Origin of the sequence: Planctopirus limnophila DSM 3776 (genome assembly GCF_000092105.1) — a bacterium.
GTDB lineage: Bacteria > Planctomycetota > Planctomycetia > Planctomycetales > Planctomycetaceae > Planctopirus > Planctopirus limnophila.
The window spans coordinates 1680586-1738256 of the sequence record NC_014148.1 but is presented as its reverse complement, the minus strand read 5'-3'; the positions used below and the strand labels follow the sequence as shown (position 1 = coordinate 1738256).

The 57671-nt window shown below is 53.1% G+C and carries 50 protein-coding genes and 1 tRNA gene (1 of these 51 running past the window's edge); 24 read left to right on the top strand and 27 right to left on the bottom strand.

Annotated features, from left to right (window positions below):
* A protein-coding gene (locus PLIM_RS07045) for a ParA family protein (protein ID WP_013109630.1) crosses the window boundary here: on the top strand, positions 1–62 show its 3' end. Its footprint begins 757 nt before the window's first position; the window shows 62 of its 819 coding nt (coding positions 758–819); its start codon lies off the left edge, out of view; the stop codon is at positions 60–62.
* Positions 63–130: 68 nt separating this feature from the next.
* Complete coding sequence (locus PLIM_RS07040) at positions 131–697, top strand: signal peptidase II (protein ID WP_013109629.1); 567 nt, start codon at positions 131–133, stop codon at positions 695–697.
* A gap of 126 nt (positions 698–823) precedes the next feature.
* On the opposite strand, the gene PLIM_RS07035 is transcribed toward PLIM_RS07040, so the two are convergent.
* Positions 824–1462: a hypothetical protein gene (locus PLIM_RS07035; RefSeq protein WP_013109628.1), complete on the bottom strand. Its 639-nt coding sequence runs from the start codon at positions 1460–1462 to the stop codon at positions 824–826.
* A 658-nt stretch (positions 1463–2120) separates the two neighbouring features.
* Here PLIM_RS07035 and PLIM_RS07030 point away from each other — a divergent pair.
* The 3 genes from PLIM_RS07030 (at position 2121) to PLIM_RS07020 (ending at position 4916) form a co-directional block, all read left to right on the top strand.
* Positions 2121–3179 (top strand): hypothetical protein, encoded by a 1059-nt coding sequence (locus PLIM_RS07030; protein WP_148227012.1) that lies wholly within the window; start codon positions 2121–2123, stop codon positions 3177–3179.
* A gap of 174 nt (positions 3180–3353) precedes the next feature.
* Positions 3354–4328 (top strand): DUF1559 domain-containing protein, encoded by a 975-nt coding sequence (locus tag PLIM_RS07025; protein WP_013109626.1) that lies wholly within the window; start codon positions 3354–3356, stop codon positions 4326–4328.
* 177 nt (positions 4329–4505) lie between these two features.
* On the top strand, positions 4506–4916 hold the full coding sequence (locus PLIM_RS07020; protein ID WP_013109625.1) for a hypothetical protein: 411 nt from the start codon (positions 4506–4508) through the stop codon (positions 4914–4916).
* A 53-nt stretch (positions 4917–4969) separates the two neighbouring features.
* On the opposite strand, the gene PLIM_RS07015 is transcribed toward PLIM_RS07020, so the two are convergent.
* Positions 4970–5042 (bottom strand) — tRNA-Ile (locus PLIM_RS07015).
* A 137-nt stretch (positions 5043–5179) separates the two neighbouring features.
* Here PLIM_RS07015 and PLIM_RS07010 point away from each other — a divergent pair.
* On the top strand, positions 5180–6460 hold the full coding sequence (locus PLIM_RS07010; RefSeq protein WP_013109624.1) for an acyl-CoA dehydrogenase family protein: 1281 nt from the start codon (positions 5180–5182) through the stop codon (positions 6458–6460).
* 51 nt (positions 6461–6511) lie between these two features.
* Here PLIM_RS07010 and PLIM_RS07005 read toward each other — a convergent pair whose 3' ends face one another.
* Positions 6512–7072, bottom strand: coding sequence for a hypothetical protein (locus tag PLIM_RS07005; RefSeq protein ID WP_013109623.1), 561 nt, complete (start codon positions 7070–7072; stop codon positions 6512–6514).
* A gap of 164 nt (positions 7073–7236) precedes the next feature.
* Here PLIM_RS07005 and mazG point away from each other — a divergent pair, with 164 nt between their 5' ends.
* From mazG to PLIM_RS06990, 3 genes are all read left to right on the top strand, one after another.
* Complete coding sequence (mazG, locus tag PLIM_RS07000; protein ID WP_013109622.1) at positions 7237–8199, top strand: nucleoside triphosphate pyrophosphohydrolase; 963 nt, start codon at positions 7237–7239, stop codon at positions 8197–8199.
* A gap of 198 nt (positions 8200–8397) precedes the next feature.
* The gene (locus PLIM_RS06995; protein ID WP_013109621.1) at positions 8398–9459 is read left to right on the top strand and encodes an Ldh family oxidoreductase; all 1062 of its coding nucleotides are present in this window, start codon (positions 8398–8400) and stop codon (positions 9457–9459) included.
* 103 nt (positions 9460–9562) lie between these two features.
* A complete protein-coding gene (locus PLIM_RS06990; RefSeq protein ID WP_013109620.1) occupies positions 9563–10828 on the top strand; it encodes a tagaturonate epimerase family protein in 1266 nt (421 codons plus the stop codon).
* Positions 10829–10855: 27 nt separating this feature from the next.
* Here the strand turns inward: PLIM_RS06990 and PLIM_RS06985 are convergent, their stop codons facing one another.
* The gene (locus PLIM_RS06985) at positions 10856–11140 is read right to left on the bottom strand and encodes a hypothetical protein (protein WP_013109619.1); all 285 of its coding nucleotides are present in this window, start codon (positions 11138–11140) and stop codon (positions 10856–10858) included.
* Positions 11141–11658: 518 nt separating this feature from the next.
* Between PLIM_RS06985 and PLIM_RS06980 the strand changes: the two genes are divergently transcribed.
* Positions 11659–12696, top strand: a complete 1038-nt coding sequence (locus tag PLIM_RS06980) for an NAD(P)H-dependent glycerol-3-phosphate dehydrogenase (protein WP_013109618.1) — start codon at positions 11659–11661, stop codon at positions 12694–12696.
* 60 nt (positions 12697–12756) lie between these two features.
* Here the strand turns inward: PLIM_RS06980 and PLIM_RS06975 are convergent, their stop codons facing one another.
* From PLIM_RS06975 to tgt, 6 genes are all read right to left on the bottom strand, one after another.
* Entirely contained in the window at positions 12757–13572 is an 816-nt protein-coding gene (locus PLIM_RS06975) for an SDR family NAD(P)-dependent oxidoreductase (protein WP_013109617.1), read from the bottom strand.
* A gap of 192 nt (positions 13573–13764) precedes the next feature.
* Positions 13765–14862: a DNA polymerase III subunit gene (locus tag PLIM_RS22600; RefSeq protein ID WP_013109616.1), complete on the bottom strand. Its 1098-nt coding sequence runs from the start codon at positions 14860–14862 to the stop codon at positions 13765–13767.
* A 14-nt stretch (positions 14863–14876) separates the two neighbouring features.
* Positions 14877–15164: a biotin/lipoyl-containing protein gene (locus PLIM_RS06965; RefSeq protein WP_013109615.1), complete on the bottom strand. Its 288-nt coding sequence runs from the start codon at positions 15162–15164 to the stop codon at positions 14877–14879.
* Between the two features lie 181 nt (positions 15165–15345).
* Positions 15346–18339, bottom strand: coding sequence for a protein translocase subunit SecDF (locus PLIM_RS06960; RefSeq protein WP_013109614.1), 2994 nt, complete (start codon positions 18337–18339; stop codon positions 15346–15348).
* A gap of 237 nt (positions 18340–18576) precedes the next feature.
* Complete coding sequence (gene yajC / locus PLIM_RS06955) at positions 18577–18948, bottom strand: preprotein translocase subunit YajC (protein ID WP_013109613.1); 372 nt, start codon at positions 18946–18948, stop codon at positions 18577–18579.
* 176 nt (positions 18949–19124) lie between these two features.
* Positions 19125–20243 (bottom strand): tRNA guanosine(34) transglycosylase Tgt, encoded by a 1119-nt coding sequence (tgt, locus tag PLIM_RS06950; protein WP_013109612.1) that lies wholly within the window; start codon positions 20241–20243, stop codon positions 19125–19127.
* Positions 20244–20552: 309 nt separating this feature from the next.
* On the opposite strand from tgt, the gene PLIM_RS22595 reads away from it, so the two are divergent.
* The gene (locus tag PLIM_RS22595; protein WP_013109611.1) at positions 20553–22964 is read left to right on the top strand and encodes a PAS domain-containing hybrid sensor histidine kinase/response regulator; all 2412 of its coding nucleotides are present in this window, start codon (positions 20553–20555) and stop codon (positions 22962–22964) included.
* A 37-nt stretch (positions 22965–23001) separates the two neighbouring features.
* On the opposite strand, the gene PLIM_RS06940 is transcribed toward PLIM_RS22595, so the two are convergent.
* Both PLIM_RS06940 and PLIM_RS24365 read right to left on the bottom strand, forming a co-directional pair.
* A complete protein-coding gene (locus PLIM_RS06940; protein ID WP_013109610.1) occupies positions 23002–23340 on the bottom strand; it encodes a hypothetical protein in 339 nt (112 codons plus the stop codon).
* An 87-nt stretch (positions 23341–23427) separates the two neighbouring features.
* Complete coding sequence (locus PLIM_RS24365) at positions 23428–23589, bottom strand: hypothetical protein (RefSeq protein WP_155523243.1); 162 nt, start codon at positions 23587–23589, stop codon at positions 23428–23430.
* Positions 23590–24067: 478 nt separating this feature from the next.
* On the opposite strand from PLIM_RS24365, the gene PLIM_RS06930 reads away from it, so the two are divergent.
* Together PLIM_RS06930 and glmS are read left to right on the top strand one after the other, a co-directional pair.
* Positions 24068–25036, top strand: coding sequence for an NAD-dependent epimerase/dehydratase family protein (locus PLIM_RS06930; RefSeq protein WP_013109608.1), 969 nt, complete (start codon positions 24068–24070; stop codon positions 25034–25036).
* Positions 25037–25206: 170 nt separating this feature from the next.
* Positions 25207–27069: a glutamine--fructose-6-phosphate transaminase (isomerizing) gene (glmS, locus tag PLIM_RS06925; protein ID WP_013109607.1), complete on the top strand. Its 1863-nt coding sequence runs from the start codon at positions 25207–25209 to the stop codon at positions 27067–27069.
* Positions 27070–27165: 96 nt separating this feature from the next.
* On the opposite strand, the gene PLIM_RS06920 is transcribed toward glmS, so the two are convergent.
* Positions 27166–28563, bottom strand: coding sequence for an MBL fold metallo-hydrolase (locus PLIM_RS06920; protein ID WP_013109606.1), 1398 nt, complete (start codon positions 28561–28563; stop codon positions 27166–27168).
* A gap of 507 nt (positions 28564–29070) precedes the next feature.
* On the opposite strand from PLIM_RS06920, the gene rsfS reads away from it, so the two are divergent.
* Both rsfS and argS read left to right on the top strand, forming a co-directional pair.
* The gene (gene rsfS, locus PLIM_RS06910; RefSeq protein ID WP_013109604.1) at positions 29071–29505 is read left to right on the top strand and encodes a ribosome silencing factor; all 435 of its coding nucleotides are present in this window, start codon (positions 29071–29073) and stop codon (positions 29503–29505) included.
* 87 nt (positions 29506–29592) lie between these two features.
* On the top strand, positions 29593–31575 hold the full coding sequence (gene argS, locus PLIM_RS06905) for an arginine--tRNA ligase (protein ID WP_013109603.1): 1983 nt from the start codon (positions 29593–29595) through the stop codon (positions 31573–31575).
* Between the two features lie 18 nt (positions 31576–31593).
* Here the strand turns inward: argS and PLIM_RS06900 are convergent, their stop codons facing one another.
* Together PLIM_RS06900 and PLIM_RS06895 are read right to left on the bottom strand one after the other, a co-directional pair.
* Complete coding sequence (locus tag PLIM_RS06900) at positions 31594–32109, bottom strand: hypothetical protein (protein ID WP_013109602.1); 516 nt, start codon at positions 32107–32109, stop codon at positions 31594–31596.
* Between the two features lie 42 nt (positions 32110–32151).
* The gene (locus PLIM_RS06895) at positions 32152–34509 is read right to left on the bottom strand and encodes a DUF2079 domain-containing protein (protein WP_013109601.1); all 2358 of its coding nucleotides are present in this window, start codon (positions 34507–34509) and stop codon (positions 32152–32154) included.
* A 166-nt stretch (positions 34510–34675) separates the two neighbouring features.
* Between PLIM_RS06895 and PLIM_RS22590 the strand changes: the two genes are divergently transcribed.
* On the top strand, positions 34676–35494 hold the full coding sequence (locus tag PLIM_RS22590; RefSeq protein WP_230849421.1) for a nucleoside 2-deoxyribosyltransferase: 819 nt from the start codon (positions 34676–34678) through the stop codon (positions 35492–35494).
* Here the strand turns inward: PLIM_RS22590 and pdxA are convergent.
* The gene (gene pdxA / locus PLIM_RS06885; RefSeq protein ID WP_013109599.1) at positions 35484–36509 is read right to left on the bottom strand and encodes a 4-hydroxythreonine-4-phosphate dehydrogenase PdxA; all 1026 of its coding nucleotides are present in this window, start codon (positions 36507–36509) and stop codon (positions 35484–35486) included. The two genes, PLIM_RS22590 and pdxA, sit on opposite strands and share 11 nt — an antisense overlap.
* 259 nt (positions 36510–36768) lie before the next feature.
* Between pdxA and PLIM_RS06880 the strand changes: the two genes are divergently transcribed.
* From PLIM_RS06880 to PLIM_RS06860, 5 genes are all read left to right on the top strand, one after another.
* Entirely contained in the window at positions 36769–37299 is a 531-nt protein-coding gene (locus tag PLIM_RS06880; protein WP_013109598.1) for a 4Fe-4S binding protein, read from the top strand.
* 316 nt (positions 37300–37615) lie between these two features.
* Positions 37616–38260, top strand: a complete 645-nt coding sequence (locus tag PLIM_RS25130; RefSeq protein WP_013109597.1) for a DUF2203 domain-containing protein — start codon at positions 37616–37618, stop codon at positions 38258–38260.
* A gap of 85 nt (positions 38261–38345) precedes the next feature.
* The gene (locus PLIM_RS22585; protein WP_013109596.1) at positions 38346–38891 is read left to right on the top strand and encodes an NADH-quinone oxidoreductase subunit A; all 546 of its coding nucleotides are present in this window, start codon (positions 38346–38348) and stop codon (positions 38889–38891) included.
* A gap of 30 nt (positions 38892–38921) precedes the next feature.
* Positions 38922–39461, top strand: coding sequence for an NADH-quinone oxidoreductase subunit C (locus PLIM_RS06865; protein WP_013109595.1), 540 nt, complete (start codon positions 38922–38924; stop codon positions 39459–39461).
* 63 nt (positions 39462–39524) lie between these two features.
* Entirely contained in the window at positions 39525–40775 is a 1251-nt protein-coding gene (locus tag PLIM_RS06860; protein WP_013109594.1) for an NADH-quinone oxidoreductase subunit D, read from the top strand.
* Between the two features lie 256 nt (positions 40776–41031).
* Here PLIM_RS06860 and PLIM_RS06855 read toward each other — a convergent pair whose 3' ends face one another.
* Positions 41032–41706, bottom strand: coding sequence for an SOS response-associated peptidase (locus PLIM_RS06855; RefSeq protein WP_013109593.1), 675 nt, complete (start codon positions 41704–41706; stop codon positions 41032–41034).
* Positions 41707–41823: 117 nt separating this feature from the next.
* Here PLIM_RS06855 and PLIM_RS22580 point away from each other — a divergent pair, with 117 nt between their 5' ends.
* The 3 genes from PLIM_RS22580 to PLIM_RS06840 are packed head-to-tail and all read left to right on the top strand — an operon-like array spanning position 41824 to position 47115.
* Complete coding sequence (locus PLIM_RS22580) at positions 41824–42582, top strand: ImuA family protein (protein WP_013109592.1); 759 nt, start codon at positions 41824–41826, stop codon at positions 42580–42582.
* The gene (locus PLIM_RS06845; RefSeq protein WP_041401317.1) at positions 42497–44032 is read left to right on the top strand and encodes a Y-family DNA polymerase; all 1536 of its coding nucleotides are present in this window, start codon (positions 42497–42499) and stop codon (positions 44030–44032) included. Before PLIM_RS22580 ends, PLIM_RS06845 begins: the two co-directional genes overlap by 86 nt.
* A 2-nt stretch (positions 44033–44034) precedes the next feature.
* On the top strand, positions 44035–47115 hold the full coding sequence (locus tag PLIM_RS06840; RefSeq protein ID WP_013109590.1) for an error-prone DNA polymerase: 3081 nt from the start codon (positions 44035–44037) through the stop codon (positions 47113–47115).
* 36 nt (positions 47116–47151) lie between these two features.
* Here the strand turns inward: PLIM_RS06840 and PLIM_RS06835 are convergent, their stop codons facing one another.
* The 10 genes from PLIM_RS06835 to PLIM_RS06790 form a co-directional block, all read right to left on the bottom strand.
* Positions 47152–48315: a 5-(carboxyamino)imidazole ribonucleotide synthase gene (locus PLIM_RS06835; RefSeq protein ID WP_013109589.1), complete on the bottom strand. Its 1164-nt coding sequence runs from the start codon at positions 48313–48315 to the stop codon at positions 47152–47154.
* Positions 48312–48809, bottom strand: a complete 498-nt coding sequence (gene purE, locus PLIM_RS06830; RefSeq protein WP_013109588.1) for a 5-(carboxyamino)imidazole ribonucleotide mutase — start codon at positions 48807–48809, stop codon at positions 48312–48314. Before purE ends, PLIM_RS06835 begins: the two co-directional genes overlap by 4 nt.
* Positions 48810–49055: 246 nt before the next feature.
* Positions 49056–50375 carry an aminotransferase class V-fold PLP-dependent enzyme gene (locus PLIM_RS06825; RefSeq protein ID WP_013109587.1) on the bottom strand — a complete coding sequence of 440 codons (1320 nt, stop codon included), beginning with the start codon at positions 50373–50375 and terminating at the stop codon, positions 49056–49058.
* Positions 50376–50468: 93 nt separating this feature from the next.
* The gene (locus PLIM_RS06820; RefSeq protein WP_013109586.1) at positions 50469–50897 is read right to left on the bottom strand and encodes an iron-sulfur cluster assembly scaffold protein; all 429 of its coding nucleotides are present in this window, start codon (positions 50895–50897) and stop codon (positions 50469–50471) included.
* A 198-nt stretch (positions 50898–51095) separates the two neighbouring features.
* Complete coding sequence (locus PLIM_RS06815; protein ID WP_013109585.1) at positions 51096–51842, bottom strand: 2-phosphosulfolactate phosphatase; 747 nt, start codon at positions 51840–51842, stop codon at positions 51096–51098.
* A 71-nt stretch (positions 51843–51913) separates the two neighbouring features.
* Complete coding sequence (gene glsA, locus PLIM_RS06810; RefSeq protein WP_013109584.1) at positions 51914–52909, bottom strand: glutaminase A; 996 nt, start codon at positions 52907–52909, stop codon at positions 51914–51916.
* Positions 52910–53094: 185 nt separating this feature from the next.
* A complete protein-coding gene (locus PLIM_RS06805) occupies positions 53095–53874 on the bottom strand; it encodes a MinD/ParA family ATP-binding protein (RefSeq protein WP_013109583.1) in 780 nt (259 codons plus the stop codon).
* 81 nt (positions 53875–53955) lie between these two features.
* Complete coding sequence (locus PLIM_RS22575) at positions 53956–54462, bottom strand: FHA domain-containing protein (RefSeq protein WP_013109582.1); 507 nt, start codon at positions 54460–54462, stop codon at positions 53956–53958.
* A 244-nt stretch (positions 54463–54706) separates the two neighbouring features.
* Positions 54707–56059: a phosphoglucosamine mutase gene (glmM, locus tag PLIM_RS06795; protein WP_013109581.1), complete on the bottom strand. Its 1353-nt coding sequence runs from the start codon at positions 56057–56059 to the stop codon at positions 54707–54709.
* A 39-nt stretch (positions 56060–56098) separates the two neighbouring features.
* Positions 56099–57568, bottom strand: a complete 1470-nt coding sequence (locus tag PLIM_RS06790) for a hypothetical protein (protein ID WP_013109580.1) — start codon at positions 57566–57568, stop codon at positions 56099–56101.
* Positions 57569–57671 lie beyond the last annotated feature (103 nt).

Here is a 57671-nt window from a genome sequence, read left to right as displayed (position 1 = left end):
TGGGATTGGCCAACGAAGTGTTAGCCACTGCCAATCAGGCAACTCGCCCGCATGCTGCCTGACAAGATCAATTGCCACGACGAACCTTCAAGAGTCCATTGCCGCTCCAGCTTCCTACGGAATGAACGTCATGCCGAAAATTCTGACTTCACGCTGGGCAGCGGCTTTTATACTCTGTGTTGCAATTCTCGTTGCCGATCAATGGACAAAACTCTGGGCAGTCGAAGTCCTCAAAGGTGAAGAGGCCTGGGTCTTTCTCGGTGGCATTTTCCGCATGCAATTCGCCTACAACCCGGGTGGATTTCTTGGCCTGGGCGGAAATCTCTCCAGTGAAATGAGGACGGCTCTATTCATCGGCCTGAATGGCGTGGGTCTGTTGGCACTGGCGATCCTGCCCTGCGTTAAGCGATTGTCGCTTTTGAACTTCTTTGCCTGCTGGTTGATTTTTGCCGGTGGTATTGGAAATCAGATCGACCGGATTCGCCTGGAGAATGGCCACGTAATCGATTTTTTGAATATCGGCTGGGGTTCCCTGCGGAGCGGAATCTTTAACATTGCCGATATGGCCATCACCGCCGGTGCGCTCATCCTGCTGGTGGCAGCCATTATGGCACCAGCACCTCGCAAATCACCGGCAACGAGCGAAGAGCCTCAGGCGATCATCCCCGATCACACTGAGCCAACCCCCGCAAACTAAGCCGGGTTTCCCACTGAGTGGGAATTGCAGGATTGTGGGAACTCGCAGCATTCCAGAGAGATATGAATTACGCAGCTCGTTTCAATGAACAGAAATCTGCCGTGATTGATATCTCAACACAAGGCGTCATTGCGGCAGCGATAGCTCGACAGACAGAAACTCATGTGGATGAGTTTTGTACCGATTCGCCAGTTGCCTGAGAGTCGCTAATCGAGTGCCGCCGCGAGAATTCTCGGGAGTAATCGTCTCCGTTCCATTGAGAGCTCCCAACACTTGCTCGCGAATGATCATGACCCGGATCTTGCGAGTTCGCAGTTCACCGGCACATTCACATGTCAGGCACACCACATATGGAATCGTCCGCGTGGGTAATCCCATTTCCCGGCGAAGATTCCCCTCAGCAAACCGCTCCGAAAGTTCATTCAGAACTGCATTGAGGTAGTTCCAGTAATGCTCTTTGGGAAGTGGCAAGACCGAATTTTCTGGAGTGGTCGCCTTGGCTGCTGCCCGAATCTCCTCAGCAGCTGTCGCATTCAGAAAGACCTCTTCGCAACGCTTCTCAGCCAGCGTTCGATAAACCAGCTTGCCGTCTTCGATCCAGTTGAGTGAAAAATTCAAACGGTCGAAAAATTCCTGACGCTTCCAGTCATGCCGTGCTCGACGCTGGCCGAACCACCAGCCGACACCGACAAAAATCAACCCGATGAGAATCTTGACGAGATTGTCCTGAACGTGAACCCAGATCTGTTGCAACACTTCCTGCACGGCCATGCTCCATAGGATTTCGACATCGATTCGAACGTCAGAAACTTAATCAAGACTTGAATACGACTGCTCTAGTCTTTCAAAAAACATTACGGGATTCATTTCTGGAAATCCCTTTCGTCCGTATTCGATTTTTACCTCGCGTTCAGCATCTGTCGTCGAGAGATATCACTCATCACAATCGATCTCTAGCCTGACGTCCTTCAGGCAAGACACACATCTCTTTACTGATGATCCCGACGGCTGACCGAAGATCGCAAACCACAGTCCTTGATCATTCTGATTACGCAATCTTGCCCGCAAAACATCCGCATCGGGAAATCTCAACGCCACAGGCAAACACACCCCATCTTACGCACTCAACCAAATGTGAAGTACGCCTCCTTTTCTGTGAATGACGCTCAGCGACTTTGCCGATTTCTCCTGCTGTAGCGAATGTGACGGGAATCGGAGCCTGTCCATGAGCTATGGGGGGAAGTGATTCAGGCATCAGAGCTCGCTTCACTGGCAGTTATGGCCAGTGAGTGCTCTGGCGCACCTGTAGATCGATGGGCCATGGCCCACTTCAGGTGCGATCGGCGCGATCACTTTTCCCCCACCAGAAATTCTGAAGGGGGGCCGCCGGATGAGAGATCTCGGCGTGGGATGCTGCTTGGCCATGCTGAGCACTATGCTGCTGTTGCATGATGCAAAACCTTTGACTGCCGATGAGATTCCTGCGGATGATGCAGGCGTTGTGCAGACTCAATTTCAGAAGAACAGCGAGCTGGAATATTTTGAAGAGATCGGAATCCATCAGCTCAAGCCAGGTTCCTCTACTTCTCAATTGCGCAAAGAGGCTATGGCCGATTTGCCGATGCATCGACTGACTGCCGAACAGCAGAAGAAGCTGAATAGCCTGATGCAATCCGTGACGTTGTATCGCCGTCTTCCGACTCTCCAGTTTGAAGTGGATGCCGACGCTTATCGCTTCTTTATGCAGCATCCGGATATTGCTGTCAGTACCTGGAGAGCCATGGATATCTCCAAATTCCAACTCAAAGAAACATCCACAGGCATCTATCATGCCGACGCAGGTGACGGTTCGATAGGAAACGTCGAAGTCCTTTATCGCGATCCCGAAGACACACTGATTATCTGCGATGGTCAGTTCAAAAGCCCAGCTGTTGTCAGACCCATCACTGCCCGCTCAGTCATGAGATTTCAGGCCTCATTCGCCACTCAACCAGATGGCCGGGTGATCTGCACACATCGTGGAGATGTCTTCGTCGAGTTTCCACAGCATATGGTAGATGCCGTCGCCAGAGTCATTTCCCCAGTGAGTCATTCGATCGCGGATCGAAATTTTCGGCAGATCACGCTGTTCGTCCACATGATGTCTCAAATGATGGAAAGGCAGCCTTCGTGGGTCGAATCCTTGAGCAAGAAGATGGATGGGATCAGCGAGGGCCATCGCCAGGAGTTTGTTCGTCTCACCAAAACCGCTTATCAGAATGCTCAGGCCCGCTGGCGCATTGCCAACTTGCCCACCAGCCCCATTTCGATCGACAAAATCATTGAACCTCTGAAAATCCAGGATTCAAACTCCATTCCTGCACAACCCAGAGTTTTGCCCGTCGATGGTAATTCTTCCACGACAGTCAGTGGGCGAATGGTCAGTGAATCATCCAGTTCCATACGGACGACTCAGATCACACCCGCCCCACTCCACAAGTAACGCTTGATATCGCTTCAAAACTCAGGACGCACTGGCAGTGCGAGTTCTCTTTGCGACGGAGAACTCCTGCCGGTGCGTCCTCATTTCTTGACAAACTTCGATTCACATGCAATTCTATCCCAAGTTTTGATTAATCAAAACAGTGGATACTAACTTGCAAAACCGGAGTTTTCAATGTCCGTAACCCCTCGCAGAATTGGCTTTACGCTCATTGAGCTGCTGGTCGTCATTGCGATTATCGCCGTGCTCATTGCGTTACTGCTTCCCGCAGTACAACAGGCACGCGAGGCGGCTCGGCGTACCCAAAGCCGCAATAATCTCAAACAGATCGGGATTGCACTTCATAACTACCACGACGCCCACAAGGTGTTTCCCGCGGCTTATCTCGGCAATACGAGGCATCCATCGCGGGATCCCAATACATTCGATGGCCCCAACGGGTTTGCCTGGGGCACCATGCTGCTCCCCTATCTCGACCAGGCTCCACTCTACAATTCCATTCGAACGGACCTCCCCTGCTGGGCACCGCAGAATGCCTCAGCCGTTGCCATCAATCTCCCGGTCTTCATGTCTCCCTCTGCCTCCAATTCCAACGGACCGATGATTGTTCGCGATGGATCTGGCAATGAACTGGCCAGATTCGGTCGCGCCCATTATGTGGCGAATGCCGGCCAGGATGAGCCCTGGGGGTATCAGATCGAGGATTACTCACAGATCGCCAATGGCCCGATGTACCGCAACTCGAAAATCCGCACTGCTGATGTCACCGATGGTCTGTCCAACACGATCTTCATTGGAGAGCACAGCATTGTCAGTGACAAAACGTGGGTGGGCGTGGTCCCTGGAGCCGAGGTCTGCTCCATCGATCCAGCCAGATTCCCTATGACCACATGCGATGCTGCAGCGACGCTGGTCAATGTTCACTCGGGCCCCGCTCAAGATGAGATCGATCCAGTAACAGGGTTCGCTCCCATACATCCACCCAACAGCCCGCTGTGCCATGTCTGCCAGATGTACTCTCCTCACGCAGGCGGGGCTCATGTGTTGCTGGGCGACGGCAGTGTCCGCTTCGTTTCCCAATTCATTCATCAGCCCACCTGGGCAGCACTCTCAAGCTGCCGAGGGAATGAAGTCGTTGCCGAATACTGATTGGCTTCTACTCTCAGTCGGCCCCGCTCTGTGATCATCACTATTTCTTAGAGAGAGGGCTCGATTTTTCCTGCCCCCCTAATGTCCGAGAACTGGTAACTGCCATTCCATTGCGCGGTTGCGCGTTTGGTGATGCCAGGCGATTCGAATAGTCATCAAGTAAGGGCGATCGAAAAAATGTCCGAACTATCGTTCAGTGAAATGATCCGCGATCTTCGAGTCATTTGGGGGCTGTCGCTTTTATTAACGATTGTTGTATTGATGGTTCTCTGGCGATGGTGGGCTACGCCGGCAGTCATTGAGCAGAACAACCTCAAGTACGTTCAACTTCTTTGGACCGCCACGTCATCTCGCAATCCCTCGCAACTCAATAAAGTCGAAGAGGCCATCCGGCAGCGAGCCACTCAGGGGGAGATGTCCCCAGCCGCCCTGGCAGAGTTCGAGCGGATCATCCGACAAGCGCAATCTGGGGCATGGGAAGAAGCCTCTAAAGCCTGCTACCATCTCGCCGAAGGGCAACAGAATCGCTGGCGTTCTCAATCGCCAGATCATTCGCACCAGCCACACGAAACACGGCATATTCACTGAATCGGCCCAAGTGATCCACAGCTCAAACGCCAGCAGCACTTCGAAGACCTGATTGGCTCCACTGGGATTCGAACCCAGAACCAAAGGATTATGAGTCCTCTGCTCTAACCGTTGAGCTACAGAGCCTGCCGGAAAATAGTTTAATCAACTCCTTTGTGCTTGGGCAGTCAATCAGATCCGATTCACGAGATGTTTCGGAATGATTGGCCGATTCTCCGACCTCTTTTTCAGCCGAAACGACGCCCTGGTGACATAGCAGTTCCATGAAGGTTGCTGCAAATCCGCTACAATCTTTGAAGCAGCAGTTGTTTGCCCATGGCCATGCGGTCTTGACCAGAGCATTGGAGAATATGATCAATCCACGAGAAGCACATGACTGGCGTCCAGTCGCTTATGAACTCGCTGCCTCGTGGCAACTCAGCGACGGCGTGCCGAATGGGTCTGCTGTCGAGTCACAACCACAGGCAGAATCATATATCCCACAGTCTGGCTTATCGGCAAAACCATGGGTTGTCGATCGCTGGCGGCAGCTGGATCGGGCTTGTTTTCTCCAATGGTTCGTCCCTCAAGATATGGGAGGAAGCCTTGAAGTTCACACGGAAGCCGACCGTCTTGAACTCGGCATGATTCTCGCCTCCGGTTGCTTAACCACCGCATTTTTACTCTCGCAGCGCAATGCTTCGGTGTTGCGTCTCGCAGCATCGCCCAACAGTCATACGAAGGCCAAATGGCTCAAACGCAGCACGCAAGGAGCAACCTTCTCCACCGTGGGCATTTCTCACCTGACGACTTCACGTCAGTTTGCCACCCAACCGGTGGTTTCCGCTACGATCTGCGATGATGGGGGATATCTTCTGAACGGGATGATCCCGTGGGTCAGCTCGGCTCAACGTGCCTCATCGATCCTCACAGGGGCCACAATCATGCCTTCCGAGGCTGATGCCGACCAGATGCTGGTGATGATCGATCCTGAGCAATTGGGGGTTGATGTTTTGCGGCCGCTGCCACTTCTGGGGTTAAATGAGACATCGACAGGTTCTGTCGAGCTGAGAAATGTCAAAATCAGTGTGGATGACATTGTGGCAGGGCCACAACCCCAGGTGCTCAAAGGGAGCAGCCTCCCCTCGTCTCAAAACAAAAACACGCCAGCCACAGGCTCACTTTCAACAACTTCACTCGCTTTAGGTGCCACCCTGGGAACCATCGAGCGATTGTCTCACGAAGTCGCCCAGCGGCCCGAACTGCAGCCCATTTACGAGGCACTCCTCGCGGAAGCGACTGACTTCAGATCTCAACTTTTTGCCTGCGCTCAAGGAACTCTGGCCACATCGCCAGAGATCTTGCGACAGCAGGCGAATTCACTGGTTATCCGTGCGGCTCAGGTTTATCTCTCAGCCTGTAAAGGAGCCGGGTTTATGCAAGGCCATCCCGCCTCGCGTGCCATCTGTGAAGCGATGTTTTTCACAGTCTGGTCGTGCCCACAATCGGTGGTCATGGCCAGTTTGAAACAACTCACCTGCACATCCAGCGACACCTGGAGCTGAACCGACATTACTTGTGTCACAACCAGTTACCAGCCGATGTCTGTTCGGGCGTTACTTGACCGGTTCTTTGGTCTCGGGGGCCTTCTCGATTTTTCCCCACATGTGACCACCCACTGCATCATGCTGCCAGGTTCCCGCATAGCGATCTTTGTAAATCATCACCCGAGCAGTGAATGTGCCCATGAGCGGGATCGTCGTATTGGTCAGTTGAATCATGGGAGTATCGCCTGCCCAGCGAACCTCCACAGGCACAGGAATCTTGACATCTTTATCACCATACTTAATGCGGGAAGTGATCAGCCACACAAAGTTGTCTGCCTTCCCTGGTGCGACTTTCCTCACTTCGGAAATCTCATAACGCTCTTCTTTCGGTGCCCCCGTCCGGCCGTCAATGGAAAAAACACCTACTAACACTGACCCTGTCATCTGCTTCCGGAACTCCTCTTCAGCCGGTGTCAGTTCCCCAGCGGTTTTTACTGCTGGCGACTTTTCATCCTCGGCGTGAAGATTCCGCAGAATGCTTGCCGTGGGCATGGAAGTAAAGAACAAGAAATTCCCCAGACCAATCACAAACAACAGAATGATCTTCGTTACATGAAATCGGGCGTTCATCTGGGCTATCCTTCACCAAATTCGATGGACGAGGTCGCAAGCTCAAGCAGACGACCCTCGTTATGATGTGCCGTTAGCGCAAATGATGCAATCCCCGGCCACTCGGCAGGTGGCTGGTATCACCTCGAAAGCCTCGTTGAATCCTCGAAGGAAGCTGATTTTCTATGACTGCTCATTCGCAAGCTTCACCATCATCGAATGGGAAAACGGTCACTGGTCAAGCACTTCCTTTAAGTCAGGTCTCAGGAGAAACTCCTCCCATTGAGATCCTGCTGCCCGAGTTCCAGAAGTTTGTGGAAACGATTGCCCGCCTGCGTGCTCCTGATGGCTGCCCGTGGGATCGTGAACAGACGTTAAAATCGGTCTGCAAACATACGCTGGAAGAAACTTACGAACTCATCGAAGCCATTGAGCATGACGACAACATCGCGATTGTCGAAGAGTTGGGCGATGTCCTGCTTCAAGTGATCCTTGATGCTCAGATCGGCCGCGATGAACAGCGTTTCGATCTCATCGATGTGATTCGCGGCGTGACCGCCAAGATGATTCACCGCCATCCGCACGTCTTCGGTAACGAATCAGCGAGCACGGCAAATGATGTCAAAGTTCATTGGGAGAACGCCAAACAGCAGGAAAAACAGCGGGAATCGATTCTCGATGGCCTTCCAAGAGAAATGCCCGCACTCGCCCGTGCAGCGCGGCTTTCCGAGAAAGCCGCCAGAGCGGGCTACGATTTTCCTCAGCGTGAAATGCTCTTCAGCAAACTCAACGAAGAGATTGAAGAATTGCAGGTAGAACTTTTTCCTGCTGGCATTCCTGAGTTCCCTCCGGCGACCGTCGAAGCGGAAGTCATGCCCGATCGCTCAATCGAGCATGCGGAAGCTCGCGAACGTGTTCAGAGTGAGTTAGGCGATGTGCTCTTTGTTCTCGCTAACATCGCCCGCAGATGGCACATCAATCCCGAAGAAGCTCTGCGTTCCAGCAACCAGAAATTCGAGCGCCGCTTCCGTGCGATTGAAACTGCCGTTCAAGCTCGCGGCAAAAAAATGTCTGAGACTTCGTTGAAAGAAATGGAAGAGATTTATCAGCAAGTCAAACGGCAAGAGAAAACAGAGACACACGGGTAGTTTTTCCTTGAGCCTTCGAAGTTTCTGACCTGTGACCGAACTCACTGATTTCATCATCAAGTTTTTCGATCCATCGTGGGCCTTGGCGATCTCTGAAACTGGCCCTCTCTGGCATCAGTCAACTTAAATATGTAACCTGCAGATCAGTGAAGGTGTTCGTCTCTTCCATGGATTTGTTCTGCTGCCAAAGGTTCCGTCGTGCCAGTGATTGCTATTGAAACCCTCTCCTCTTACGCACAAAAACTCTTTCTGACAGCGGGAGTCTCCGAAGCGGATGCCAGTTGCATGGCCACCAGTCTCGTGGAGGCCAACCTGCGAGGACACGATTCGCACGGTGTGATGCGGGTCGCTTCCTACATCGAACAGATCGAACAGGGCCGCATCCTCCCGAAAAGTCAACTCGACATCGTCAAAGAATCAGCCTCTTCGATTGTGGCCGACGGGAACTGGGGTCTGGGACTCGTTCTCGCCCATCATCTCGTGGACAAAATGATTGCCAAAGCCGCCTCATCGGCTGTCGTCATCGGCACTTTGCGACGTTCTTCACATATTGGTCGTCTGGGTGAATATGCCGAAAAGTTTGCGGCTCACGGCCTTGTTTCGATGGCATTGGCCAACACTCACGGTGCTGCCCAGCGCGTCGCACCGGTGGGAGGCAAGCGCCCTCGATTAGGAACAAATCCTATTTGCATTGGTGTGCCAGGAGGCGCCCAGGGCCCCTTCATTTTCGATATTGGGACCAGTGCGACAGCAGAAGGCAAAGTCCGCGTGAAGAAAATCGCTGGCGAGCCGGTTCCACCCGGCTGGATTCTCGATCCTGAAGGAAATCCCAGCACCAATCCCAACGACCTATACGGCAATCCTCCAGGGACCATCCTGCCCTTAGGCGGAGACCAGGCTTACAAAGGCTTCGGTCTCGCATTCATGATCGAAATGCTATGTGGTGGCATGTCCGGAGGACAATGTGCCTATCCCAATCCACCGGCTCCCATTGGCAACTGTGGCTGGTTCATGGCCATCTCTCCCGAATTCTTTGCCGGGACAGATCATCTGCTTCAGGAAGTACAGCAGTTGGAACAGTATGTTCGCAGCGTTCCGAAGATTGATGAATCCAAGGAAATTTACCTTCCTGGAGATCCTGAACGATCGACCCTCAACAGCCGGCAGGCCAAAGGTATTCCCCTCGATGAAGGGAACTGGAAGGCTCTTGTCGCACTGGGTGATCGACTCGGCGTCGCTGCACCAGCTCTTGCGTCCTGATGACTCGGCTCAATGGAACTTTACTCGGACATTCGACAGAGACCAGCAATGAAACCATCCTTGCGCTGTTGATACCGACTTGATCGTTAAAGGCTACCTGCTGATGAGTGCTCAATGTCTTGGTCTTTCGCCCAGTTTTGGATTTGGTGATCGCACGGGTTTGGCGACGCCTGGGCATATTGCTGCTGTCAACGCGAGTTCATCGGGAATTCTTCCCATCTTCGCCCAGCAGTCGATCCGGGAAATGGCACGCACAGGTCGAACGGCGACACAGGTCATGGAAGATGCCTTCCGGGCGGTTCGAAACGCCCATTACGAAGGCCCTGTCGGGGCTGATGCTGATCATTTGAAAACCGAGGCTGATGTTGAAGTCACTGCGGAAGCCGGGTTCGTCTTTTTTACGATTGATCCATCGGCAGAAGTCGATCAGAAAGCCGATAACTACTCCTTCGACGAACTGAAGTATCGCTTTCACGATGTCCGTGAGCTTTCCCCATGGGTCGAGACCTACCTGGGGAGGACAATCTCGCTATCAACTGGTTCGACAATCGAAATGACTGAGCCTGTGCTTTATCGCGCTGCGGTCAAGTACGGTCGTGCCATTCAACTCGCAATTCGTCTGGGGCAATACATTCAACAGGTTCAAGACCGCGCGGGCCGACCATGTGAGATCGAACTGAGTGTCGATGAAACCGATCAGCCCACCACGACAGCCGAACATTTCATCATTGCCCAGCAACTCCTGAATGCTGGTATCCGGCTGGTGAGCCTGGCACCGCGTTTCATTGGAGAATTCGAAAAAGGGGTGGATTTTAAGGGTGACATTTCCACCTTTGAACGATCATTGGCTGATCATGCAGCGATTGCCAAGGTTGTGGGCCCTTATAAGCTGAGCCTGCATTCCGGCTCTGACAAGTTGACAGTCTACCGACAACTGGCGGCATACACCGGTGGCATGTTCCATGTCAAAACCGCCGGAACAAGCTATCTTGAGGCGCTTAGGGTCGTGGCGACGGTCGCACCGGGAGAGTTCCGCGGCATGATCGATTTTGCACGCGAGCGGTATCTGACGGATAAAGCCACTTATCACGTTTCCGCCACACTCGAAGCCGTTCCACCTCCGCATGAAGTCAGCAGTGATGACCAGCTTCGCCAGCTCTATCTGCAGGATTGGAGCTCTGTCCTCCCTGGACAGGGCTTTACTGCACCGGGACGGCAAATCCTGCATTGCACATTTGGCAGCACCTTGCAGCATCCTCACTGGGGCGCGGTGCTCATGCAGATTTTAAGAGAACATCCAGCCGTCTATGCCGACATCCTGAAGACGCACTTCATGATGCACCTGGCGGCATTAAAAGCTGGCTTGTAATAGACCATCGACTCCCACAGTTTTCGCTTACTTGTGATAGCCCAGCGAGCTCATGACGTTGAAGAGTTCTTCAAACGTAATGAAGCGACGGCGATGTTCCATCTTGTAACGGTCAACAGCGTCGGCCAGTTCAGCAACCTCGGGCCGCATGAGTGATGGGGTCGTTGTGAACTGGCGACGCTCAGGGCCGCCACTTCGACCTTCCGGTCGAGGAGCACGGCGGTCGGAGAAAACGTTTCCAGTCTCGGGATTGATGCCAGCCTGATGGGGGAGAACACCTGCCGAACCGGGAGTGGGATAAGTCGTGCTCATCTTTCGATCTGCCCCTGAGGAAACTCTTACTCGAAACTCAATCGTGACCAGGATTCGAATCCGTTAGACAGCCAATGGACCGATGGCTGGCAGGAAAAGCCCAAATCGACGCCCCGTCCACCGGCACAAACTCGGTGATACATATGGCATCTGACGCAACCCGAGCGTATGGATACGATCACGGGATAAACACCAACACTTTTTGTAAACCTAGGTCATGCAATTGCGAAAGCAAGCTGTCTCTTCCAAAAATCGCTTTTCATGTTCAATTCTGTGATCCTGAAGCAGAGACTCCATCTTCAGGGTGGGCATTGGTCGTGGAAAAAAGAAGACATTTCATCGGCAGTTTCAGGAAGCGAAAATCGCCGTCAAATCCACGGAGAAATCACGGGATTCTCAGCCCGACACTTTCCCCCACGATCGATTTTGTGTATCACGCGGAAGTCTAATCACCGTATAGAAATAAGTTTTCCTGTGACCTGCCTGGCTGGCCCTTGCCGATGGATCGGAACTCTCCTATGACCACTCGATTGACCATTCTCGGCGGCGGTGCCATGGGAACGGCCTGTGCCATGCTCCTGGCAGAACAACCGCATCAGCAGGTCTCGATCTGGGTTCGGGATCAGGATCAGGCGGTGGAAATTCAATCCACGCGAGAAAATCGACGTTTCCTGCCGGGCTGCAAACTGAACGACAACATTTTCATCACGTCTGACATCAATGTCGCCATCCATAACTGCGACTACCTTGTCCTCGCCATTCCCTGCCAGTTTTTAAGACAGTCACTTCAACTGGTACGAAACTCGCTTCCCGAATCTGTGCCTGTGATCAGTGTGATCAAAGGGGTCGAGAATGGCACCTTCCAGCGTCCCAGCCAGATCGTGACGGATATTCTCGGGCCACGATCTGTCGCGATTCTCAGTGGCCCCAGTCATGCCGAAGAGTTGGCCCATCGCTTACCAGCAACTGTCGTCGCTTCCAGTGAGGATCTCGAACTGGCCTGCCGTGTGCAGCAGATGTTCTCGACCGAACGATTTCGCATTTACACCAATGCCGACACACTCGGTGTCGAGTATGCCGGTGCCCTCAAGAACGTCATTGCCATTGCCTGTGGGATCTGCGATGGATTGGGATTTGGAGACAATGCCAAATCCGCCCTGATGACCCGCGGCCTCGTCGAGATGCAGAGGTTTGGTGTCTACTTTGGTGCCAACCCGATGACATTTACCGGTCTGGCCGGCATGGGGGATTTGATCACGACCTGTGTCAGCCCTTATGGACGAAACCGTAAGGTGGGCTTTCGTTTGGGAATGGGCGAATCCATCGACGATATTCTGCATTCCATGGAGGGTGTTGCCGAAGGAGTAGCCACGTCGAAAAGTGTGGCCGAGATTGCACTTCGGCATCAACTCGACCTGCCGATCATGCAACAGGTCTACGAAGTCCTTTTCTGCGGCAAAACACCGCAAAAAGCGACGATGGCACTTCTCGAACGGCCCCCACGTTCGGAATCAGCCGAAATCGCAGCCATTGTCGAAGCCACGCCAGCACTTTGAATCAGCCTCCCCTTGGATCATGGGAGCAAACTCTTTACCGGGCAGATTCCTGTAAAGGTTTCAGCTCTTGGACTTATTCGAACGTCTGGGGCGGAAGAACCGTTTGGATTCATTGACCACACGCCAGCGAGTCGCGATCCGTACCAGGCACGTCAAAAGATAGTTCCGCCAGCCGGTAACCACATACTGACGACCACGATCCAGCGATTTCAGGGCCTGACGGACAACTTCCTCAGGTGTTTGCGACGAATGTTTCTGCAGCCAGCCCGTGGCACCAGCCACATCGAAAAAATCGGTCTGGGTCACTCCCGGACAGACAGCCATCGCGACCACACCGGTATCCGAAAGCTCGGCATGTAAGGCCTCAGTAAAATGTAGCACAAACGCCTTGCTCGCAGCGTAAGCTCCCATGTAAGCCACTGGTTGGAAAGCAGCAATCGAAGCCACGTTGACAACGGCACCACGATTTCGGCGAATCATCCCTGGCAGAAACTGGTACGTCAAAGCTGCTAAGGCCTCGATGTTCAGACGTAACATTTGACGCACACGGTCAAAGTCTGTCTCCAGAATTTCGCCTACCATGCCAAAACCAGCACAGTTCACCAGCAAATCGACCTCGATCCCGGCAGCAGAAACTTTGTCAGCAATCTGTTGAACCGCATCAGCCAACGTCAGATCAATCGAAAGAATTTCGGTTTTGGTTCCATGCAATCGATCGAGTTCCGCAGCCAGCCCCTGCATCATCTCCGTGCGGCGTGCCACCAGAATCAGATGCATCCCCCGGGCAGCCAATTGACGTGCGAACTCAGCACCAATGCCGGACGATGCACCAGTGACCAGGGCCCAGCGATCATTCATGTCTGCCAGTCGCGGCACGTTATCTTTCCAGCCCAGAGACTCATGCAGGAGTTTTCGTCACCGCTTTACTGACTGAAGTCTATAGACATAACATGTTTACCATTCAGACGATAGCTCTACTGAAAAATTATACTATTCTTCCAATGAAACTGCAGATAACCATGCTTCACGAGAGATTCACGCCTCAACCCGGCACACAGTTACGAAGGATCAATTGACGCCTGTGTTCGCCAGATTCGCACGCATCCTTGAAACATCGTCGAAACAGGCTTCGAGACATAGCGAAAGGTTCACATTCTGCAACACCTGGCCACTCGCCTCCATCACCCGGTCGCACATTTTCGCGAAGCACTCGATCGTTTCAGGATCTGGCGAAAGTGACTTTGCCATCTGAACGATCTCGTTATGTGAATCTCGAACGAGCGAGTGATTTTGCTCGCGAGTCTCGGCACCACAAACCACCTGGATGACCCGCCTGAGATCATCGATCACAAATCGGAAGATATGCTGAATCGACTCCCGCTGAGCGGATGTTTCCGATGAGTGGCTTTCAAGATAACTGAAGATCATCTGAGCCGTTTTCTGCCCAGGAATTCGCCGCTCGCAAAGTGTTTTTCGCAGAGTTTTTCGCAGCTCCCAAAGTGCTGGATCCAGCATTTCCTTCGCCATGGAAAGACTGCCATCACACATCTGGCTGACTTCCTTCACCATCCCGGTTTCAATCGATCCCTCGGCACTTAACAGGGCCTCAATATCCTCGTAGCCGAGCTGCTGAAACCTCACCAGATGACAACGCGAGCGAATGGTGGGCAAGACGGTTTCGAGTGTCGATGCCACCAGAATCAAAACAGCGAGTTCGGGTGGTTCTTCCAATGTCTTGAGAATCGCATTCGCACCGGCATCATTGAGCAAATGCGCGTCGTCGATAATCGCGATCTTGCGGCTGCCACTCAGTGGCTTCAGTGAGAGACCATGGCAAAGCCCCTCCTGCCCGCGATTCTCCTTAGACCCCACCAGCAGATCGATGGGAATCTCCCGCTTTCCTTCCGGACATTCCACGACTTGAAAATCGGGATGATTTCCGGCCAGAAACGGCCGGCAGCTTGTACAAGTGCCGCATGCCTCAAGCTCATGAGGCTTACGCTCTTTGCATAAGATGGCCTGGGCGAACTTCTGAGCCACAAGCCGCTTCCCGACTCCCTGGGGTCCCACAAATAAATATCCATGGGCCAATCGGCCCCGCTCGACCGCTTTTCGTAACTGCTCGATAGCCATCGACTGCCCGCGAACTTCACTCCAGACCGACATCAGCAGCGTGCTCCTCAATCTGATACGGGACGGGATGAATCATGCAGGTCTTCATTTAAGGAGAGGCTCAAAAGAACGTCTCCGGCGGAAATACTGCTCCCCGCATTAACCAGCCGCTGTTTGACGACACCACGGGCAGGGCATTCAAAATCACGGCTCACTCCCTGAATGCCAATTTCAGCCACCCGGTCTCCAACAGCGACGACATCTCCCACTTCGACCAGCCATGCAAACAGAATCATCGGCTCACTGGTTGACCAGTCGGGTGCGACAATTGTCTTGACCGCAAGTTCCGAATCCACGCGACCCCTCAACCGATAATGCCGCTACTGATCAATCTTTCCAGAGCACTCAATGGAGGAAATGTTAGTCGAATGCCCCCGATTTTACTGCCCAGAAAACAAAAACCGCCCCCGGCTCGAAAGCAGGAGGCGGCTCAATCATCTTTGACTTTAACTCACATTCATTGACAAAGCCGCTTTATCAGGCTGTGACCTTGGCAGGACCCGACTTGGCCTGCTGTCGACTCACCAGCCAGTACAGCACGGGGTTGGCAATGAAGATCGTACTATAAGTACCCGCGATGGTTCCGATGATAAAGCTGTAGGCGAAGGTGTGAATCCCTTCTCCGCCAAAGAGATACAGAATCACCACGACGATCAAAACAGTCGTAGCAGTTAGAATCGTTCGCGACATGGTCTGATTCACGCTCAGATTAATCATATCGTAGGTGACATTCGGGTTTTTGCCGCGAATTTCACGGATACGATCAAAGATCACGATGGTGTCATTCAGCGAATAACCAATGATGGTCAGAATCGCCGCAATGAAGCCCATGTTGATCTTGAAATCTTCCAGCCCCAGGATCGGCCCGATGGGTGTCTGTGACAACCATGCGCCCAAAGCCACACTCCCCAGCACAACGAGGGCGTCGTGTGTCAGTGCCGCAACGGCAGCAAAACCGTAATAGAGCTTCTCAAAGCGGAACCAGATGTAAACCACAATCGCCACCAGACTCAACAAAATGGCCAACAGTGCGTTCTGCTGAGTTTCTGCTGCAACCGAGGTCGTAAACGAATTGAACTCATCAAAGATCGGCTCGTTAGCCAGTTGTGTTGCCAAGGCCTTCAGTGCCTCGGCCAGATCTTCATTCGAGACATCCGGAGCCACACGAGCAACCAATTCTGTGAATTTTCCGGTCGTGGACTGACCACCGGCACTCACACCATCGACCAGCACCATCCCAATCGCCGAGTCATACCTAGGCTGAGAATCTTTTCCAGGGAACTTCTTGAGTTGTTCCGCCAGATATTCAGCGACAGTCGCTTCAGCCACCGGACCTGTAAACGTCAGTGGAACTCGATGCCCACCGGTAAACTTGTCGATATTCGTCCCTGGCCTGATTCGAATGGTCTTCGAGTCATCGGCCGTCACAGGCGTGATGTCTCCAAAACTCAACTGCACTCTCGTGAGTGCGGTCTCAGGGTCTGCAAACGACTCGTTGATCAATCCGCGAACCTGTTCTCGATCAATCAAACTTGTGCGGATGCGGAAACGAGTCCCTGCAGTTGCAGATTCATCGTTCAGCCGCAGTTCTTCCAGAGAAATTGCTGTCGGGAACTTGGCATCGAGTTTCTCGCGAACAACGGCCGTTTCTTGTGACTTCTGGAATTCCAGAGTCACCATGGTACCGCCAGTAAAGTCGATATCGAGATTGTCTTTGCCGCGTGAAACCAGAGCGAACATCCCGACCGCGATCACCACCACTGAAAACAGGATGGCTGGTACTCGCATCCCCAGAAAATCGACACCGTTCAGCTTGATGGTCGGCATCATCGACAAGGATTTGACCAGCCGCTTGCGTTCAATGATGTCGAAGCAGATGCGACCAAACACCAGAATCGCGAACATCGACGCACTCAAACCAATAAACAGCGAAACGGCAAAGCCCTTCACGGCATCGGTGCCAATCATGAAGAGAATGACCGCCGTAATCAGAGTGGTCACGTTACCGTCGACAATGGCCGAAAGTGCCTTGTCGAAGCCATTCTGGATAGTCAGCCGGAGACTGGCGCCGCGGGCCATTTCTTCGCGGAATCGTTCGTAAATCAGCACGTTGGCATCAACCGCCATACCAATGGTCAACACAAGACCAGCCAAACCAGGCAGTGTGAAGGTGGCATCGATAAACGCCATCGCTCCCACCACCATGATCAGGTTCAGCACCAGACACATGTCGGCCACCAAACCAGAGACCATGTAGTAAACCGCCATGAAGATGAAGACGGCAGCCGCCGAGAGTGCAATCGCCAGCAAACCTTTCTGCTGCACATCAGCCCCAAGGAGTGGACTGATTGTAAATTCACTCACAGGCGTCGGAATCAAAGGGACTTCCAAAGCCCCCGCATTGAGGACTCCAGCGAGTTCATCGACTTCTTTACGATCAAAATCGCCCGTGATCTCACCGCCGCCAGATGACAAGCGGTCTCGGAGGTTAGGTGCCGAGTAGACTTTTCCATCGAGAAGAATTGCCAGACGACGCTCGAACTTATCCACTGGATCGGGAGCATATTTGGCAGTGAGTGCATCCAGACGAATCGAACCTGTCGTCGTCATGCGGAATGAAACCGCAGGACGTCCCTGCTGATCAGGACGATAACCGGCATCCTGCAGTAGCTTACCCGTTACCTGCTTGTCAGGGGTTTCATGAACGACGAGAAACTGCTGGACATCAACCAGTTCACCTTTGTCATTCCGCCGCTTGACGACCCGCAACTGCGTCTGATCATTTGCGTTCTGGCCCACATTCTTGCCATCAGCAACGGTGCGCCAACTGGCAACCAGCAGTTTGTCGTCACGAAGATCATCTGTTCCATCCGGTAACTGATTGGCCCGGCTGATGATCGAAGCATGATCACGGGCATTGGCCAGAATGGCAAATTCCAGACTTCCCAGCCGGGTGATCAATCGCTTCTTCTGTTCGACAATGTCTTTGTCGGCACCGGGAATGATGACTTCAATACGATCTCGCCCCACGCGACGAATCGTGATCTCTTCCGCACCCGAAGGATTAAGTCGCTTGCCAATCGCCTGGACGAGCTGTTCGACGGTATTGATATCAAGGTTTTTTCCATCCTTTTTGGCGGCATCAACATCAATCTGATAAACCAGATTGGTTCCACCAGCGAGGTCAATCCCCAGTGGAATGGCTTTAAGTAGCCCTTCACCACTCACACCACTGTAGATAAATGGCGTTAGTGACAAGGCCGTCACGAAGAACACCAGGCTCAGGCGGAAAGCGATGTCCTTCATCCGCAGAGCACCCGCAACCAGGGTTCCCAGCAGGAAGGGGATCGTCAGCACGCACAAAGCAATAATGCCCAGCAACCAGACGTTGGCCGTCGGGGCACCTGGTGGGGCGTCCGCGACAGCCGGCGATGCCTGAAGCAATGTGAAACCTGAAAACAAACCTTCCATTCCGTGTCTTCCTGTCACTTTCGGGCGAACTCAATGTTGCCAGATCGGTCGATAAGTATTGTTGATCAAGCCTGATCACTGGTTGGGAACAAGTCAGAAACTGCATTCACTTAGTAAATCAAATCGCCTCAGAATTCAGGCAACTCACGTTTGCAGCGCCCGGCATTCAATAATTCTCGGTGAGGGATAAATCGCTGTGAGACCAGAAGAACTATTGAATTTGAGTGAGGCACGACCTCAAACAGGTTTGGCATCTGTCGGAGGAACTTCCTCACCCAACACTTCATGAATCGCACTGCGGCGGAAAGGAATCCGCACGTTGTCACCGAACTTCAGGGTGATCTCTTTTCCATCCGCCGAGATGTTGGCCACGTGCCCGATCATCCCGCCGATGGTGACCACTCGATCGTTCTTTTTCAGCGCCTTGATCAGAGCATCCCGTTTGGCCTGCTCTTTTCGCTGAGGCACAACCATCAAGAAGTAAAACAGGCCCACCACAATAATCATGGGGACAAACATGCCCCAGATCTCAGTGGTCGGATTGCCCCCTTGTGCTGGTGCTGCCTGTGGTGCTGGCTGTGCAATCATCAAGCCCGACTGCCAATTCACTCCGTCTCTCCCTCGAACTTGAGCACCACTCTCAGTGCATCAAATCCGTCCAACATGCCACCTGATTACATTCACAAAAGTCGAAAATCATAAATCCTAAGGCTGACCAAATGCCCCAAACTCTTATCAGATAAGAGCCAACGGAACATGGTCGGCCTCGGATTGAAGCTGGTATCCTAGCCAGACTCACCCCACCGGGCAAGCTGACTGGCTCGGAACTCAATCCCACGTCCTTCAAGAATCGCTTCTCGCAGCCCCTTCATCAGTCTCTGATAAAATGTGAGGTTGTGTAACGTCAGGAGAATCGGGCCCAGCATTTCACCACACATGAACAAATGTCTCAGGTACCCCCGGCTAAATCGCTGACATGCCTGACAGGGACATTCAGCATCCAGTGGGCTCGTATCTCGAAGATGCCTGGCATTTTTCAGCCGCACAGGCCCAGTACTGGTGAATGCCATTCCATTTCGACCGTTTCGAGTGGGCATCACGCAATCGAACAGGTCAATCCCGCGTAAGACCCCTTCAATCAGGTCAATAGGGCGCCCAACCCCCATGAGATAACGCGGCTTCTGCACAGGTAGCACCGGAGTTGTGAATTCCAGTGTCCGGTACATTTCGGGAGGAGGCTCGCCCACACTCAGCCCGCCGACGGCATATCCCGGAAAATCAAACGGCAATAACGCTTCAGCCGAGCGAATTCGCAATGATTCGATGGTCCCCCCCTGGACGATCCCAAACAGCGCCTGATCAGACCGCTGATGTGCTTCCCGGCACCGGGCAGCCCAACGCGTCGTTCGATCAACCGCCCGCAGGATATGCTCCTCCGGCGCATCTGCGGGAGGACATTCATCCAGACACATGATGACATCCGCCCCCAAAAACTCCTGGATCGACATCGCCTTCTCAGGTGTGAGATTCAGTGCAGATCCATCCAGATGAGAACGAAAAGTGACCCCCTCTTCTGTCATCCTGGATAGTTTCGCCAGACTGAAGATTTGAAAGCCGCCAGAGTCTGTCAGAATCGGGCCTGACCAGTCAAAAAACCGATGCAGACCACCTAAGTCGGCCACAACCTCGGGCCCAGGTCGTAGCGCGAGATGATAGGTGTTTGCCAGAATCTTTTTGGCTCCAGTCGCCGCCAGTTGATCAGGAGTCAGTCCCTTGACCGTGCCGGCTGTGCCCACAGGCATAAAGGCTGGAGTTTCGATCGTGCCGTGAGGAGTCTCCCAAAGTCCGGCACGAGCCATACTCTTCGGATCAGTCGCCAACAGCGAAAAAGCAAACTTCGACAAACCCTTATCCTTCACAAGGCGACGATTACGGTCTCTGATTCATTGGAAAGGAGGCTTGGCAACGCTTCGCTCCAATCTCAGCCTAATTTCTTTCCACCATCACCTTCGAAACAATCGCGCTATCAGGAAGATTCGTTATCTTCCACAACTCGTAAAAGTGCCACATATCGATTGCATGGAAAAACCTCAACTCATGCTCTGAACTGGCCTACGTTCACAAAAGGGAACATGGGATTAGGAAAGAACACAGTTCTTCACGGCCCTGCTCGTCCCGAAAAATGAACAAAAACGGATAACGTGAGCCGCAGCATGCGATTCGACATCGATATTGGACAGGCTAATCAACTTTTCCGCCAGCATACCTCGCGGGTTCACTCCACAGTTTCTCCAGCCACCCCCCTGGAGAGTCAGTTTTCATCTGACGCCAAGCAGGTTCTCCGCTGGGTAGCGATTTCAACCATCGCCATGCATGGTCTGGCAGTCCTGAGCCTTCAGGGCACCCCACATTGGACGCAAATTGTTACAATCGCACACTGCCTGCACTTCGTCATCTGCCTCCTGATGATTTCACTCGTTCGATACGAGCCGAAAATCCCCAGACTGACTGGCCCCCTGGCGATTGGCCTGATGTCCCTGCTCCTCACCATTTCTCTTCGTGAATATACTGAACACGAATCACCTGTGGGTGGCCTCGAACTGGCCGTCAACTGCCTGGCTCTGGTAGCAGTTTTCCGAAATTGGAAATCTTTTATCGCTTGTGGATTACTTGGTCTGGGCATGACCGTGGCCTATCGCCAGCTGTGGTGCGGAATCTCTCTTCAGGAAGATGCTGTCAGTTATTTAGCGCCGATTATTCTCTCGACTGGCATCTACGTCATTCGAATTCGTCAACTACACCACCAGCAGCGGGAAGACGATCGTCGATCACGCGAACGATCCCAATTGGAAGACGCTTTGCAACATCTGCGGGTAAGTGAAGTCCGCCTGAGGACTCTGAGTGAGTCAGTACCGATTGGTATCTTTGAAGCCGGCGCTGGAGCAAATTGCCGGTACACGAATAGTGCCTGGCGGGCGATTGCCGGGATGTCACTCGAAGAAAGCCTGACACACGAATGGTTTGAATTTGTGCATGAAGATGATCGCGAAGCCGTTCGTATCGGCTGGCAAAGAGGACTGGATGAACTGGAAGGTTTCTCCGGAATCTTTCGCAACAAAGCTCCTGATGGTTCCACAGGCTGGGTACAGATTCGCTCTAATCCTGTCTTTTCGGATGAAGGGACAACGCATGTCGGCACCATCGAGGATATTACCGAACGCATCCACGCGGAAGAATCTCTCAAACGATACGCCGAAGACTTGAAGCGACTCAAAGAAATCGAAGAGCAGAACAGCGCTCATCTGGCACGGGTGGTTGAGGAACTTGGTAAAGCCAAAACTCAGGCGGAAGATGCAGCACGGACGAAGAGCGAGTTCCTGGCCAACATGAGCCACGAAATCCGTACTCCCATGACTGCGATTCTTGGCTACACCGAACTGCTGCTCGAACAACCTGACATCGCTCCACACGCTGCCGATTCCTTGCAGACCATTCGCCGCAATGCGGATTTTCTCCTGGAGATCATCAACGACATTCTGGATCTGTCGAAAATCGAAGCTGACAAACTGACCATCGAAAGCGTTCGTTGTTCACCGATTCTCATCGCCAATGATGCCTGCGCTCTCATGCGGATTCGAGCTCGCGATAAAGGCCTTAAACTCGTTGTGCAAACCGCTTCTAACGTCCCTGAGTTTGTCGAGACCGACCCGACCCGGCTCCGCCAGATTCTACTGAATCTGCTCGGCAACGCCGTCAAGTTTACCCATGTCGGCAATGTGCAACTGCGAGTCGAATATGTGAACCCGCAAGGAACACAGACGGGAAATCCTGATGCTTTGGGTGGTCTACGATTCAGTGTTTGTGATACCGGGATCGGTATGACCAAAGAGCAGATCGGACGACTCTTCCAACCCTTTACTCAGGCGGATACCTCCACCACTCGAAAATATGGTGGCACTGGTTTAGGGTTAACCATCAGTCGTCGGCTGGCACGCATGATGCATGGCGATATTGAAGTCACCTCACAAGTCGGTGTCGGTTCGGTCTTCTCGCTGCATATCGATGCCATCAAACCTCAATTCAGTACTCCACAATTCCACGATCTCCAGCAGGCAGCAGTGGAGTCTTCATCTGCCGTTTCGACAACATCCGAAAGCCCGGCACCACAATCCATTGCCACTACGGCTCCTCTGCAGAATCTTCGAATTCTGCTGGCGGAAGATGGCCCGGATAACCAGAAACTCATCTCTCTGATTCTGAGAAAAGCCGGTGCAGAAGTCATGGTCGTCGAGAACGGAGAACTGGCATTTCAACAGGCCATGGATGCTCAAAGATCAGCCAGCGGTTTTGATGTGATCCTCATGGATATGCAAATGCCTGTTCTCGATGGTTATCAGGCATCCGCAAAACTACGCGCCGCAGGCTATCGGGCACCCATTGTGGCTCTAACAGCTCACGCCATGAGCAGTGATCGCGAAAAGTGCCTGGCAGCCGGTTGCAGCGACTACACGACGAAACCCATCAACAAAGTGCGCCTCATCCAGTTGATTCTCGAACAGGTGGCGACCCATCAAAACGAATTGTCAGCAAGCAGCAATCTGGAACTGGTTCACTCCGACGGTTGATCGACGAAAATCATCGACCCGATCAAGCATCAACCATTTAGAACTGATCAGAGACATCTTTCTCCAGATCAACTGGAACTGACGACTCTTTGTCAGTTCGAGGAAATGGAACTCGGGGAGCGGACAAACGTTTCTTCGACTCTTTACCAAAGGGATCACTCCAGCTTCGAGTCGCTGACTGGGAGTGAGTAATCGAGCGGATTTCGTTTTGAGTCGAGCGGTCATTCGGTGCCAGCTCAAGACCAAAAAATGGAACTCGCGAGTTGCTATCCAAAGAAAAACTCTTTCGCTGAGTAATGCAGCCCGTGTTGCCACTCCAGAGCACGAGAATCAGCCCCAAGCCGGCCATAAACCTGGTGTGAATCCTCCGCCCCATGGCCAGTTCTCTCTTTAAAATTCAACCTCAACTGCATGCGGTTCAAAATCTGCAATCAAAACTCAAACTCACATCATTTCCCGGCAATTATTCAAACCCGAATCCATCGTCTTGCGAATCCTCTTCCAAGGCTCGGGCGACGCGATCTTTTGCCGGGCTCGACTTCTCAACCACAGGCTGATCAAACGATTTGACGGGAGGCTCAGATTGCGATGGCACTCCAGAAAGAGCCTGACCAACAGAGCCCATCTTGCAACCCGCAGCAGCGATCACACATATCGATAAAACAGCTAAACATTTCAAATGTTTCACGGTCTGCTGCCTGTAGGGAACCCGGTGAGTAGCCAGCATCAGTCTGGCGCCTGTTCAAAATGGGTATGGAGGCCCTGATTCTTCCTCCATACTGCGGGAAGACTCGCATTCGATCGGTGACGGGAAGTTCGGAAATGCAGTTGTTCATCAATTCAAGTTGGTCTCATAGCACTCCCTGCCAATATTCAGCAAGGTCAATTTCCATTCAAAAACCTGAACATCAGATCTTTGAAGGACACTCCCTTCCACATGACCACGTTCTTTCCAATTTCAAGCACTGAGCAAGCAAAAGCTTCATCTCCCTGGCATCTGGTCATAGAGAAACAAACATCCCTTTTCGATTTTTAGATATGCACTTATGTTCTTCGAGCTATGCTTTGAAAAACCATCTCATTCCAGCGGAAGCAATGCGCGCATGAAAGTTATCGTAACAGGCGGGGCCGGCTTCATTGGCAGCCATATTGTGGATGCTTTGATCGCCCGTGGACATCAACCATTTGTGATCGACGATCTTTCGTCAGGCAGTCCGAAAAATCTTCCTCAGGGCGTTCCACTCTTCGTCACTGATCTGCGCCATGGCTCTCGCATTCGAGAGATTTTCGAAGAAGTTCGCCCTGACTGGGTTTCTCATCAGGCGGCACAGATGTCTGTCAGTCGCTCTGTCCGTGAGCCTGTTTTCGATGCCGAAGTCAACGTTCTGGGATTACTGAACGTCTTCGATTCAGCCGCCGCTGTCAGTGCAAAACGAATTGTCTTTGCTTCTTCCGGAGGCGTACTCTACGGGGATGTCTCTGTCCCCACGGCCGAGGATTACCCCGCAGCACCCATCTCGCCTTATGGAATCAGTAAGTGGGTTGGCGAAAAATATCTGGAATTCTTCGCCCGTGAGCGAGGAATGCAGGGCGTCGCCTTACGCTATGCCAACGTTTATGGCCCCCGGCAAAACCCTCACGGTGAAGCGGGTGTCGTCGCCATCTTCTGCCAGAAACTGCTCGCTGGTCAGGCACCCACCATCAATGGCGATGGCAAATACATTCGAGATTATGTCTACGGGCCAGATGTGGCTCTCGCCAATGCCCTGGCAATGGAATCGACATTGCCGACACATTTCGACGCTTTCAACATTGGCACAGCCACTCCGACAGATGTCAATCAACTGGCTTCGTGTGTTCGCGATCAGCTCATTGCACTGCGTGCACAGGAAGGGATCCAGCTCAATCTACCGGAGATGAATTACGGGCCAGCCCGAGCCGGTGATCTGAGATCCAGCCTCGTTTGTCCCGCCAGAGCTGCTGCCCATCTGGGTTGGAAACCAGGTTTTGACCTCGCCCAGGGACTCCAGGAAACTGTCCGCTGGTTTGCGACCCATGCGGCCCAGACATAGCACATTCCACAAGGTCAGTAGACATCTCCAGGCAACGACGTAACCACTTTGCCAAAACTGATGTTGCCACAATTGATCATCTGCATAAAGCTTCAGAAATATCCAGAAATCCGGTTTCATCAACCACGTTCCAAATTTGTTCGTTTCACAGTTCCTTTCGGGAAAATCAGATGTGCGGAATCGTCGGCTACATCGGCGCCAAGCCAGCGTCAAACTACCTGCTGGAAGGTCTGTTTCGTCTTGAGTACCGAGGGTATGACAGCGCAGGAATCGCAGTTCAATCCGGCGATACGATTGCTGTTCGCAAAAAGACGGGGCGAGTCGGTCAACTTGCTGAACTCTTAAAAGCGAGCCCGGTGACTGGCACTCATGGCATTGGCCACACACGCTGGGCGACACATGGTCAGCCTTCAGATAACAACTCTCACCCGCATACCGGCGGAAATGGTGAAGTCGTCCTCGTTCACAACGGTGTGATCGAAAACTACGCGACCCTTCGCAGCCAGCTCCAGGAACTCGGCTACGTCTTCCACTCACAGACCGATACTGAAGTTGTTGCTCATCTGGTGGCGCACCAACTGGAAGAAGAACTCAAGCTCGGTGCAGATCCCGACTCAAACGCAACCTATCTGCGAGCGGTTGAACTGACCCTGAAGCAACTCAAAGGGACTTACGGCCTGGGTGTTCTCTTTCGAGATAAACCCGGTCTGCTCATTGCCGCCCGCCTGGGAAGCCCATTAGTCGTGGGTGTCGGCAAAGACGAACATTACCTGGCCAGCGATGCCAGCCCCCTGGTGGGATACACCGACAAGGTGGTCTACCTCAATGACCACGAAATCGCCATGATCACTGCAAATTCTCTGGAAATTCTGCATCGCGATACCGGCTCTCAAACTCCTCACATTCGTGTGCTCGAACAAACCGCATCGGATACCGAGCTCGGGCAGTTTGAACATTACATGCTCAAGGAAATCTTTGAGCAGCCGACATCCATTGAAAACGCCTTCCGTGGACGACTCGACGATGATGAAGCCACGGCACGATTTGGTGGCCTGAATCTCGACCCGCAGGAACTCCGCCGCATTGACCGAATCGTGCTCACAGCCTGTGGCACGAGCTGGCATGCAGGTCTCGTGGGTGAATACATCATCGAAGAGTTTGCCCGCATACCTGTCGAAGTCGAATATGCCAGCGAACTGCGTTATCGCAATCCCCCCATGTCCGAGCGAACAATGGTCTTCGCCATCACTCAAAGTGGGGAAACTGCCGATACTCTGGCGGCCATGCGTGAATGCAAACGCAAAGGACACCCGACTCTCGCCATCTGCAACGTTGTCGGGTCGTCAATCGCCCGCGAAGCCGACGGTGGAATTTATCTGCATGCCGGCCCGGAAGTGGGTGTTGCATCGACCAAGGCCTTCACATCCCAGGTGACAGTCCTCACTTTGCTCGCACTCTTCATGGGACGCATTCGCCACCTTTCTTATCCGGCGGGCCAGCGCATGATTGCCAACCTGCGAAAAATGCCCGACAAGATTCGCCAGACGCTCGAATGCCATAACCGCGTCAAAGAGATCGCTCGAAAGTACTACACTGCTGAAAACTTCCTTTACCTGGGACGTCTGCACAACTTCCCCGTCGCGCTGGAAGGGGCTCTCAAGCTGAAGGAAATCAGTTACATCCATGCCGAGGGCTATCCTGCCGCCGAGATGAAACATGGGCCTATCGCGCTGGTTGACGAACAGACGCCCAGTGTCTTCGTCGTTCCCCGTTGTCAGATTTACCCCAAAGTCATCAGCAACATGGAAGAAGTCCGTGCCCGTCGTGGCCCGATTATCGCCATCGCCTGTGAAGGTGACGACAAAGTCGCTGAACTGGCAGACGACGTGATCTATGTGCCCGATGTCGATGAATACCTCCAGCCGATGGTGACATCAGTCCCACTGCAGCTTTTGGCCTACGAAATCGCCCTGCTCCGCGGCTGCAACGTTGATCGCCCCCGCAATCTCGCCAAGAGCGTCACGGTGGAATAGATCTGATTGATACGACATCTATAAGTGCCCGGCTTCAAAGTGGAGCCGGGCATTTTCTTTTGCTTTGTCATTTCCAAGAGGAAATTCACAAACGCTCTAAAACTCAATCACTTCACCCGGCTTGGGAACTATTGGCGGCTCATCACAAACATCGGCCAAAAGGGAGGCAGTCGCTGCGGCTGGCCCTTCCTCGCTGTGCACCACGACGGCTTTTCCGCAACCTCCACTCTTACCAAGTTCGCCGAACCACCACTGGAAGTCGGCCGCATCGGCGTGAGCCGAAAGGCCAGTCAGACACTCGATGTCGGCTCGAATTTCCACTTCCCGATTCAGCACTTTCACAGGGGATCGGCGTTCCTGTAGACGCCGCCCGAGTGTTCCTTGAGCCTGAAACCCCATCAAAATCACGGTGTTCTTTTCATCAGCGAGGCCATGCTTGAGATGATGAACCACGCGACCGCTTTCGCACATGCCGCTCGAAGCAATGACCACAAATGATCCTTTGCGATAGTTGAGCGAGGCACTTTCCTGAGGTGTTCGTATGAATTGCAGTCCCGGAAAGCTGAAAGGATGCTCATCAGCCTGCCGGACACGCTGCACCGCCGCATCCATTTCGTTCAAATGCCGCAGATAAATCTGCGTGAGTTCCCTGGAAAGCGGGCTATCGACATACATCGGGATCCGCGGAAGCAGGTTCTGATTATTGAGATCATTGAGGTAGTACAGAATGTTTTGAGTTCGCCCCAGCGCAAACGCGGGGATAATCACACGTCCTTCGCGGGCGGCAGTTCTTTGAATGATGCGCTGGAGTTCAAGTTCCTGAGCACCCGCTTCCGGATGAATCCGGTTCCCGTAGGTTCCTTCGGTAATCAGCAGGTCGCATCGATCGACCAGTTGCGGATCACGCAGAATCGGCAATCCGCGCCTGCCAAGATCACCCGTGAAGACCACGCGCTTCCACTCCCCCTGTTCTTCCAGATCGAGCTCTACAATTGCCGAACCGAGAATATGGCCGGCTTCTCGAAATAGCATGCGAACATCTTTGCCCACATCTTCCCGTTGACCATAAGGAATCGTTTCAAAGAGATCACAGACGGCTCTGGCATGCTCTTCGGTGTATAACGGTTCGATGGCTCGTGCGTCGCGAGGATCCACATGCCGCCGCAGATGTTCCGCATCTTCCGCCTGAATCTTGGCGGCATCCCGCAACATGACCGCCGCAATCTCAGCAGTGGGTGGCGTGCAGAAGATCGGCCCTCGAAAACCCGCTTTATACAAACCGGGAAGATTCCCGCAGTGATCGATATGAGCATGCGAAAGAATGACCGCATCAAGCTCTTTGGGGCGGCAATGAAAATGACTGTTCTTCGCACGGGATTCAGCACGATGGCCCTGGAAAAGACCACAATCGAGCAGAAGCCGCCTCGTTGACGTCTCGATCAAATGCTGGCTGCCAGTCACTTCACCGGCAGCACCAAGAACAGTCAGTTTCATAAGAATGTTTTCAAATGGCGAATAATTTTAACTTTGACAGAAGATCTTTCCCGCACTTGTGAATCATATCAATCGATCGCGTCAGAAGTGATCCTGCCAAAAGTTCGATGAACCCGTTGGATTCGGGCAGTGTCATCAAGATCCTGTCGACCTGAGTTTGGCCCGCCAATCCGATTTGAAGTGTCATGCGGATTCTATGATTCAGCTGCGATTTGCGTGCCATGCTTGCGGCTCGGAGCAAGCATGCTTGATGGACTCTCCACTCGCCATTGATTTCTGGGATAGGTGGAATCAGGTTTTCAGTTGAAGAGCTTTGTTTTTAAGCCCTTTATTGGCTGTTGCTTGCATCAACATGACAGATCAGCGACGATATCAGCATAATCGATTCACATAAGAAACAGTTGATCAACCTGTCAGCTATTGAGAAATACCAGTAGTCACTCGTATCGGCTGGCTGCCAGGATTGATCAACATTTTGCCTTTTCGCCTCTGCAAGAGCTTGAGTTCATGACATCCACGAAAATTTATGACGAGACCACCTATCAGCAGGAACTCGTACTGCAGCAGCAGGATTCACTGAAGAATGCCTGCCATTGTGCCCGTCTGGCGGAAGAATTCCGTTGCAAAGACGTCGTACTCCTCGACCTGACAAAAATCACGCCGATTGCCGATTACTTCGTCATTGCCACTGCCACAAATCTCAGGCAGACAGCGGCACTTATCGAAGAAGTCAGAGGGATTTTCAAAAAACGTTATCAGGCACTTCCAGCTCTCGAAGGGGGCGAAAGTCAGTCGTGGATGCTGCAGGACTTCGGTACAGTCATCCTGCATGTGTTTGTCGCTGAGGCCCGTGAACTGTATGACCTCGAAGGTCTCTGGTCTGATGCGCCGCGACTGGACTGGAAAAAGCTCCTCTCCAGTGGTGCCGTCCAGATCTCTTAAATGCCATTTTGATGACACGAATCGTTGCCTGTCGAAAATTGCTCGATCAACAATGATGTCAGCCTCTCAGTGAAGTGAACCTTCCCCGTGAATCTGCTCCAACTCCTCCGACAGCGACTTCGCGATGCTCTGGTTCCATTAACACCTGAGCCTGAAAATTTTGTCGATATGCTCCGGCCAGCCGGAGACACCCGCTTTGGCGACTTCCAGGCCAACTGCGCGATGCCGATGCAGAAGTCGGTCGGGAAACCCGCGCGCGAAATTGCCGAGCAGATCGTGCAGGGGTTGAAGATCGATGACATCTGCGAACCTGCCACCGTTGCCGGGCCCGGGTTTATCAATCTGAAATTGAAAGAGTCGTGGCTCGAACAGGCAGCCACAGAATGCGCCCATGATGTGCAGTTAGGCCTCGAGCCGGCGTCACCTTCACGACGGTACATTGTCGATTTTTCTTCGCCGAACGTGGCGAAACCCATGCATGTCGGCCACCTGCGTAGCACAGTCATTGGCCACGCTCTTTACAAAGTCCTGAAAAAGCTGGGGCATTCCGTCCAGAGTGATAATCACATTGGAGACTGGGGCACTCAGTTCGGCATGATCATTTTCGGGTACAAGAACTTCCGTCATGAAAAGGCGTTTGAGGCCGCCCCCGTAGCGGAACTCGCAAGGCTGTATCGACTGGTCAATCAACTTTCCGATTATCACGCCCTGAAATCGACTTTCAGCGAGATCGAAGCCCGAGTTCCCACAGCGACAAAAAGTCTGGCAGAAGCCCAGGAACAATTGACGTATGCCGCGAAATCGGGAGTCAAAAAATCTCCGGAACTTCAGCAGCAGGTAAAAAAAGCGGAAGCTGAACTCAAAGAAGCAACAGAGGCACTGGAGAGTGCCACCAAAAAAATCACGGCTGTCGAGAGTGATCCTGAACTCCTGGAGATTGCTGCAAAACATCCCCGCATTGCTGAAGAAGCCCGATTAGAAACGGCGAAGCTGCATGCCGGAGATCCCGAGAATCTGGCTCTCTGGAACCAGTTCCTGCCCGATTGCCTCAAGGCTCTCGAAGGACTCTACGCTCGATTTGATCTGAAGTTTGACATGACACTCGGTGAGAGCTGGTACAACCCGATGCTCCCCGGAGTGCTCGAGCGACTCGAAAAAGCCAGACTGCTGACAACCAGTCAGGGTGCGCAGTGTGTGTTCATTGAAGGATACGAAGCTCCGTTCATTGTTCGCAAAAGCGACGGCGCCTTCACGTATGCCACAACCGATCTCGCCACCATCGAGTATCGTGTGGATTCTTTGCAGGCCGATGCCATTCTCTACGTGGTCGATAGCCGCCAGAGCGAGCATTTCGACATGCTCTTTGCGACAGCACGCAAACTAGGCTACAGCAATGTCGAGCTGACGCATGTCAAGTTTGGCACCATCCTCGGTGAAGACAAGCGGCCATTCAAAACGAGATCTGGCGACACTGTTGGCCTCGAAAGCCTGCTCGATGAAGCGGTTGTGCGGGCTCGACAGATTGTCAATGCCGGTGATGATGGCAAGCCGACAGGTGCTGAACTCGATGATACCACCCGGCAGGCGATTGCCGAAATCGTGGGCATTGGTGGGATCATTTACGCCGATCTGCACCACAGCCGCGAGAGCGATTACACGTTCAGCTTTGAAAAAATGCTCGCCACCAGGGGAGACACTGCCACCTACATGCAGTACGCCTATGCGCGAACTCATGGCATCTTTCGCAAGGGTGGCATCGACATCGAACAGTTGCGAAAAGGGAAACATCCCCTTCGATTGACGCAGCCATACGAACGCATGCTCGCTTTACAGCTGGTTCGATTCGGTGAAGCCCTTCACGACGTGGCTGCCGAATATCGACCCAATGTTCTCACGCAGTATCTGTTCGAAACCGCCAACAGATTCAGCACGTTCTTCGACGAATGCCCGGTTCTCAAAGAGACCGATGACTCGATCCGCAATAGCCGGTTGCTGTTATGCGACTGGACAGCCCGAGTCATGAAGGAAGGGCTTGGTCTACTGGGAATCCGCGTTGCCGAAAAGATGTAGTCGCTGTCCCGAGGGTGATTAACGATCTGTCTCTTTTGTCGTGTGTTTTGCTGCCAGTCGCCGGTAGATTTCGGCAACTTTGGGTTTGCCTTTGGCCTCGGCTTCATCGGCCTTGCGAAGATAATCATTCGCGGTCAATGCTGGCTTGGGAGCATCGGGCTCAACGGCTTCGGAGCTTTCTGCCGGGGATAAAGCCAGAATCTGACGATCCATCTCCTGCAGATCGATGATCCGCACACTGGCCGTCATCGAGCCACCACTCAGTGAACGACCGTAGGCCGGCCCACCAAATAGCGGATTTCTGGTCACAGGCCCGCGGGAAAGGGGAAAGGTCGAACGGGAAGGCATCGTGGTCAAACCACGGGAACTACCACCAATGAGAGTTCGACCACCATCCGGCACACTGATAGATGTCGCAGCACTCGACTGCCCCACCGAAGGAAGTTGCACAGCCTGATTCTGAGCCAAACCAACTTCGGCACAGCCGATGATGATGACAGTCAACAGGCCCGCTCTTGGCAAAATGGCAACCATGTGTGGCTCCTGGGAAAGACTTTCAGGGAGTGAAAAGCTGGTCTACGGAGACTCCCATCGTCTCTTCAAGACAATAAAATAACCATTTGTCGTGTCCGGGAGGAGTTCCCATTTCTCAGGATACTGAGCAAATTCTGGAATTTGCGACGGCTCGTGGATCGCACTGTAAGGGCCACGCGCGTCAATCACGATGTAATCCGTATCCTCGGGAACACGCAGTTCGTACCCACTCACCTTCCGCGGATACTTACTGTAATCATACGATCGCTCATAATGAGTATAACGCGGATGGACATAATCTGTTGAGGCAACTTTTGCAGTGGCCGGAATCAGATCTGCAATTTTTGAAAAAGCGGCTGCCCGCTCCGTGGGACGATAGAGCTGCTGCCACGACCAGTTCGAATTGGCATCCCAGAACGTGACTCCCATAGGCGAAAGAGAAAACCAGAGACCAGTTTGCAGGGCACAGGCCAATCCCCAGACCGCTAATCCTTCGGGTTGCCAGCCAGCGTAATTCTCATTGGGACGAATGGGGATCGACCAGTCTCCTGCCGCTGTCAGTCTTGCTCGGATGCGTTGAATCCATTCGCGACCGGAAACAATCCCATAGGCACTCGCCCACAAAAGAATGGCCACCAGCGGTGCATGAAATTGATGCCGGGGGTCTTGAGCAATGTTGTTCAGGCACAACAGACCAAACAACGGGACTCCCACCAGCAGGCGGCTGGGCGATAACAGAGGAAGAAATCCCAGTGGGGCCAAGAGAGAAATCGCAAACATCAGGGTCTGCAGGTTCAAAAGCCGCCCCAGCACTCGATCGGGACGAGTGGCCATATTCCAGGCAATCTCAGTGAATGATGAGCCGAATTCAGCATAATACCGGGCATAGTGGACGCCTTCTCCATCGCGGAAGAATGGAATCGCCACCTTGACCGCAAAAAGGAGATAAACCACAGAGCTTACCAACAGGATCCCACCAGCGATTCCCTGAGGGGTTTTGACCATTCTCCAGCACGACTGCTGGCAACGCTGCCAGAGACTGCTTGTTGCCTCTTGTGGAATGACTGCCGATGACTGCCAACCCACAGTCACCATGAGCCACAGGCCCAGCGGCCCAAAAATCAGCGAATAGTCTTCTTTAACCGTCAAAGTGATCAGCAGGCAGGTCAGCCAGCGCCATATGGGCGCCTTGCCAAGCCGCCATAATTCCAGTTGCCAGAGTGTCAGCAGGAGGAGCGGGATGCCAAATGCTTCGGGCCGGAAAGTCTTGAGATCGATTTCGATATCCAGAAACTGCATGGGGAAATACATCAGATAAGCCAGCCCCAGCCAGAATCCCGCGCGACGGCCAGCTCCTGAAACCAGGCACAATTGAAAGACGATCAAAGCACCACTAGCCAGTGCCAGCGTCTCGCACATTTCCAGCAAAAGGTGCGATTTCCAGATCGAGTAAAGAGGCAATAACCCCAGGTGGATCACCTGCAGATGTTCACCAAGAAAAAACCCTTGATCGAGGTAACTGCGGAAGCCTTTTCCGTGCAGAATGTTCCACAAATGCTCTTCGTACATGGCCGAATCGCCATGTGGAATTCTCAGATTGAACCAGAGAGCCCAGTTCATACTGATAAAGACCAGACTGTAGGCAAGTGTCAAAGCCAACAACGAACGCCAACTCGATTTCTCAGCAGATGATGCGAGCGAAGCAGTGTCGTTTGGCGGCACGGCCGGTTGTGCCGACTGTTCATGGCCCCGAGACTGCTCAGAACCGAGTGACCACCAGGCCCACAGAGCACAGGCCAGCGAGAGTGCCAAGGTCATGGAAGCATTCGCCTCGACCACCCCAACCAGACTTTCCCAACCCGTCAGCAGGCCGACTGTCCAGCACAATTGCCACACGAGCAGCCACGATAAACTTTGACCGAACTTTTTCCCCCAGAGTGAGTATCTTCCGGGCTGGGCATTACCTGTCGATTTTGCCAGAGGTAAACTTGTTTCCGTTCCTTCCAGAGTCTGAGGCAACAGCCAGCCACCAACCAGCCAGCCCATCACGACAAACAGACTGCTGATGATCATTGTCGAGGCAAACGGCACATCATACGAGACTTTCAAACCACTGGGATCAATGAATCTTTGCAGGCTCCCTCCCAGCGCCAGACTGATTTTTTGTGCGGTCACCAAACTGACAAATTGACTCGCCATCTGCTGGCTGCCAAGCCAGTCCCGCAGGCACATGGCCAGGCCAATCATCCCCAATCCCAGCCACCCCCCGGAACTTCGCCACGGCAAACGCTGCCAGGTTGCTGCATTGCCAGTCAATCGGGAGGAATCGACAGATCGCGCCGGTTGAGGCGAGCGTGAACCACGGTTTTTCTTCGACATTCGCTCAATTGCCTCGGCCATCGCAGGCTCTACTCTTGCTGATACAAGACCGCCCGCCAACAATCGTCATCAGTTTCAAAAACATCTTTGTTTGCACCGTCAGGTGTTTTACACAGGATAACGACTTGCCACTCCAGCCAACATCACCAGATGAGAATCGCCGTAAGACTTCAACCCTGGTTTTGAATTGAAGCAAGGTATTGAATCGATCAACCTGTATTCTCATCAGAAACAATTTGCGAAAAGTCTGTCGATGAATGTGCTCCCGCGAGTTTATTGTGCCGGTCCTCTGTTCAACAGTAGCGAACGCGAGGAAATGACCTCGATCGCCAATCGACTGAACGCAGCTGGCTATCCGGTCTACCTGCCTCATCGCGATGGCATGGAATTTCGCCTGGTGCTGGATGTTTTGATCGCTCGGGGATACGAAAAAGCTGTCGCTGGTCAGTTCCTCCACAGCGCAATCTTTGCACTCGATGTCTATCAACTCGTCTTTGCCTGCGATGCGATCGTGTGGAATCTCAATGGTCGCGTCCCGGATGAAGGTGCAGTTTCCGAAGCGGCGATGGCTTGGATCCTGGGCAAACCGATGATTGCCTTCTCGGATGATGCCCGCTCGCTGATTGAAGGTCGCATCAATCCACTCCTGTTTGGTCTGGTCGATTTCCAGAAGGTGACTCTTATCGAAGAGATTGTCCCCGCACTTCAAGCGGCTCTGCAAAACTATCGAGCTGCGGGCTGGGTTCCTGCTGCGGAAAAACCTTTGCACCATCTGCCACCACGAGTGAGCCGGGCTGTCTCGGATGGAGCCGCATTGTGGAGCCTACTTGAAAACAAGCCCATCGAAGTCTCTCAGGCACAGCACCATGTCCCCGATGAACAGCCCCAGTTTGTGGTGGGTGCTCAGCCTGTCTCGGCTGTTGATGAGATTGATAACGAACGCATCGCCGACTGCGTCATCAAACTCTTTGCTCCGGAACGGCTGTTACCAATGACTACATCTTGAGCGATTTTGTCGCCAGTTTGTTTGCTAATCGGATGGCTGCATAGAGGCTGCCAGGATTCGCCAGACCTTTCCAGGCGATGTCCAGAGCCGTACCGTGATCAACACTGGTGCGAACAATCGGCAAGCCCAGAGTGGTATTCACTGCGGAATCAAAGGCCAGTGCCTTGACGGGGATATGTCCCTGATCGTGATACATACAGACCACTGCGTCAGAAGTGCGTCGGCGTGCTGGAACAAATGCGGTATCGGGTGGGAGTGGCCCTTCGACCGAAAACCCCTGCTTTCTGGCCATGTCGACAGCCGGTGCAATAATGCGTTCTTCTTCCCTCTGTCCAAATAATCCATGTTCACCCGCATGCGGGTTCAGCCCGCAAACAAGGATTTTTGGCACTCGATCACGAATTTTCAGTAACGCTTCGTGAGTGAGTTCAATAACTTCCAGAATTCGCTGAGTGCTCAGCAATTGCGGCACTTCAGCATACCCACAGTGGACTGTCACGAAAGTGCACACGACTTCTTCCGAATACTGCATCATGCACCAGCGATTCGATTGAGTTCTGCTGGCGAAAATCTCGGTGTGGCCGGGAAACTGATGTCCCGCCAGATGAAGTGCCTCTTTGCTGATGGGAGCCGTTGTAATTGCCGCCACCCGTCCAGCAAGGGCAGCGTCAATCGCTCGCTGAATGTACTGAAAACTGGCATCACCCGTGGCAGCATTCACAGTTCCGGGCGTGAATTGGCTCAGCTCAATGGCCCCGCAATCAATCACGGTCGGCCCGGTGACAGACATGCCCTTGGTAAATTCTGATAATGAGATCACGGGAGTTGCCAGCTTCTGCCCCGTACTGGCTGCGGCCGCCTCCAGCACCTCAGCATCACCCCAGATGATCGGCAAACTATCTTCAAGAACTGAGGGCTGAGCCAGTAATCGGACACAAAGTTCCGGGCCAACTCCAGCCGGGTCACCCATCGTGATGGCAATAAGAGGTCGGGTGGTGTATGAGTGCTGATCCATGACCTGTGCCAATCATCGACTTCAAAAAGAACTGCGGAGTGACTCCTTCGTCAACTGAGGAATCGTTTGTACCGCAATGTCTTTCGGCATAGTCGCACTTTTGGACATTTGTCGCAAATGTCGCGAACTTCTAGTGAGTGAGAAATCTCTTCATTGGATTGAGAGAGACTGGGGGAAATGATCCTGACCTTGCGACAGTTTCTCACTGGCCTATAATCATCTGGTGAGCGATGGCTGGTCGGGCTCAAGGCGGTGATGGATGCGAATCTGGTTACAAAATGTCTGGCTGGCTGTCAGCAGTGTGATTCGGGGACTTTGGCTCACGTTGCGAGTGTGGCTGAAGACTTACCGTCGCCCGACCTTCACTGAAGTCTATGAGTATCCCGAGCAACCCATCCCGCTCAAGGCACGGTACAGGGGCTTCCATCGTTTTGATCTGACGACATGCATCGGCTGCGATAAATGTGCCGTGGCGTGCCCAGTGGATTGCATCTACATCAACAAATCCCGAGTTCCCGGAAGCAAGGGCTTTCAAGTTGATGGATTCGCAATTGATTACACCAAATGCATGTTCTGTGCGTTATGTGTGGATCCGTGCCCTGTCGATTGTATTTTTATGGGCTCGAATCACGACTTGAGCTGTTACAACCGAGACGGTTGTGTTGTCGACTATGCCAAGCTCCCCCTGGAAATTGCGTGGGGAAGAGCCACATTGACACCCAATGCAGTAGCAGCCTCAAAAGTGATCGATGAACCTGTGTGGATCAAAGGCGAATCTTCAACGACTTAGCATGAACATTGTCTGCCAATTTGCTTACGCGGCAGAGCGATGAGTGACACTCGGGTCACTTCTCAAAACAAAATTGAATTCTTTATCATCTGGAAACTGAATCAAACAGCACGACATTCCTAAAAACTTCGACAAATTGGCTCAGGCACCGCCGACGACACGAGAAGACTCAGGTACAATTCCAAGAAGCTTTTCGAAAGAATGAATATTGATCGAACTGGCCCGACGGACATTTTCGGGCAACTGATCAACGAATGAATTGGACGACAGACGACATTTCTGGTTTTCCTACTCCCTGTCTTTAGAGGGTTAGCCCGTGCAAGCACCCGCCACACGTTCCAGGCGATATACATTCGCATCTGCGAAGAAGTCGATGCCGCTGGTGCAGGCCATCACGAAGGATATTGTCGAACTTCATCGAGATCTGTTGGCTCGACATAGCCGACTGCAAGAGATGAAGTCGCGGCACCGCAGGGCCAACTCCTCGGCTCCACTGGCCTATCGGGAAGAAGTCGAGCAGATTCAGTACCACCTCGCTCAGGATGAACAACGCCTGGAAGGCTATGTTGCCGAGCTGGAAGCACTGGGTATTGTCGTTCGTGATCGCTCGGTGGGTCTGATTGATTTCCCGACGAAAATTGATGGTGTCGATGCCACACTTTCGTGGAAAATTGGTGAGCCCGAAATTGCCCACTGGTATGGTGTCGGTCATCTGGCGGACATCCGTTCTCCACTCTCTGCGGAACAGAAGGGAGAGCCTCAGACTGAAGAAAAAATTGCCACTCCCTCTCTTTCGACAGGGCTGACAGATCCCACAGTCATAATTTCAGCTTCTGGAATATCGCCATCAGGCATTTCCTTACCAGCTAGAGATGCACTGAGTCCTGAAACTCAGCAAAACCCGGAAGGCCATGGCAAAACGGGTGCAGGCAATACTGGTTCCGGTGATGCCTCCGTTTAGGTTGAATCCGTCTTAGATCGAATCCGGCTGAAATCCTGCAGTTGATGACAGGCAGTTTCTCCACTGACGAGTGTTCTTATCTGATATGACAGACGTTGCTGGCCATTTATTGATCTTCACTCTCTGCGGCGTTGTGCTCTTTGTCATCCCGCTGGTCATCGGAAGATGGATTCGACCTGACCGACCTTCTGCTGCCAAAGACGATATCTACGAATGTGGTGAACCAACCATCGGATCGAGCTTTATTCAGTTTGATCTCAGATTTTATGTCGTTGCACTCCTCTTTATCGTGTTCGATGTGGAACTGGTTTTCTTCTTCCCCTGGGCACAGGTGTTCGGCTCAGCCATTCATCTGGCGGATACTTCAATCTCTGCCGACGCTGCCAATCATCTCACTTCGACACTCTTTCCAGAGATACTTTCTCCCTCAGCCTCTCAGCAAAATTCTGCAACCTCAACAACCAGCCTGCATCCCAGGGCAGCACTGGCATTAGGCTGGATGTCATTTGTTGATGTCATCATCTTCTTTGCAGTGCTCCTCGTCGGGTTTGCCTACCTCTGGAAACGGGGGGACCTGGATTGGGTGCGGGCTGACGAATTGAAATCCATTGCCAATCCATCCCACAGATAATGCACATCTTGAATGTGGTACGAGTGACCGATGTCCAGCCCGACTTTTGAATTCGCTCTGCTAGAGCAACAACTCCCCGGTGGTTCCGTCCGCCTGGTTGAAGCCGCCACCGGCGACTCGTGGATCGAACTGAAGAGCCATGCCCTTCGCCAGGCCTGCCAGATACTGCGAGATCACCAGGATTGCCAGTTCAATGTTCTTTCGGATCTGACAGCCGTTGACTGGTTCAGCCCGGCAGGGAAAAAACCGGTCATTGCCGACCCACGTTTCGAAGTCGTCTATCACCTGCTTTCACTCTCTCGTCGGCAGACACTGACTTTGAAAGTGATTTTGCCTCGACCAGGTGGAGATGAACTGTCCAAGGACGCTGAACTCCCCGAGATCCCGTCGATTGCCGACCTTTGGCTGGCGGCCAATTGGCACGAGCGCGAAGCCTTCGATATGTTTGGAATTCGTTTTAAGGGTCATCCCGATTTACGGCGGATTCTTTGTCCAGAAGACTGGGAAGGGTATCCACTTCGCAAAGATTATGAATTCCCGCTGGAATATCATGGAATTCGCGGACGATGATCTGGCCAATTCGCGTTTTTCAATTCACCGACTATTCGCATGACATGAAATAGACCATAAGCCATGCCTCAATTTGCCGACCAGAGGATTATCGAACTTGACGTTCGCACCGACGAAATGCTGGTCAATATGGGGCCACAACACCCCAGCACGCATGGTGTTTTGCGACTTGTACTCCGAACTGACGGCGAAATTGTTCACGAAGTCATTCCTCACCTGGGATATCTGCATCGCTGTGCCGAAAAAATCGGTGAGCATCTCGCACCTCCCCAGTGGGTTCCTTACACAGACCGCATGGATTATCTCGCGGCCATGAACATGAACCTGGGTTTCTCCCTGACAGTGGAGAAACTCATGTCGCAGGTGGCTCCTCCAAAAGCTCAGTTAATCCGGGTCTTTGTCGCTGAACTCAACCGCATTGCCAGCCATCTTCTCGGGATGGGTGCCTACGGGCTCGACCTGGGTTCATTTACCCCCTTTCTTTATGGGTTTCGCGAGCGCGAAATTATTCTTGATCTGCTCGAAGAGGTTTGCGGCGCTCGACTGACTTACAGCTACGTCACTCCGGGTGGAGTCACTCACGATCTCCCCGAAGCCATCCCGATTCCACCTGGTCTGGCGATGCTCACCGGCAGGCCAGCGGGTGCCACGATCTCGTGGGTCGACGCCGTGATTCTCTTCCTCGATTGGCTGGGCCCCAGAATCGATGACTACCATACACTTCTGACAGAAAATCATATCTTCGTCCAAAGGACAGCCGGCCTGGGAGTGTTGACTCGCGAAAAAGCCATCTCTTACGGCTGCTCAGGGCCCGTGCTTCGCGGGAGTGGAGTGGAGTTCGATCTTCGTCGTCATGGAGATAAAATCTATACGTCCCTCTACGAAAAGTTTGAGTTCGATATCCCCACGGCCCCTTTTCGCAATGCTCCGCGCGAAGTCATTGTGGGGGATAACTGGTGTCGTTTTTATGTCCGCATGCTGGAAGTCACACAATCGATGCGCATCTTGAGGCAAGCAGCCGATCTTTGGACGATTGGCGGAGTTTCTCAGGATCCCGCCGGACACAAAGTCCCCTATCGGCTGACAACCAAACTTCCTGCTGCAGAAGTTTATCTGGAAACAGAATGCCCTCGCGGCCAGATGGGTTTCTACGTCATCGGCAATGGAGCTGCCGAACCTCTCCGGACTCGAGCAAAAAGCTCCTCGTTCTGTAATCTCTCGGTGATCAGCGAACTCTGCCAGGGAGTCCTCCTGGCAGACATCCCCTCAATCGCCGGCTCTCTCGATATCGTGATGGGCGAGATCGATCGATAAGAGAAGCAACACAAACTCCTTCCGTCACACGAGTTGCAAGTTCGTCAACAGCCCATTGTCTGACCCATTTGAGGTTTGTTATCGGGGTTTGCAGTGCGTGGAGAGTGCATCGTATTGCCGTCTTCGTCGCTCGAAAGCCGTCCCACTCGCTTTCCTGGTCAAGGGTCATCTGGAACAAGCAGTTCAGCTTGCTGGTGAACGCCGCAATAACCGAGGTGAGTGATCACTATGGCGAGCGTTCTGGTCGAGATGGCGGTTACTCCGATGCGATTGGGACGATGCATTCGCTGGATTCATTCTTCGGTGAATTGACCAGCGTGCTGACGGGATAAGCCTCCATCTCATCGTCGGGATAGGGGCCGAGCAACGACAGCAGCGGCTCCGGTTGTTCGATGTCCTGATCCAGCCAGATATCAGCAGCAGCCTGGGAAAGGATGACCGGCATGCGGTCGTGCAATTCCGACATGAGGGTGTTAGCGTTCGTCGTAATGATCGTGCAGGTCTCGATGGGCGTGCCGGATTTCGTCCAGCGTTCCCAAAGACCGGCGAATGCAAACGGTTTTGCGTCCTTCATGCGAATGAAGAGGGGCTGTTTTATTTTGCCTTCCTGCCTCCATTCGTAGAAGCCGTCCGCCAGGACGAGACAGCGGCGGCGTCTCAGTGCGGTCTTGAACGACGGTTTTTCGGCGAGAGTCTCCGCACGGGCATTGATCATGTGGTTGCCGATTTTGAGGTCGTCCGCCCAGGCCGGTACCAGTCCCCATCGCAACAGCACCAGTTCCCGTGAAGTCGAATCAGGGATGGAACGGACAGCAGCGACCTGCTGTGTGGGAGCGATGTTGTAGCGTGGCTCCCACTCGACCTGCGACTGGGCAGCATAGAGCTGGAGCAGTTGGTTGAGATGAGTTCTGAGGGTGTACCGACCGCACATTGGTTTACGTCATTCCGATTTCTTGACCGAACATCCTTACGCTACGGTCGTCCGCCGACCGACCTGCAGCTTGACAAAAAATATACACATGTATAGTTTTCAAGCAAGGAGCGGAACATGGGGAAACTGAATCTTTACGATACCCAGAAGCAGACAATTGTCGAACTCCAAAGCCGGATTCGGGCTTGGGAACGAGGAGCTTCATTATACTCAACACATTATCTCAAAACAGGTTGTGGTGCCTTGGACACCCTGTTTCCCGGCCAGGGAGTGCGTCAGGGGAGCCTTGTCGAGTGGCTGGGAGATGGTAATTCCAGCGGTGCTGGCACAGTTTCCCTGATAACTGGTTGGAGGGTCTGCCCTGCAGGACGTCCGCTGGTGCTGATCGACACTCGCCACGACTTGTTTCCACTGTCGCTTTCGCTGCTGGGCTTTGATCTCTCCCGGCTGATCCTGATTCGACCAGCTTCCAAGCGGGAGGCTCTCTGGGCGTGTGAAGAGGCATTACGCTGCGAAGCGGTCGGGGTCGTCTGGGCGAATATCGAGCAAATCACCAGCACCAGCTTTCGACGTCTTCAATTGGCAGCGGAAGATTCAGCAGGGATCGGCTTTCTCGTGAGATCCGCGAAAGCCGTGCATCAACCTTCATGGGCAGAAGTCCGGTTCAAGGTTTATCCACGCCCTTCTCTGCGTGGCTCACCCGGCTTTCAAGTGGAAGTTATTTCCCATCACGGGAAACCCCATCACTCCATGGCGGACATCATGATCGACAGCTGGAAGGGAACGCTTTATGAGAACAGGCACTCAGCGAATCCTCTGCCTCTGGTTCCCCGAATGGACGCTCCAGCGACTTATCGTCGCTCGACCGGAACTTGACCGATGTCTCCTCCTGCTGACCGAGCGGATGCAACGGGGAGAGTTCGTTCGCTATGGCAACCGACTGGCACAGAAACGTGGCGTGCGGGTAGGAATGCCGGTCTCGGAAGCCCGGACGTTTTTCCAACCTCGCGACCGCATCATTATGGAAGCGGTCCAGTCTCCACAGGATCGACAAGCATTAATTGAACTCGCTCTGCGTTGTGAGCGGTTCAGCTTTCGTATTGGACTGGAAGATACCGACCGCCCCGAAAGCATTCTGATGGATGTGACCGGGGTCGCCCAATTCTTTTCCGGTGAGCAGGCACTCGCCGAGGAATTAGACCGAGCACTCTCAAACAAGCGTTATCACAGTCGGATCGCCATCAGCGAGACCATCGGCTCAGCTTGGGCAGCAGCTCATTTTCTGGCAGGTTCGCATCAGCCAGTCGTTATCCCTGCAGGAGAACTCCACCGGCTGGAACCGCTGCCTGTGATGGGGCTGCGGTTAGACGACTCCACGCTGGCCAAACTGCAGCGGCTGGGCATCCAGACCATTCGTCAGGTGCTGGATTTGGATCGTGCTTCGCTGACACGCCGCTTCGGAGCAGAAATTGTCACTCGCCTTGATCAACTCAAAGGACGACGCCCGGAGTCGATCACCCCTTGCCATCCGCTGCCAACGTATCGGGTCGAGCGAAATCTCGAAGAGGGCATTTCTCACCCGGAAGCCATTGAACATCTCTGGTCTCTGCTGCTGCGACAACTGCTGGACTTGCTCACCCCGAAATGCCTCGGCACTCGCCATCTGGAATGCCGGTTGATCATGGAAGACCGTACCTCACAATCGTTGAGCCTTCGTCTCTGCGAAGCAACCAGCGATCAGCAGCACATCACCGATCTGCTGCGGTTCCAACAGGAAAAACTGCGGCTTCCATCTCCGGTTATCACTCTGATCATGGAAGCGCTGGACGTATCCCCTCTCGAAGCTGCCCAACAGGAGTTGTTCGATGGAGGCACACGAGGTCATGCACGGCAATTCTCGATGCTGGTAAATCGTCTCAGCAGCCGTCTGGGGGCAGAAGCTGTCCTCGTCCCCTGCTTGCTTCCCGATCCTGTTCCCGAACGAGCGGTGCAAATGCATCAGGTATCCGATGTAAACTCTGCGGAGTCCACCACGTTCCCCGCACGATTTCATGGGGTTGATCGTCCCACGGCCTTATTTCCTGAGCCAAGACCTGTTGAGGTCATCGCTATGTTGCCAGACGGGCCTCCCGCTGTGCTGTTCTGGCAGGGAATACGGTTCGACATTTCCTATTCGACGGAACCGGAGCGAATCGAATCCGGCTGGTGGGATGGTGAATACGTCTGCCGGGACTACTACCGTGTCGAAACAGCTTCAGGCCAATGGCTGTGGGTCTTCCGACGCCTTCAGGATCATTGCTGGTTCTGGCATGGGGAGTTCTTTTAACCATGTCTTACGCCGAACTGCATTGCCTGACCAACTTCTCGTTTCTGGAAGCAGCGTCTCATCCCGACGAGATGGTTGCCCGTGCTGCCGAACTGGGCTATTCCGCACTGGCAGTCACTGACATCAACTCGCTCGCGGGCGTGGTACGAGCCAACACCGCCACCAAGGATCATCCACCACTCAAGCTGATCGTCGGGTCCGAAATCCGCCCTGTCGATGCCTCGCCGATCGTGGTGTGGGTCAAGGATCGTCGAGGTTACGCCAACCTGTGTCGGCTCATCACGACCGGTCGACGACGGGCACCGAAGGGAGAGTGTCACCTCACTTTAGACGACATCGCTCAGCACGCTGCCGGGCTATTGGCAGGAGTGGTTCCGCCTTTGCACTGTGAAGAGTTTTCCATCAACGACGCTTACCTTTATCGAGACATCTTCGGTGAAGCATTTCTACTGGCCGAACTGCATCGAGGTCCGCACGACCACTACCGACGTGGCTGGCTGCAAGACCTGTCTCGACAAACGAACCTCCCGCTTGTGGCAGCGGGAAACGTGCTGTTTCACGTCCCTGACCGCAAACCGCTGCATGATGTTCTGACAGCGATCCGGCTTGGCACGACGGTTGCCCAAGTCGGAGAAGCCCTTCAGACCAACGCCCAGCGTCATCTGCGTCCACTGGATTCACTCAAGGCGATCTATGGCGACATACCAGGGGCGTTGGAACGGACGTTGATGATTGCCGAACAGTGTACGTTCTCGCTCGATGAACTCCGCTACGAGTACCCTGAAGAACTCGCTCCACCCGGCTTCTCACCGATTCAATACCTGCAACATCTGACGTGGCAGGGAGCCGAACAGAGATATCCGCACGGGTTGCCGGAGAAGATCCGACATCTTTTGGAACACGAACTGAACCTGATTGAAGAACTCCGCTATGAGCCGTACTTCCTTACGGTTTGGGATATCGTGCGTTTTGCCCGATCCCGTGACATTCTCTGCCAGGGACGCGGATCGGCAGCGAACTCGGCGGTTTGTTATTGCCTGGGAATTACTGCCGTTGATCCTGAACGGATCGATGTGCTCTTCGAGCGGTTCATCAGCCGGGAACGGGACGAAGCTCCCGACATCGATGTCGATTTCGAGCACGAACGCCGGGAAGAGGTCTTGCAGTACCTCTACAATAAGTACGGAAGGGAACGAGCGGGGATCGCCGCCGTCACAATCACTTACCGCCCCCGTTCGGCGATTCGGGATGTGGGCAAGGCCTTAGGGTTCTCGCTCGATCTGGTGGATCGACTGGCCAAGAACGCAGACCACTACCGGGCTTCTGACGATTTCCGTCTGCGATGTCAGGAAGCGGGACTCGACATCCGGTCAATCACCGGTCGGCAGTTCGTGCATCTTGTCGGAGAGCTTCTCGGATTTCCACGGCATCTCTCACAGCACGTCGGTGGGATGGTCATCACGCGAGGTCCGTTGCATGAACTTGTTCCCATCGAGAATGCGGCGATGGATGGACGCACGGTCGTGCAATGGAATAAGGACGATCTTGACGATCTTGGCATCCTCAAAGTCGATTGTCTGGCACTAGGGATGTTGACCGCTATTCGCAAGTGCTTCGCTCTGGTCGAATCGACGACCGGCAAGACCCTCACGCTGGCGAGTATTCCCGAAGGAGATGAACGTGTCTATGACATGATCTGCCGTGCCGACACGATGGGAGTGTTTCAGATTGAGAGCCGGGCCCAGATGTCAATGCTCCCCAGGCTCAAGCCGCGCTGTTACTACGATCTCGTGATCGAGGTCGCTATCGTGCGTCCGGGTCCCATTCAAGGTGACATGGTTCACCCGTACCTGCGACGACGTTTCGGTGAAGAAGAGGAAACGTATCCCAATGAAGCTATCCGGCGAGTGCTGAAGAAGACGCTTGGCGTCCCGCTCTTCCAGGAGCAGTGTATGCAACTGGCGATTGTGGCGGCGGGATTTACTCCGGGGGAAGCCGATCAATTGCGTCGAGCAATGGGAGCATGGAGACGCCCCGGCGTCATCGACCAGTTCCGTCAAAAGCTGCTCGATGGCATGAAGCAGCATGGACTGGAAGGGGAGTTCGCCGAACGGGTCTTTCAGCAGATACGTGGTTTCGGGGAGTACGGCTTTCCAGAAAGCCATGCAGCCAGCTTCGCCTTACTGGTCTACGTCTCGGCATGGCTCAAGTACCACTTCCCCGCTCAATTCACGGCGGCGGTCATCAACAGTCAACCCATGGGGTTCTACGCTCCATCTCAACTGGTGCAGGATGTTCGCAAACATCAGATCGAGGTTCGGCCTGTGGACGTGAACCGTAGCGAGTGGGATTGCACGCTCGAACAAGAGAGTCTTCGTCTTGGTTTTTGTCTCATCAAAGGATTACAGGAATCTGCCGCTTTGACCGTCGTGGAAAGCCGACGTGATGGCTCCTTCACGTCGATGCATGATTTCGTTCGTCGCACATCACTCCCTCAAGCCCAGGTTGAACGACTGGCGGAAGCGGACGCTCTGGCCAGCCTGAATCAGACTCGCCGGGTAGCGGTCTGGAATGCGTTGTCGGTCTCGAAAAAGCCTCGGCAAAGAACGCTCTTCGACGATCTCGAACCGGAGGAGGAACCAGAGGCGACCTTACCGACGATGGCCCCCGAAGAAGAAGTTCATGCCGACTACCGGATGACGGGGCTCTCTTTGCGGTCTCATCCTCTGGCGTTCCACCGAGAACGGCTTGAAACGCTGGGAATCATTCCGGCAGAACGTCTCGCTCAAGTTCCTGATGACACGCTCGTAAAAGTCGCTGGGATCGTACTGATGCGGCAGCGTCCCAGCACTGCCAAGGGAATCACCTTCGTGACAATTGAGGATGAGACCGGCACGGCCAATCTCGTTGTTCACATTCAGACATGGGAACGCTTTCGAAAGATCACCCGCCATTCTCAAGCCTGGATTGTCCACGGACACGTCGAATGCAAGGAGACCGTGATTCACGTCATCGTCCGCCGGATCGAGGATCTTTCGACTCGACTTTCCTCACTTCCACTAAAGTCACGGGACTTCAGGTGAAGCCCAGTTGATGCCGGTTCGATGAACAAGGATTGATCAATCTTTTGTCATCAGATTCTGCCGGGCTGTGATGACAGCTTGCCGAGCTTCGGCAACGGAAGTACCTACAGTCGTGAGATGGCCCATTTTGCGGCCCATTCGAGCTGCTTCTTTGCCGTAAAGATGCAGCTTGATGGTGTGGTTAGCCAGAGCTTTTTCCCAGCGAGGGGTTCCCTTGGCCTCGACCCAGACATCACCCAGCAGATTCGCCATGGCACACGGGCCGTGCGATGCACTCGACCCCAGAGGGAGACCACAAATGGCCCGCACCTGTTGTTCAAACTGGCACGTCACATGCCCGTCGATGGTTAAATGACCCGAGTTATGCGGCCTGGGTGCCACCTCATTAATTAACACATCACCCGTCTTGGTGATGAAAAATTCAATACAAAGAATTCCAACGACATCCAGAGCCAGAGTCGCCTGCACGGCCACCTCAATCGCGGCCTTTTCGATCTTTTCCGAGAGAGCCGAAGGGAAAGTGGTGATATCCAGGATGTGATGATGGTGCTCGTTTCGTAGCGGGCCATAAATGGCCATTTCACCATTGAGTCCTCGGGCGACGATGACAGAGGCTTCACATTGGTAATCGATAAACGCTTCGAGAATCCCTTCGTCAGTCTTCAGCGATTCCCAGGCTTTGGGCAAATCGGATTGCTGTCGCAGAATCACCTGCCCTTTACCATCGTAACCCCATGATGCAGTCTTCAGAACCGCTGGTAGCCCCAGTTCAACAGCCGCTTGTTCCAGATCCACTAAAGAACGAACTGCTCGAAAAGGCGTGACTGGCAACCCGCGTGAGGCAAAGAACGATTTCTCCCTCAGGCGATGCTGGGTGGTGTGCAGGACATGGCCACCGGGTCTGACTGGACAGATCTGGTCAATGGCAGCCGTCGTAGCCGATGGAACATTTTCAAACTCAAACGTGACCACCGAAACACCACGCGCGAACGCAGCGACCGCGTCGAGATCTTCGTAAGCTCCTTGAATTTCCAGATCAGCCACCTGGCCAGTCGGCGTGTCATCATCGGGAGAGTAGACATGCACTCGATAACCCAGCCGACGAGCAGCGATGGCAAACATTCGTCCGAGTTGCCCGCTGCCGAGGACTCCCAGGATAGAGCCCGGCTGAATGATTGTCGTCGTCGGCGATGCACTCATGGAAGCGTCTCAGAGAGGACTTTCGTCCGCTGTTCGTGATGGAATTGATGCAGGCGTTCTGCCAGCGAAGAATCGTAAATGGCCAGTATGCGGATTGCCAATAAGGCGGCATTGCGTGCGCCCGCTTCGCCAATCGCCAATGTTCCAACAGGGATGCCACCCGGCATCTGCACGATGGAAAGCAGTGAGTCGAGCCCCTGCAGCGACTTGCTCTGAACAGGAACTCCCAGCACTGGCAATATGGTTTGGCTGGCCACCATCCCGGGTAAATGGGCTGCACCTCCAGCTCCGGCAATGATGACCTTGATGCCACGTTCCTCGGCTGACCTGGCATATTCGCACATCCACTCCGGAGTACGATGGGCAGAGACAATCTTCGATTCGAACAGTACACCAAAACTCATGAGCACTTCTGTCGCCACCCGCATGGTTTCCCAATCGGAGCGGCTCCCCATGATCACGCCAACCAGTGGAACTGAAGGAGGTGTCTGCATAGCTTCCTCTCTTAATGCGTGGCGTCGTCTGCTGGCCCATCATTATCTGGAACTCATCATTCACGGTGATGACCTGATCTTCCGCAGGAAGATTGCTCAACCCGTTACGCCGTCAACCGTTTCAAATCGTAACGGCGACAATCGGTCTGTCCAATCGAACTCCCTGGGCGATTCGAGGAAATTGACCAATCTGCTGGACAATTTCTCTTCACGGTATGAGTTCAGGGGCTGAAGAATGCGCCATGATCAAAGGGATCGATTGGCACGACGGTGAGGTCGTCGTTGGAAGAATTCAATCGCCTTTTCGATGGCAGAAGCGAGTTTTTCCACTTCATCTGGCGTGTTATAGAAAGCGAAACTGGCCCGTGCTGTCGCAGCCACACCAAAGAGTTCATGCAAAGGCATCGTGCAATGATGATTTGCCCTAATTGCTACACCTTGCTTATCCAAACGGTCGGCCAGATCATGGGCATGAATATAATCATGCGACATGCTGATAATGGCGCCCTTACTAGACAACTGCGGCCCGAAAATCGTAATACCTTTAATATTACTTATTCTTGCATGCGCTAGCTCAAGTAGCGAATGCTCGTATCTGGCAATCGACTCCATACCGATGGATTCCAGATAGTCAATTGCTGCGCCCATCCCTGCACATTCGACAAAGGCCGCGGTCCCCGCTTCGAGACGTGCCGGAAGATCGGCCCATGTTGAACCCCACTTTGTGACCTCACGGATCATGTGCCCGCCACCAAAGACCGGTTGAATCTCTTCAAGGGCCTCAGACTTCCCGTACAGAATGCCAAGACCTGTGGGCCCGAGAAGTTTGTGGCCTGAGAACGCTAGAAAATCGATGTTTCCAGCTTGCACATTGGTCAGGCCATGGGCAGCACTTTGAGCGGCATCGACAAAGATACGTGCGCCAACGGCGTGAGCGGCATCAGCCAATTGAGTAACTGGATGGATTGTGCCAGTGACATTCGACATCCCCGCCACGGCGACAAGCCGTGTTCGGCTGTTGATATACTCATCCAGCCGAGACAAATCGAGCTGCCAATCTGCTGTGAGAGGGAGAAACCTCAGAGTGGCTCCAGAAGCTTGTGCTGCCATTTGCCAGGGAACAAAGTTCGCGTGGTGCTCCATCTCATTGAGCAGAATCTCATCACCGGGCCGTAGATGCTTCGCTGCCCATCCGTGCGCAACCAGGTTGACAGACATCGTCGTCCCGGAGGTAAAAATCACCTGCTCGGCTGTTGAAGCACCGATGAATCGAGCAATCTTTTCGCGTGCCGACTCCATTTCGGTCGTCATGCGATCGCCCAGGGCGTGAATGCCCCGATGAACATTCGAGTTGTATTTCTCATAGGCTTCAACAAGCTTGTCAACCACGACCTTTGGTTTCTGAGATGTGGCTGCCGAGTCAAGATAGACCAGCGGAAGATTGTCATGCACTAGTTCACTGAGAATCGGAAAATCTTGGCGGATCTGTCTGATTCGTTCCATACTCAGGTCGTTTGTCGTCTGCACATCTAGGGGGAACTCATTAAAAGTCGGAGAGGCCGACATAATCGATTACCTGATTTCTATCGCAAAGGAAACGCTGGCCAAATCAGGCCGACGTCTGGTTCAGACTATTTAAGACTTAACGAACTCTATTGGTTAGCGAGGATGGATCGTTACCGGATGAATCGGCAGACCACTTTTATGTTCATCCTGTGCGTAAACGAGAGTTTTGAGAACCCTGAAGGCCAGCAGTCCACACTTCTGGCGACTGGCAGTCAGAGGAACCTTCAGCAGGTCCAGCATGTCCTGACCTTGCATGTCCCGCAGCTCTTCGAGCGTTTTCCCCTCGATGTGCTCACATAGAATTGACGCACCCGCCTGACTGATGGCACAGCCGCGTCCCTGAAACCACGCCTCTTCGATGGTCGATCCATCGAGCTTCAATTCCAGCTTGATTTGATCACCACAAAGTGGGTTTTTATCGGCATGGGCGCAACTGGGGCACTCAAGTTTCCCACAATGATAGGGAGACTCAAAATGATCGAGAATATAGTCGTCGTACAACTCATCCAGTCGATCCGCCACAGTTCACCTCTTAGATATTCCCCACAAATGTCTTTTTCACATTGTAGAATGCGAAAAAGTGGCGTCTAGGGTTCATCGGCACTTTCTCCTGGATTCAGAACCAGGAATTCAAGATTTTTCAGTTAACAGCCCCTGGGCGAAACATCAAATCCATGATCCTGACGATCGGCGGGCTCTGCAAAACCTTGACCAAAAGACCTAAATCGTTATGATTCCAGTTGTTGCATCAAAACTCGGCACACTCTTGAACAGATCGAATGTGGCTGCCCGGTCGATTTGCAAATCAAACCCCAGCCGGACGCAATTACGGCCACCAAAACTGGATCTCATCGCTCTACGAAAAGTGGCGGAATCTTTCGTGCGATTGCGATAGGAATCCAGCACAAGTTGAAGCTGGTCATCGGTACGGTCGAACAGCTCCTGCTGGTCTTTCTCCAAAAGCTTCCACGCAATTCCACCGGCACACAAGGCATCTTCGAGAGTCACTTTCCCCCGAGTTCCGGCACAGACAAGATGCACCGGCCCGGTGGTCGCATAGACCTTGTCGACCACGGCGGACAAATTCACAAAGGCTCCGATTAATATCTGTCTGGCAGCTTTCGCACGCTCAAGCGCGGCTGTGCCATTAGTAGTTGTGAAGACAATCTGCTTACCAGCCACAACATCGCGGGTATAGGCCAGGGGGTTGTTATCGAGGTCAAAACCAGGGATCAGCAGTCCATCTCGTTCTCCGCCCAGCAGAACCTGTTCGGGGGTCAATCTGGAAGCCACTACGCGAGCCTGCTCGACGTCAGCGACTGGGATCACACCCTGCGCACCATTCTCTAAAGCATGAATGATCGTCGTCGAGGCACGTAAGATGTCGAGAATGACTACGACACCCCCTTGAACCTGCTCAGGATCAAACAACTGAGGCACGAGATGGACAAAAAGTGGTCGAGTCATGCAGGAAGTTTAGGCAACTGATCCAACTTTTTCATCAACAGGCGATAACCTTCCTGAAGAAACTCAGACTCTTACCGCTTTTTGAATGAGAAGAGTTCTAGAATTTTTGAAGCCGCCGCTGATGACTCAAAGGCATGGAGAGAAAACTTTTGCGAAAGCTCCTGACAGGCTTTCACACCACGCACGCTGTTCCCCTTGATATCCAGCAATGGTGAATACAGCCCGATGCCCAGCACTCCAGGAACCACAGCGACGATCCCACCCGCCACACCGCTCTTGGCAGGAATCCCTACGCGAAAGGCCCACTCCCCTGCATAATCATACATTCCACACGACATCATGATACTCAGCAGATATTTCACATTTTCGCTCTCAATGGCCCTGATCTTTGTTAATGGATTAAGTCCGCCATTGGCCAGTGTGGCCCCCATCACTGAGAGATCATGCGCATTCACGAGAATCGAGCATTGCTGAAAGTAAAGTTCAAGTGCCTCCTCGAACTTCTCACTCATCATGTCAAAGTTTCGCATCAGATGGGCCATCGCCCGATTTCGATGACCTGTCATTCTCTCAGACATAAAGACTGTGTTATCAACAAAGACTTCACGCCCGCAATACCGACTGAACATCTCCAACATGCGTTTAACGCGCTCCGGGTAATCTTTCCCTTTGACGAGATCAGCCGTAGCAATTGCACCCGAATTAACCATCGGATTATATGGCCGATTCGACACCTCATCGAGCACAATGGAGTTAAAGGCTTCGCCGGTTGGTTCTACGCCCACTTTCGATAAGACATGATCGAGGCCGTGATCTCCAATGGCCAAACCAAACATGAAAGGTTTCGAGACAGATTGAATTGTAAATGACGTTTTGTAGTCGCCATACTCGACGACCTGCCCATCCGTCGTACAGAGTGCGATTCCAAAGGAATCGGGGCTGGCTGTCGCCAACTCTGGTATATAGTCCGCAATTCTTCCTTCATAGTTAGCCACGAGCCTTGTATGAAGATCCTTTAAAACATCGCGAATCGGTGCTGCGGCAGATTTCATCCGCCCCAGCAGCATGTCGATTTCCTGTGAAGAGTCACCAGACACAGTTCAACCTCTTTCATCCACTTGTGTCACATGAGCCAGCAGAACTGCGATATCAATCAATACGATGACTCAACAGTGTGAGTTCACAATGATAGAATTTGATTCCACTTGTTGAATTGTCCCCACAACGATCACAGTATTCCGATGGGTTTAATTTATTTCTGCGATTTAATGATCCGCTCAGCAAGCGTTTTCAAACCTTGAGTAAATGGGTGATTAGGATACTGATTGGTAAACAGACCACAGCTTCCCAGACGCGACATTTCGTTATTCAGTGGCAGCATGACAGCCACCTCGGCCTGATAGCCATTCTCCACCTGCTCGATAATCAGATTCTCATCGACACCTTCAGGAACTTTATTCACAACGACGAGCAGTTCAGGGATATCCAGACGCCGAGCGAGCTCAACAGTCACTGCTGTTCCTTGAAAATCCTGATTATCAGGCCGAAGGATAAGTACCAGCACATCCGAGATAGCAATCGACAATAAGGTCTCTTCATTCACACCCGGGTGGGTATCAATGAGCAGGTAGTCCAGATCAAGAGTTGAAATCAGTTCCTGTAATCCGTCATTTAATTTGGCGACGTCGTAACCTTCTCTCAAGATGCGGGCAATCTCACCACTGTTGAGGCTCGACGGAATGATATAAAGCCTTGGCCGAAGCGCGCCGGGAACGACATTTCCAATACATTGCTCGGTGATATCGTAGGCAGCATCATGAATACTACAGCGTCCCCAGAGATAGTCATTCAGAGCGTATTTGGCCTTCTTCTGGTCGAACTGAAAGACGACGTGAATTCCCGGCGATTGAATATCCGTATCAATCACACCCACCCGATACCCTGCTTTGGCAATCAACGTGGCCAGGTTCGCTGTGGTGTTCGATTTGCCAGTGCCTCCGCGGAAGGAATGTGTCGAAATAATCTTTGCCAATCTGAATTACCTCCGCCTGCGGCGACTTCTAAATCGTGTTCATCATTGACTGCTCAAGCCTGTTGTTGACCTACTGAGCTTTCATGAACTGCCGGAGGATGCCTGCTTGCCTTGTCGGCGGGCTCGCAGTTCCTTGGCCTTTTCGTTCAATTTCTGAAAATAATCTGTGGATGCCACATTCTCGGCTTCACCTTTCACCGCCTCACGATCAAAAGAGAGCACGATAATCGACTCGGGATCAAAGCTGAGTGTGGCTTGAGCGGTCACTTCCTGCGCCTGATCAAAGCGGAATTGCGGGCCATTAGCACCCAGCCGAAATGTCATCCCGGGTTCGAGACGAATCTCAGTGATGCTTTTGCCATTCACCAGGATGCCGTTACGACCTCTGGAAAAGAGCTGCCAGACACTCCCGGCACGAACAAGCTCCGCATGCGTGCGGGAGACATAAGGATCAGACAATGAAACGTCCTGCTGCGGATCACGCCCGATGGTGATGCGAGGCGATTCAAACGACCAGGTTTGCAAAGTTCGACCGTCACCGGGATCAACCAGATGGATCTTTACAGCAATTTCATTGACCAAAGACACAAAACATCCCAACTCATAAGTCTACTGTTGCACGGCCCTCTGGCAACCAGAGACACATCTGCCAAATAATTTTGCAATGCGTATGCCAACATGTCGATTTATTGATCGCAATCGGCGAAAATACTGGGAAGGATGATTCCTGATAAACTCCACAACAACACATTTGCCCACAGAAAACGCATAACTGCCCACTATTCGCGCAACGCTCTTCGAGTGGCGAAACCGTTGACATCAAGGAACCGTCTTAACCATTGACGATTTGTGCCACGACAGACTTGGCCCGATCGACTAACTGTTGAGCATCGGCAGCCTGGGGAGCTTCAGCAATCATCCGGATGATGGGCTCGGTATTGCTGGCACGCACCTGCACCCAGCGATCGGGCCAATCGAGCCTCAAGCCGTCGCCCTCAACAATCGATGCGTCGGAAAAGATTTCCTTAAGACGGTCACATGCTGGTTGCACAGATTCGCGACCGCAGGTGATCTTGTCTTTCACAATCGTGTAACTGGGAAGGGTGCTGACCCACTCGGAAAGCCGGCACTTTTTCAGCGCCAGCGCATGAAGCACGTAAGCCATACTGACCAGGCTATCGCGAACATAGCCTACCTTCGGCTCGATTACACCGCCGTTCCCTTCGCCTCCAATCAGCGCGTGGACTTCGATCATGCGAGCAACCACATTCGCTTCGCCCACAGCCGATCGAATGAACTCGCAGCCATACCGGGCCGCAATATCGGCTGTCGTCCTGCTGGTCGAACCATTGACCACCACCGCCCCTTTGGCTCGGGATAGGACATGATCGACACATAGGGCCAGAGTCAACTCTTCACCGATGTAATGGCCTGTTTCATCGACAATCGCCAGTCGATCGGCATCAGGATCCTGAGCAAACCCGACATCCGCATGATGTGCTCGAACAGCATCCATGAGTGATGTGAGATTTTCCCGCAATGGTTCAGCCGGATGTTCAAACCGGCCATCAGCCACTCCTCCTAATACGACGACTTCGCAGCCGAGCGTTCTCAGCCACTCGGGTGAGAGGATCGAGCCCGAACCGTGAGTGCAATCGAGCACCACTTTGAACTTCCGGGCTTGAACCACGGGCAGATCAATCAGTGCATTCACCCTGCTCAAGTGAAACATGGCGGCTGAAGGATCTTCGACGACAGACCCCACTGTTTCCCACGACCGATAAGTCGGGCCCTGCTTTTCAAGAATCTCCAGAAGTTCCTTTCCTTGAGTGGCATTGAGTACGGAACCACGCGCCGAAAAGGGCTTCAATCCATTCCATTCAATCGGATTATGACTGGCGGTGATCTGTAAGCCACCAGCGGCCCCCAGTTGCTGAACAGCGACTCCACAAGTGGGAGTAGTCGCAATTCCCAGATCCGTGACTCGGCAACCGGCAGCCGTCAACCCGGCAATGGCCGCATGCCGCAGCATTTCGCCTGTGGTTCGACCATCTCGGGAAAGCACCACATGCCCACCTTTGAGCCATGTTCCCAAAGCCGCAGCAAAGCGAACAACATACTCGGGATCAAGCCCATCACCTACGACTCCACGCAGGCCCGAAATACTGAGAATCCGTTCTCCCATAATGCTCACTCCCTTTGCTGTGATTGATCTTCGATGTCGTTAAGTGGATTTGCTTGAGTCTGCTACTGTGACAGCTGGTTCTGTGGATGCTTGATGAATTTTACGGAGACATTCCCGCTGCAGCAGGATGATCCATGGCCAGATCATGAAGACCAGAGGGATTAAGTATCCCAGGACGGCGCCAGTTTCTCCAAAATAACTGCCCCACATCCAGATCAATAGTCCCGAAACCGGATGGGAAACAAAACTGACTTTGAGGAACGGATCGTACATGTGGCAGCGCACGAATAACGTGGCCGAAGCACATTGATGATGCACGAACAGTGCCATCGCCAGGAGTGATGCTGGCAAAAGTGGTGGCAATCTTGGTTCGAGCTTCTGTGCCAGCCAGCCGATCGTCCAGGGACGCACAATCTCGGGTGGATCGGCCACAACAGGTACCAGCCAGATCGCCAGCAGAAACAACAGCATCATGGCGGCAAGAAAGAGATTGGACTGCCGGAATGAGCGAGAATATAGCTCTCGGAAAGCAAAAAAGTTTTTCTGGGTAGCAAGAGTCGTGAGTACGGGAATTCTCGTCTGTAACCAGGCTGCTGCTGCCGAATTCATCGAACTGAGGACCGAATGAACCAGTCCCAATCTTCCCGCTGCAGCTGGCCCCGTATAGGCAAACACCACCGGAATGAGCGGTGCTGTGGACAAGGTGACCAGTAACCCCTGCAAGCCAGCTCTCAGTTGCAAAGGCCAGGCAGCACTCCACCAGTTGTACCGCGTTGTAATCTTCTGCCGGAGGATCATGAGCAGGAAGGCGCGCTGAATAAAAGCGAGATAACCGAACTCAAAGACGACGCGGGTCATCGCGACGGCAGCAGCACACCATAGTCCCAGCTGAAACCACAACGTCAACCACATGCTGGTTGTACCGGCAACTGCCATCAGAAACCGCATGCGTTGAATTGGCAGGACTTCTCCAGCACCTTCCAGATACGTCAGAGGAATGGCCTGTACCTGAGAGCAACCAGCACAGAAAACCACAGCCAGCCAGGGGTAGAACCAGTTGATCGAATAGGAATCGGCTTCCAGTGAAAAAAAATAGATTCCCAGACCTGACACCATGACCAGAAAGAGACTGGCTTGCACCAGACTCCACCACAAGCCTTGATACAGCAGACTGGCAGCTCTCGATTTTTCTTCGTCGGCACCATTCCATTCCCAGTTGCCATTTACGGAGCTTCGGGAAGGGCGACAATTCGCAAAGCTATGGCTGGAAAGATTGAGAAAAACGATCGTCAATCCCAGTTCAAACATGTTCTGGAGATTGAGCAAACTGCTGAATGTAAAGAAGTATCCCTGTTCGTCCTCGGTCAGTTGCGAAGCCACCAGCAATACAGTGACAGGGCCCGTCACCAGTTGCCATAACCTGGAAGCGACAGCAAAAGCCACAGCCCGGCTCACACCCCACTGACGGGCGAGCTTTACCCACAGGCCTGCACTCGACTCCTGCGACATCCTGCCCCATCCTTCGATGTCACCACTTTGCTGATTCCAATGAAAGCGTCGTAATCGAAATCAGGGATCGGTGTAAAGCTCAGGGGGAGAGTTTAAGGGTCAA

Bases quoted from the DNA above. Each gene is read 5' to 3' on its own strand.
- PLIM_RS07040 (WP_013109629.1), top strand. From the start codon at position 131: ATGCCGAAAATTCTGACTTCACGCTGGGCAGCGGCTTTTATACTCTGT.
- PLIM_RS07030 (WP_148227012.1), top strand. From the start codon at position 2,121: ATGCTGAGCACTATGCTGCTGTTGCATGATGCAAAACCTTTGACTGCC.
- PLIM_RS07025 (WP_013109626.1), top strand. From the start codon at position 3,354: ATGTCCGTAACCCCTCGCAGAATTGGCTTTACGCTCATTGAGCTGCTG.
- PLIM_RS07020 (WP_013109625.1), top strand. From the start codon at position 4,506: ATGTCCGAACTATCGTTCAGTGAAATGATCCGCGATCTTCGAGTCATT.
- PLIM_RS07010 (WP_013109624.1), top strand. From the start codon at position 5,180: ATGAAGGTTGCTGCAAATCCGCTACAATCTTTGAAGCAGCAGTTGTTT.
- PLIM_RS07005 (WP_013109623.1), bottom strand. From the start codon at position 7,072: ATGAACGCCCGATTTCATGTAACGAAGATCATTCTGTTGTTTGTGATT.
- mazG (WP_013109622.1), top strand. From the start codon at position 7,237: ATGACTGCTCATTCGCAAGCTTCACCATCATCGAATGGGAAAACGGTC.
- PLIM_RS06990 (WP_013109620.1), top strand. From the start codon at position 9,563: ATGAGTGCTCAATGTCTTGGTCTTTCGCCCAGTTTTGGATTTGGTGAT.
- PLIM_RS06985 (WP_013109619.1), bottom strand. From the start codon at position 11,140: ATGAGCACGACTTATCCCACTCCCGGTTCGGCAGGTGTTCTCCCCCAT.
- PLIM_RS06980 (WP_013109618.1), top strand. From the start codon at position 11,659: ATGACCACTCGATTGACCATTCTCGGCGGCGGTGCCATGGGAACGGCC.
- PLIM_RS22600 (WP_013109616.1), bottom strand. From the start codon at position 14,862: ATGTCGGTCTGGAGTGAAGTTCGCGGGCAGTCGATGGCTATCGAGCAG.
- PLIM_RS06960 (WP_013109614.1), bottom strand. From the start codon at position 18,339: ATGGAAGGTTTGTTTTCAGGTTTCACATTGCTTCAGGCATCGCCGGCT.
- PLIM_RS22595 (WP_013109611.1), top strand. From the start codon at position 20,553: ATGCGATTCGACATCGATATTGGACAGGCTAATCAACTTTTCCGCCAG.
- PLIM_RS06940 (WP_013109610.1), bottom strand. From the start codon at position 23,340: ATGGGGCGGAGGATTCACACCAGGTTTATGGCCGGCTTGGGGCTGATT.
- PLIM_RS24365 (WP_155523243.1), bottom strand. From the start codon at position 23,589: ATGGGCTCTGTTGGTCAGGCTCTTTCTGGAGTGCCATCGCAATCTGAG.
- PLIM_RS06930 (WP_013109608.1), top strand. From the start codon at position 24,068: ATGAAAGTTATCGTAACAGGCGGGGCCGGCTTCATTGGCAGCCATATT.
- glmS (WP_013109607.1), top strand. From the start codon at position 25,207: ATGTGCGGAATCGTCGGCTACATCGGCGCCAAGCCAGCGTCAAACTAC.
- PLIM_RS06920 (WP_013109606.1), bottom strand. From the start codon at position 28,563: ATGAAACTGACTGTTCTTGGTGCTGCCGGTGAAGTGACTGGCAGCCAG.
- rsfS (WP_013109604.1), top strand. From the start codon at position 29,071: ATGACATCCACGAAAATTTATGACGAGACCACCTATCAGCAGGAACTC.
- PLIM_RS06900 (WP_013109602.1), bottom strand. From the start codon at position 32,109: ATGGTTGCCATTTTGCCAAGAGCGGGCCTGTTGACTGTCATCATCATC.
- PLIM_RS06895 (WP_013109601.1), bottom strand. From the start codon at position 34,509: ATGGCCGAGGCAATTGAGCGAATGTCGAAGAAAAACCGTGGTTCACGC.
- pdxA (WP_013109599.1), bottom strand. From the start codon at position 36,509: ATGGATCAGCACTCATACACCACCCGACCTCTTATTGCCATCACGATG.
- PLIM_RS06880 (WP_013109598.1), top strand. From the start codon at position 36,769: ATGCGAATCTGGTTACAAAATGTCTGGCTGGCTGTCAGCAGTGTGATT.
- PLIM_RS22585 (WP_013109596.1), top strand. From the start codon at position 38,346: ATGACAGACGTTGCTGGCCATTTATTGATCTTCACTCTCTGCGGCGTT.
- PLIM_RS06865 (WP_013109595.1), top strand. From the start codon at position 38,922: ATGTCCAGCCCGACTTTTGAATTCGCTCTGCTAGAGCAACAACTCCCC.
- PLIM_RS06860 (WP_013109594.1), top strand. From the start codon at position 39,525: ATGCCTCAATTTGCCGACCAGAGGATTATCGAACTTGACGTTCGCACC.
- PLIM_RS06855 (WP_013109593.1), bottom strand. From the start codon at position 41,706: ATGTGCGGTCGGTACACCCTCAGAACTCATCTCAACCAACTGCTCCAG.
- PLIM_RS22580 (WP_013109592.1), top strand. From the start codon at position 41,824: ATGGGGAAACTGAATCTTTACGATACCCAGAAGCAGACAATTGTCGAA.
- PLIM_RS06845 (WP_041401317.1), top strand. From the start codon at position 42,497: ATGAGAACAGGCACTCAGCGAATCCTCTGCCTCTGGTTCCCCGAATGG.
- PLIM_RS06840 (WP_013109590.1), top strand. From the start codon at position 44,035: ATGTCTTACGCCGAACTGCATTGCCTGACCAACTTCTCGTTTCTGGAA.
- PLIM_RS06835 (WP_013109589.1), bottom strand. From the start codon at position 48,315: ATGAGTGCATCGCCGACGACGACAATCATTCAGCCGGGCTCTATCCTG.
- purE (WP_013109588.1), bottom strand. From the start codon at position 48,809: ATGCAGACACCTCCTTCAGTTCCACTGGTTGGCGTGATCATGGGGAGC.
- PLIM_RS06825 (WP_013109587.1), bottom strand. From the start codon at position 50,375: ATGTCGGCCTCTCCGACTTTTAATGAGTTCCCCCTAGATGTGCAGACG.
- PLIM_RS06815 (WP_013109585.1), bottom strand. From the start codon at position 51,842: ATGACTCGACCACTTTTTGTCCATCTCGTGCCTCAGTTGTTTGATCCT.
- glsA (WP_013109584.1), bottom strand. From the start codon at position 52,909: ATGCTGCTGGGGCGGATGAAATCTGCCGCAGCACCGATTCGCGATGTT.
- glmM (WP_013109581.1), bottom strand. From the start codon at position 56,059: ATGGGAGAACGGATTCTCAGTATTTCGGGCCTGCGTGGAGTCGTAGGT.
- PLIM_RS06790 (WP_013109580.1), bottom strand. From the start codon at position 57,568: ATGTCGCAGGAGTCGAGTGCAGGCCTGTGGGTAAAGCTCGCCCGTCAG.